The 57,671-nt window shown below is 34.9% G+C and carries 44 protein-coding genes and 1 tRNA gene (2 of these 45 running past the window's edge); 24 read left to right on the top strand and 21 right to left on the bottom strand.

The features are described from left to right. On the top strand, positions 1–365 hold the final stretch of the coding sequence (gene araA / locus ACNQF8_RS05050; protein ID WP_417952987.1) for an L-arabinose isomerase. 1,144 nt of this gene lie to the left of the window's left edge; only the last 365 of its 1,509 coding nucleotides appear in the window; its start codon lies beyond the left edge, outside the window; the stop codon is at positions 363–365. A gap of 117 nt (positions 366–482) precedes the next feature. Continuing rightward, positions 483–1,664 carry an aldose epimerase family protein gene (locus ACNQF8_RS05045; protein ID WP_417952986.1) on the top strand — a complete coding sequence of 394 codons (1,182 nt, stop codon included), beginning with the start codon at positions 483–485 and terminating at the stop codon, positions 1,662–1,664. Positions 1,665–1,992: 328 nt separating this feature from the next. Here the strand turns inward: ACNQF8_RS05045 and ACNQF8_RS05040 are convergent, their stop codons facing one another. From ACNQF8_RS05040 to ACNQF8_RS05025, 4 genes are all read right to left on the bottom strand, one after another. Beyond that, on the bottom strand, positions 1,993–2,781 hold the full coding sequence (locus tag ACNQF8_RS05040) for a hypothetical protein (protein ID WP_417951051.1): 789 nt from the start codon (positions 2,779–2,781) through the stop codon (positions 1,993–1,995). Positions 2,782–2,937: 156 nt separating this feature from the next. After that, complete coding sequence (locus ACNQF8_RS05035) at positions 2,938–3,444, bottom strand: hypothetical protein (protein ID WP_417951050.1); 507 nt, start codon at positions 3,442–3,444, stop codon at positions 2,938–2,940. A 354-nt stretch (positions 3,445–3,798) separates the two neighbouring features. Further along, on the bottom strand, positions 3,799–5,718 hold the full coding sequence (locus tag ACNQF8_RS05030; protein ID WP_417952985.1) for a glycoside hydrolase family 97 protein: 1,920 nt from the start codon (positions 5,716–5,718) through the stop codon (positions 3,799–3,801). A 230-nt stretch (positions 5,719–5,948) separates the two neighbouring features. Further along, positions 5,949–6,028 (bottom strand) — tRNA-Leu (locus ACNQF8_RS05025). A 219-nt stretch (positions 6,029–6,247) separates the two neighbouring features. Here ACNQF8_RS05025 and ACNQF8_RS05020 point away from each other — a divergent pair. The 7 genes from ACNQF8_RS05020 (at position 6,248) to bioB (ending at position 14,029) form a co-directional block, all read left to right on the top strand. Further along, a complete protein-coding gene (locus ACNQF8_RS05020) occupies positions 6,248–7,189 on the top strand; it encodes a ribose-phosphate pyrophosphokinase (protein WP_099713818.1) in 942 nt (313 codons plus the stop codon). A gap of 128 nt (positions 7,190–7,317) precedes the next feature. Continuing rightward, a complete protein-coding gene (locus ACNQF8_RS05015) occupies positions 7,318–7,929 on the top strand; it encodes a 50S ribosomal protein L25/general stress protein Ctc (RefSeq protein ID WP_315205279.1) in 612 nt (203 codons plus the stop codon). Between the two features lie 285 nt (positions 7,930–8,214). After that, entirely contained in the window at positions 8,215–8,889 is a 675-nt protein-coding gene (gene pth, locus ACNQF8_RS05010; RefSeq protein WP_417951048.1) for an aminoacyl-tRNA hydrolase, read from the top strand. A 153-nt stretch (positions 8,890–9,042) separates the two neighbouring features. Beyond that, a complete protein-coding gene (locus tag ACNQF8_RS05005; protein ID WP_417951047.1) occupies positions 9,043–11,085 on the top strand; it encodes a M43 family zinc metalloprotease in 2,043 nt (680 codons plus the stop codon). A gap of 97 nt (positions 11,086–11,182) precedes the next feature. Beyond that, the gene (locus ACNQF8_RS05000; RefSeq protein ID WP_417951046.1) at positions 11,183–12,112 is read left to right on the top strand and encodes a bifunctional riboflavin kinase/FAD synthetase; all 930 of its coding nucleotides are present in this window, start codon (positions 11,183–11,185) and stop codon (positions 12,110–12,112) included. A gap of 116 nt (positions 12,113–12,228) precedes the next feature. Next, positions 12,229–12,684, top strand: coding sequence for a hypothetical protein (locus ACNQF8_RS04995; RefSeq protein WP_315205291.1), 456 nt, complete (start codon positions 12,229–12,231; stop codon positions 12,682–12,684). Positions 12,685–12,943: 259 nt separating this feature from the next. Beyond that, positions 12,944–14,029, top strand: a complete 1,086-nt coding sequence (gene bioB / locus ACNQF8_RS04990) for a biotin synthase BioB (protein WP_091172407.1) — start codon at positions 12,944–12,946, stop codon at positions 14,027–14,029. A 65-nt stretch (positions 14,030–14,094) separates the two neighbouring features. On the opposite strand, the gene ACNQF8_RS04985 is transcribed toward bioB, so the two are convergent. From ACNQF8_RS04985 to ACNQF8_RS04975, 3 genes are all read right to left on the bottom strand, one after another. Continuing rightward, a complete protein-coding gene (locus ACNQF8_RS04985) occupies positions 14,095–17,952 on the bottom strand; it encodes a T9SS sorting signal type C domain-containing protein (protein ID WP_417952984.1) in 3,858 nt (1,285 codons plus the stop codon). A 230-nt stretch (positions 17,953–18,182) separates the two neighbouring features. Continuing rightward, the gene (locus ACNQF8_RS04980; RefSeq protein ID WP_417952983.1) at positions 18,183–21,503 is read right to left on the bottom strand and encodes a T9SS sorting signal type C domain-containing protein; all 3,321 of its coding nucleotides are present in this window, start codon (positions 21,501–21,503) and stop codon (positions 18,183–18,185) included. Between the two features lie 187 nt (positions 21,504–21,690). After that, complete coding sequence (locus ACNQF8_RS04975) at positions 21,691–24,981, bottom strand: T9SS sorting signal type C domain-containing protein (protein WP_417951043.1); 3,291 nt, start codon at positions 24,979–24,981, stop codon at positions 21,691–21,693. 338 nt (positions 24,982–25,319) lie between these two features. Between ACNQF8_RS04975 and ACNQF8_RS04970 the strand changes: the two genes are divergently transcribed. Beyond that, on the top strand, positions 25,320–25,799 hold the full coding sequence (locus ACNQF8_RS04970; RefSeq protein WP_417951042.1) for a regulatory protein RecX: 480 nt from the start codon (positions 25,320–25,322) through the stop codon (positions 25,797–25,799). A 15-nt stretch (positions 25,800–25,814) separates the two neighbouring features. Here the strand turns inward: ACNQF8_RS04970 and ACNQF8_RS04965 are convergent, their stop codons facing one another. The 5 genes from ACNQF8_RS04965 to ACNQF8_RS04945 all read right to left on the bottom strand — a co-directional run bounded on the left by ACNQF8_RS04965 (position 25,815) and on the right by ACNQF8_RS04945 (position 30,651). Further along, on the bottom strand, positions 25,815–26,969 hold the full coding sequence (locus tag ACNQF8_RS04965; protein ID WP_417952982.1) for a beta-ketoacyl synthase N-terminal-like domain-containing protein: 1,155 nt from the start codon (positions 26,967–26,969) through the stop codon (positions 25,815–25,817). A 93-nt stretch (positions 26,970–27,062) separates the two neighbouring features. Beyond that, positions 27,063–28,334, bottom strand: coding sequence for an adenosylmethionine--8-amino-7-oxononanoate transaminase (gene bioA, locus ACNQF8_RS04960; RefSeq protein ID WP_417951040.1), 1,272 nt, complete (start codon positions 28,332–28,334; stop codon positions 27,063–27,065). Between the two features lie 85 nt (positions 28,335–28,419). Beyond that, positions 28,420–29,037 carry a dethiobiotin synthase gene (gene bioD, locus ACNQF8_RS04955; RefSeq protein ID WP_417952981.1) on the bottom strand — a complete coding sequence of 206 codons (618 nt, stop codon included), beginning with the start codon at positions 29,035–29,037 and terminating at the stop codon, positions 28,420–28,422. Between the two features lie 56 nt (positions 29,038–29,093). After that, positions 29,094–29,504, bottom strand: coding sequence for a putative signal transducing protein (locus ACNQF8_RS04950; RefSeq protein WP_417951038.1), 411 nt, complete (start codon positions 29,502–29,504; stop codon positions 29,094–29,096). Positions 29,505–29,511: 7 nt separating this feature from the next. Continuing rightward, positions 29,512–30,651 carry an aminotransferase class I/II-fold pyridoxal phosphate-dependent enzyme gene (locus ACNQF8_RS04945; RefSeq protein WP_417952980.1) on the bottom strand — a complete coding sequence of 380 codons (1,140 nt, stop codon included), beginning with the start codon at positions 30,649–30,651 and terminating at the stop codon, positions 29,512–29,514. Between the two features lie 295 nt (positions 30,652–30,946). Here ACNQF8_RS04945 and ACNQF8_RS04940 point away from each other — a divergent pair, with 295 nt between their 5' ends. The 6 genes from ACNQF8_RS04940 to ACNQF8_RS04915 all read left to right on the top strand — a co-directional run bounded on the left by ACNQF8_RS04940 (position 30,947) and on the right by ACNQF8_RS04915 (position 36,933). Continuing rightward, complete coding sequence (locus ACNQF8_RS04940; protein ID WP_417951036.1) at positions 30,947–31,486, top strand: hypothetical protein; 540 nt, start codon at positions 30,947–30,949, stop codon at positions 31,484–31,486. A gap of 484 nt (positions 31,487–31,970) precedes the next feature. Further along, a complete protein-coding gene (locus tag ACNQF8_RS04935; RefSeq protein WP_417951035.1) occupies positions 31,971–33,098 on the top strand; it encodes a hypothetical protein in 1,128 nt (375 codons plus the stop codon). A gap of 82 nt (positions 33,099–33,180) precedes the next feature. Then, positions 33,181–34,104: a hypothetical protein gene (locus ACNQF8_RS04930; RefSeq protein ID WP_417952979.1), complete on the top strand. Its 924-nt coding sequence runs from the start codon at positions 33,181–33,183 to the stop codon at positions 34,102–34,104. Further along, positions 34,094–35,650, top strand: coding sequence for a vanadium-dependent haloperoxidase (locus ACNQF8_RS04925; RefSeq protein WP_417952978.1), 1,557 nt, complete (start codon positions 34,094–34,096; stop codon positions 35,648–35,650). The genes ACNQF8_RS04930 and ACNQF8_RS04925 overlap by 11 nt, the downstream gene beginning before the upstream one ends. A 179-nt stretch (positions 35,651–35,829) precedes the next feature. Next, entirely contained in the window at positions 35,830–36,297 is a 468-nt protein-coding gene (locus ACNQF8_RS04920) for a DoxX family membrane protein (protein WP_417951032.1), read from the top strand. Positions 36,298–36,390: 93 nt separating this feature from the next. After that, positions 36,391–36,933, top strand: a complete 543-nt coding sequence (locus ACNQF8_RS04915) for a GNAT family N-acetyltransferase (RefSeq protein WP_417951031.1) — start codon at positions 36,391–36,393, stop codon at positions 36,931–36,933. 50 nt (positions 36,934–36,983) lie between these two features. Here ACNQF8_RS04915 and ACNQF8_RS04910 read toward each other — a convergent pair whose 3' ends face one another. From ACNQF8_RS04910 to ACNQF8_RS04880, 7 genes are all read right to left on the bottom strand, one after another. Next, positions 36,984–37,265, bottom strand: a complete 282-nt coding sequence (locus ACNQF8_RS04910) for a FoF1 ATP synthase subunit delta/epsilon (protein ID WP_099713839.1) — start codon at positions 37,263–37,265, stop codon at positions 36,984–36,986. A 79-nt stretch (positions 37,266–37,344) separates the two neighbouring features. Further along, the gene (gene atpD, locus ACNQF8_RS04905; protein WP_417951030.1) at positions 37,345–38,856 is read right to left on the bottom strand and encodes a F0F1 ATP synthase subunit beta; all 1,512 of its coding nucleotides are present in this window, start codon (positions 38,854–38,856) and stop codon (positions 37,345–37,347) included. Positions 38,857–39,113: 257 nt separating this feature from the next. Further along, positions 39,114–40,592, bottom strand: a complete 1,479-nt coding sequence (locus ACNQF8_RS04900) for an SGNH/GDSL hydrolase family protein (RefSeq protein WP_417951029.1) — start codon at positions 40,590–40,592, stop codon at positions 39,114–39,116. A gap of 28 nt (positions 40,593–40,620) precedes the next feature. Continuing rightward, positions 40,621–43,428 (bottom strand): TonB-dependent receptor domain-containing protein, encoded by a 2,808-nt coding sequence (locus ACNQF8_RS04895; protein ID WP_417951028.1) that lies wholly within the window; start codon positions 43,426–43,428, stop codon positions 40,621–40,623. Between the two features lie 387 nt (positions 43,429–43,815). Next, entirely contained in the window at positions 43,816–45,663 is a 1,848-nt protein-coding gene (gene glmS / locus ACNQF8_RS04890) for a glutamine--fructose-6-phosphate transaminase (isomerizing) (RefSeq protein ID WP_417952977.1), read from the bottom strand. A 6-nt stretch (positions 45,664–45,669) separates the two neighbouring features. Then, positions 45,670–47,271, bottom strand: coding sequence for a DUF4270 domain-containing protein (locus tag ACNQF8_RS04885; RefSeq protein ID WP_417951026.1), 1,602 nt, complete (start codon positions 47,269–47,271; stop codon positions 45,670–45,672). A gap of 20 nt (positions 47,272–47,291) precedes the next feature. Next, the gene (locus ACNQF8_RS04880) at positions 47,292–48,098 is read right to left on the bottom strand and encodes a glycogen/starch synthase (protein ID WP_131991047.1); all 807 of its coding nucleotides are present in this window, start codon (positions 48,096–48,098) and stop codon (positions 47,292–47,294) included. Between the two features lie 108 nt (positions 48,099–48,206). On the opposite strand from ACNQF8_RS04880, the gene panC reads away from it, so the two are divergent. The 8 genes from panC to ACNQF8_RS04840 all read left to right on the top strand — a co-directional run bounded on the left by panC (position 48,207) and on the right by ACNQF8_RS04840 (position 56,228). Further along, positions 48,207–49,055 (top strand): pantoate--beta-alanine ligase, encoded by an 849-nt coding sequence (gene panC, locus ACNQF8_RS04875; protein ID WP_417952976.1) that lies wholly within the window; start codon positions 48,207–48,209, stop codon positions 49,053–49,055. A gap of 14 nt (positions 49,056–49,069) precedes the next feature. Next, a complete protein-coding gene (gene panD / locus ACNQF8_RS04870) occupies positions 49,070–49,420 on the top strand; it encodes an aspartate 1-decarboxylase (protein WP_417951024.1) in 351 nt (116 codons plus the stop codon). Positions 49,421–49,719: 299 nt separating this feature from the next. Continuing rightward, the gene (locus ACNQF8_RS04865; protein WP_417951023.1) at positions 49,720–50,868 is read left to right on the top strand and encodes an alpha/beta hydrolase; all 1,149 of its coding nucleotides are present in this window, start codon (positions 49,720–49,722) and stop codon (positions 50,866–50,868) included. Beyond that, positions 50,868–52,229 carry a DNA repair protein RadA gene (gene radA / locus ACNQF8_RS04860; protein ID WP_417951022.1) on the top strand — a complete coding sequence of 454 codons (1,362 nt, stop codon included), beginning with the start codon at positions 50,868–50,870 and terminating at the stop codon, positions 52,227–52,229. The genes ACNQF8_RS04865 and radA overlap by 1 nt, the downstream gene beginning before the upstream one ends. Positions 52,230–52,528: 299 nt before the next feature. Next, on the top strand, positions 52,529–53,053 hold the full coding sequence (locus ACNQF8_RS04855; protein ID WP_417951021.1) for a hypothetical protein: 525 nt from the start codon (positions 52,529–52,531) through the stop codon (positions 53,051–53,053). Between the two features lie 127 nt (positions 53,054–53,180). After that, positions 53,181–53,585: a hypothetical protein gene (locus tag ACNQF8_RS04850; RefSeq protein WP_417951020.1), complete on the top strand. Its 405-nt coding sequence runs from the start codon at positions 53,181–53,183 to the stop codon at positions 53,583–53,585. Between the two features lie 41 nt (positions 53,586–53,626). Continuing rightward, positions 53,627–54,061, top strand: coding sequence for a hypothetical protein (locus tag ACNQF8_RS04845; protein ID WP_417951019.1), 435 nt, complete (start codon positions 53,627–53,629; stop codon positions 54,059–54,061). Positions 54,062–54,260: 199 nt separating this feature from the next. Continuing rightward, the gene (locus tag ACNQF8_RS04840) at positions 54,261–56,228 is read left to right on the top strand and encodes a transglycosylase domain-containing protein (protein WP_417951018.1); all 1,968 of its coding nucleotides are present in this window, start codon (positions 54,261–54,263) and stop codon (positions 56,226–56,228) included. Between the two features lie 53 nt (positions 56,229–56,281). Here the strand turns inward: ACNQF8_RS04840 and ACNQF8_RS04835 are convergent, their stop codons facing one another. Beyond that, positions 56,282–57,319 carry an aldo/keto reductase gene (locus tag ACNQF8_RS04835; protein ID WP_417951017.1) on the bottom strand — a complete coding sequence of 346 codons (1,038 nt, stop codon included), beginning with the start codon at positions 57,317–57,319 and terminating at the stop codon, positions 56,282–56,284. Between the two features lie 246 nt (positions 57,320–57,565). Continuing rightward, positions 57,566–57,671 carry the 3' portion of an OmpA family protein gene (locus ACNQF8_RS04830; RefSeq protein ID WP_417951016.1) on the bottom strand. 836 nt of this gene lie beyond the right edge of the window, so 106 of the gene's 942 nt are visible here — the last part of the coding sequence; the start codon falls outside the window, past its right edge — the gene reads right to left on this strand; it ends in the stop codon at positions 57,566–57,568.

Genomic DNA, 57,671 nt, shown 5'->3' with positions numbered 1-57,671 from the left:
TCTTTAATGTTGCTGCTGGAAACGCTATCAATGCTTCCTTAATCGATATGGGGAACCGTTTCCGATTGATTGTAAACGAAGTGGAAGCTGTAGCGCCAATGGCTGATTTGCCTAAACTTCCTGTTGCTCGTGTATTGTGGGATTGTAAGCCAGACCTTGATATTGCTGCAACAACATGGATATTAGCAGGTGGAGCACATCATACGGTTTACAGCCAAGTCTTGACAACTGAATATATGGAAGATTTTGCAGATATTGCAGGTATAGAATTGCTTGTTATCGATGAAAAAACAACTGTTAGAGATTTTAAAGATAAAATTAATGCTAACGAAGCATATTATCATTTGTTTCAGCACGGTTTATAATAATCCGGAGTCGAAAAACATAGTTCTATTTTATAAAATTTTACTATAATTTCAGACTTTAGGACTTTAAAAACCTTTGACTTTTGACTTAGATAATAACTAAAAAAACCAGTAATTATGAATGTATTAAAACGTTGCATTTATGGAATTTCCATAGTAAGTTTAGCCAGTATGAATATTCAATGCAAAAGCGATAAAAAAGTGGAAGAAACTACAACAGAAGCAAATGCTACAGCTGTGGTAACTATCGAAAAATCAGCTTACGGAACGACTCCAAAAGGTGAAAAAATTGACAGTTACAAACTGAAAAACCAAAAAGGAATGGAAGTGGATATTATCACTTACGGTGGAATTATCTCTTCTTTGAAAGTGCCAAACAAAGCAGGGAAATCAGAAGAAGTAGTGCTTGGTTTTAATTCATTAGAGCAATACATGAAACCAAATCCGTATTTTGGAGCCCTTATCGGAAGATATGGAAACCGAATTGCAAAGGGAAAATTTGCTTTGGACGGAAAAGAATATTCTTTGGCTGTCAACAACAATCCTAATGCATTACACGGTGGACCGGAAGGTTTTCACAGAGTGGTTTGGACTGCCGAAGAAGCAAAATCTGGAGACAATGCTTCGCTAAAATTGAAGTATGTGAGTAAAGACATGGAAGAAGGATACCCTGGAAACTTAACCGTTTTTGTAACCTACACGTTGAACAATGACAACTCATTAGACGTAGTTTATGAAGCAACTACGGATAAGAAAACAGTGGTAAACTTAACGCAACATTCGTATTTCAACTTGTCTTCTGATTTTTCTAAACCAATTTTAGATCATGAAATCACAATCGATGCCGATAAATTAGTTCCGGTTGCAACGACATTGATTCCAACAGGTAAATTGACCGATGTGACTAATACACCTTTCGATTTCAGAAAAGCGAAAAAAGTGGGTGCACAAATCGAAGGAAAAGACGAACAATTAAAAAACGGATTGGGTTACGACCATTGCTGGGTGCTGAACAATCAAGACAAAGGAGAGCGTTTTGCTGCCTCAGCTTATGATGCAGGAAGCGGAAGATTATTGGAAGTATACACAGACCAACCGGGAATACAGTTCTATTCCGGTAACTTCTTAGACGGTACTTTACCCATGAGAAATGGCGGAACGTATGCTCGCAGAACTGGTTTTTGTTTAGAAACACAACACTATCCAGATTCTCCAAATCAAAAAGATTTTCCAACTACGGTCTTGAATCCAGGTGAGAATTATAAAACAAAAACAAGCTATAAATTCTCTGTTAAATAACAATATACTAACTAATTATAGATTAGTTTCTATCCCATAAATAAGTTGAATGGTTTGGTTTAAATAGGGAACTAGTTAGTAACCCCGAAAGTAAAACTTTCGGGGTTTTTTTATGGCATCTGGTAATTTAATACCGCTGTTTTAGTGTTGTGCTAGATGACTTTCTTCTTTGCGACCGCAGCCTAATAGAATTTATATCTATTTGCTTTTATGTTATAGAGCGGGAAGTTTGCGATAGCTAGAGGATTTGCTATATCTCCCAAATACAAAACCTACTTTCCATTAAGCCTATTACCCAAATCCGTTGTAGTAGCTGTTGTGGGAAGATTTATTCTTCAGCAAAACCGTAATTTTCTGTTGTTTTTAATATCCATTTAATCTTAGAATATTTTTTCCGAAGAATCTTTTCTAAACATTCGTTTTTATCTTTACTATAATTGGTTAAGTCAACAAAAATTGTTTTTGAATATGGGAGTTTACCAATTTCATTTTCTATATCATCACAATGAGTATCTAAAAATTTTACATACAAGGGTGCTGTAGATTTAACAATGTAAATATCATCATTGAAGTATCTTTGAGAGTTTTCAATTGCATCTTCAAGTTTAGTTTCGTCTTTAAATAATAACGCAATAACTTCATACGTTTTCACAATCAATTTTCCTTCTTCTGAATTTCTATTTGGAGAATAAAAAATGTTTTTAGATATTTTCTTTTCTGAAGTTTTACTTTCTATCCAAATGTTGATTCCATCTTCTGGAGGAAGTCCATCAGCTTTTAGTTGAGATAGTTTTTGTAGAATATTTTCAAGTTCCTTAAATTGTAAAATTTCAGGTTTAACTTCAAATTTAATCTCTTTTGGCAAAAATTTTCTAATACTTGCCAAATCAGTAGAATCCATAAATTTCCAAGTTTTTTGTGATACTGAATCTGCTAAAGAGTATTCGTACGGAATTGAAGCAATAATTATCTTCTTTTTATTGTCTAATTCTATTTTAAAGCCACTATAAAATGAAGGTGAGGAATAAAATACAATTTTTTCTGTTTCAGATTTTTCTTTATCCGAACAACTAATTATTAAAAATAAGAACAAAAGAATAAATATGAATTGTTTCATTAAAAGTTTCTAATTTTACGTTGGTTTCTAAGATTTTAGCATAACGTCACGCTGCTTTGAGATGGCTAGAAATTCGTAACCTTTCAACTTTCGGCTTTGCAGAAAGTTGATGCGAAACGGTAATTCCACTAAACTCCAGCTAACTCAAAACAGCTATTAGCGGCTGGCGTGATTAATTAATATATTAGCAATCATCTGTTCCGTTTTTTTAGAAGCTCCAAAGTCTATAAAGCCACTGTCGACAGAACCACGGCCTTCAGCATTTATTGCTATTAAGTTTTCACCCGCAAAAACAGTTACTTTATAATCCATTCGCCACCAACTTTTTTGATAAATAAAGCTATATGAGTTTTCATTCTGAGTGTAATTTCCTTTCGCAATATTTTGAATTACAGAAATAGCATTTTCAACATTTTGTTCCTCTGAAAAACTGTTTTCAAAATAAGTAAGTTTGTAGTGTTTTCTCAATTCAAAAAGTCCATATGTACCGAGAACCAGTAACCAGATTGCTAAAAATAATAAACCTTTTGATTTATGATTTACAAATACCGAGTAAATTAGGAATACAGAAGTGCTAATTGCGAATACACAGAGAATTTTGTAAAAAAGTTTTATTGAACTTTTCTGGTTTTCGAATGAATCTTGAAAACTTTCTAATGTCATTTCGTTTGTGTTAAATTCATGATTTTGCGGTACGCATGCCGCCAACTAATACATACACGAAACAAACCTTCGCATATACACCCAAAAATGGGTAGATTCACGAAGGTTTGTTTCGCTATATCTCTTTTCAAATATATTAAAATTTTCTTACAAATTATAAAAAAAACCTTTTCATGTGTTGGAGTTATTTGATACTAATACTACTTGAAATCTAGATTAGAAATAAGGTATTAGGCATGTAGAATTCCCTAGCCCTGATTACAACGGAAATCCTTTTCTTAATCCTATCTGGGTTTACCCTGTCAGGATTAAGAAAAGATTGCAGTGTAAAGAGGGAAATAGCTCCTAAAAAAACTAAATTTTCACGACAAAACCACCATGAGGTTTCATAGTTACTTTTAGTTTTGTACTTTTTGATACTGTTTTGTGCTGAAATCCGTTCTCGTCTTCGGCAATACTAAAACCTTTGGAATTAGTCACAAAAGACAAATCAATTTCTATTTCTTTGGCAGTGGTTTCCCCATTAATTCCAACGATATGCCATATATTGTCTTTCTTTCTGGCCATGATAATGTACTTTCCCGGATACCCATCAATAAATTTAGAATCATCCCAATTAGTTGGAATATCTTTTAAATAATCGACCACATAAGCAGGCATTTTAGCCATTCCGTCAGGCGTTTCGGCCATGTGTTGAATTCCGGATAAGAATAAAACAGGCAAGGCTAATTCAAATGCTGGAGTTGTTTTTCGGGTAATATTGGGAATAGAATCCAAAACCATTGGCGTAAAATCCATTGGATCAAAAACATTTCGAGCAAAAGGAAGCATAGCACAATGTGTTGGGGCTAAATCAGCAATATCTTGGAAAAAAGTAATGTATTCATATCCTTTTACCGCTTCAGTCGTCAACAAATTTGGATAGGTGCGTTGCCAACCTCTGGGTAAAGTTGCTCCGTGTAAATTAATCACTAATTTATGCGCCGCAGCATCGGTCAGCATATCATGGTAATACGCAATCATTGATTGTCCGTCGCCACCAAAAAAATCAACTTTGACTCCTGCAATTCCCATTTCGTTAAGTCTGGTAAACTCCCGAACTCTGTCAGCATGGGTTATAAGTTTGCTTTTTGGATGGTATTCAGTGCTGTTCCATGATCCTGATGAATTGTACCAAACGAGTAATTTCACGTTTTTACCTTTGGCGTAAGCCGACAATTCTTTCATTTTTTCATCGCCAATTCGGGTATCCCAATCGGCATCTATCAAGCAATACGGCCAATTCATAGCAGCGGCATAATCGATAAATTTATGGGTAGTTTCATAATTAACTGATTCATCTTTCAGCAAAACCCAGCTCCAAGACGCAATTCCGCTTTTTATAAACGAAGTATCTGCAACCGTTGACGGATCAGCTAGATCTGTTCCCATGGTACTTTCGGTAATGGTTTTGAGTGACCCAATAGTAATGATGCGCCAAGGCGTGTACCAAGGCAAAACAGATTCCGGATTCAAAGCTCCGTTAGGGAAAATCTCTTCTTTTTGAGGAAAAGTTACCTGCATTGCTTTGGCAGAATCATTATACACCAATCGGCTGCCGCAATAACTAGCTGCTAATCCTGTTTCGGAAATCAAGACCCAAGTATCATTGGCATGGAACAAAGCGGGATACACCCAACCTTCTCCTATATCGGGTTTTGTATTTACAGGAACGCTCATTGCATAATGCTCTTCATAGGAAGGATTAGTTTCTTTCCATCCCGTTTTGGCTTTGGACATGGGTTGCAACCACGCTTTTGTGGTGGTGTCAAAATTATAAGTAGTTTTCTCTTCGGTTATTTTTTTAATAGCTGTAGAAGTTTCTGGAAAATGGTATCGCAACGCAATTCCATCGTGGGATAGTTGAAAAATAATATTCATTGTTTCCCCTTTATTGTTTTGCAAGCTAACGGTATATTGATTTGCGGCATAAACGATTTTTTTTCGCTTCCCTTGCAACATCGAATAGTTGGATTGAATTGGTTTCGATTTAGAAACGGTTACAATTTTTAAATTCGTATAAAAATTAGCGTCTTCTCTGATAATCCCCAAATCAGAAGTATTGACGACCAATTTTTCTTTGAAGAAAACTTTGTAAGAAGGCGTTTTCTTTAGGTTTAAACTAAATTCAATTTTTATTGTTTTATCTGAGTTGACAAAAAAATAACGGGTCGGTTTCCCCACAAATGAAGACAAAGACAGCGCCAAAAAAGCTAGCAAAACTATTTTTTTCATAATTAAGTGTTTTATTTACACTTACAAGAATACAAAAATAAATTTGCATAAATAGCGATATCGCTACAATTTTCAAACTCTATTTAGAATATCACAAAAAAAACGTTTTTGGGTATAAAACCGCCAGAAGTAAACCGATAATCAAGTGATTAACGCTATAAAAATGAATATTTACAGAGAAGAAAAACCATCTAAAACCAAAAAAACCGCTTCTTTCGAAGCGGTTTTTGTACCCGGAGCCGGAGTCGAACCGGCACGGTTTCCCACAGGTGTTTGAGACCAGCGCGTCTACCAATTCCGCCATCCGGGCTTAGCTAGACATGAAATAACGACAGTTATTTCAACGCAATAAAAGATGTGATTGTGTTTAAATCAACCATCAATTCCTTTAACACGGTGCAAATGTAAAAAATAATATTAAATGTTCTACTAAAAATACTTAATTTTTTCCTTTCAGAGTTGAATAAATTTTATAAATTTGCACCTCGGTAAAACGAAACACACTAACTAACTACAAAACAACAAATTAATGTCACACCTAGAACCAGAAGCTAAAATTTTTGCTTGTTCACAAAGTGTCTATCTTGCAGAAAAAATAGCAGAGCAATATGGAATTCCGTTAGGAAAAGTTACCATGTCTAAATACAGCGATGGTGAATTTCAACCTTCTTACGAAGAGTCTATCAGAGGATTACGCGTCTTTATTGTTTGTTCGACTTTTCCAAATGCAGATAATTTGATGGAATTGTTATTAATGATTGACGCTGCAAAACGTGCTTCAGCAAGACATATAACTGCAGTAATTCCTTATTTTGGATGGGCGAGACAAGACAGAAAAGACAAGCCTAGAGTTCCGATAGGAGCAAAATTGACAGCTAAATTATTAGAAAGCGCTGGAGCAACTCGCGTAATGACAATGGATTTACACGCTGATCAAATTCAAGGATTCTTTGAAAAACCAGTGGATCATCTTTTTGCTTCAACTATCTTTTTACCATATGTAGAAAGTTTAGGTTTAGACAATTTGACTATTGCATCTCCTGATATGGGAGGTTCTAAAAGAGCTTACGCCTATTCTAAATTTTTAAATTCAGATGTGGTTATTTGCTACAAACAGAGAAAAGCTGCCAATGTGATTGACACCATGGAATTAATTGGTGAGGTTAAAGGTAGAAATGTGATCCTAGTAGATGACATGATTGATACCGGAGGCACTTTGGCGAAAGCCGCCGATTTAATGATCGAAAAAGGAGCTTTGAGTGTAAGAGCTATTTGTACCCACGCAATTTTATCTGGTGAGGCATACGAAAAAATAGAAAACTCAAAATTGAGCGAATTAATAGTTACCGATTCTATTCCGTTGAAGAAAGAATCAAACAAAATAAGAGTGTTGAGTTGTGCGCCTCTTTTTGCAGAAGTTATGCACATGGTGCACCACAACAATTCCATTAGTGGAAAGTTTATAATGTAATATTTGACAATATGCAAAAGGCTTTAAGTCGCAAGCATATTGATATCGCCAAAAACGACATTTGCATAAAGCCTAAAGCTTATTGCCTAAAGCATGAATAATTATTTAATAACTATATTTTTTTTACAATGAAATCGATTACAATTAAAGGATCAGAAAGAGAAAGCGTGGGTAAAGTAGCAACTAAAGCCCTACGTAATGCTGGATTGGTTCCTTGCGTATTATACGGAGGAAATCAGGCAGTTCATTTCTCAGCAGAAGTTATGGCTTTCAAAAACTTGGTTTACACTCCAAACGCTCACACAGTTGAGATCGATCTTGGAAAAGGAAAATCATTTAACGCTATTTTACAAGACATTCAGGTTCACCCGGTGTCTGACAAGATTTTACACATTGACTTCTTTCAAATTTTTGATGACAAAGAAATCACTATGGAAGTTCCTGTAAAAATCGTTGGTAACTCTAAAGGAGTTATGGCAGGTGGAGATTTACGTTTGAACACTCGTAAATTAAAAGTAAAAGCATTACCAAAAAATCTTCCAGATTTCGTTGAAGCTGACATTACACCACTTGACATGGGTAACAAATTATACGTTACTAAAGTACCTACTCCAAACTTCAAAATCATGCACCCAGACAATACAGTTATTTGTCAAGTGAAGATTTCTCGTGCAGCTATGAAAGCAGCTCAAGAAGCAGCAAAAGCAGCAAAAGCTCCTGCAAAAGGAAAGAAAAAATAATATTTTTTCAATCATTCAAGAAAGCATCAGTTGTAAAACTGATGCTTTTTTTTTGTTTTTTATTTTGTTATTTCAAGAAACGAGAAATCTCATTATCCTATTCTGAATTATTAGGAGCACAACTAGCCATTTTCACAACAACTCGGCTCCTGCTGTCCGTTGTATCCACGCAAAAAAAACGTAGGATGCCACTTCCATCAGGGCTATTCAGAACTATTTTGCCCTCAATAACGAATTTCTAAAAATCTAATAGTCCCATATTCTAATTAAGTCTATTTTTGCAGCATGATACAATGGATTTCAAATTTATTCTCATTAACAAAAAAAGAGAACAATACTGACTGCATAATACCAGAGGTTCAAGAACACAAAAAAAACAATATAGAAATCGTGAGTAATAAATTTTTAATAGTTGGACTCGGTAACATTGGCGCCGAATATGTAAACACGAGACACAACATCGGTTTTAAAGTAGTCGACTTTTTAGCGCGTAAAGAAGGGATTTCCTTCGAAACCGTAAAATTAGGCTCCCTAGCTGAATACAAATTTAAAGGGAAAACTTTTTTTCTTTTAAAACCCAACACTTATATGAATTTAAGTGGCAAAGCTGTTAAATACTGGATGGATAAAGAAAATATCCCTTTAGAAAATATTTTTGTAATCACCGATGATTTGAATCTTTCTTTTGGAACCATCCGCATCAGACCGAAAGGAAGTGATGGCGGACACAACGGTTTAAAAAACATCAATCTTGTGTTGAATACGCAAAACTACACTAGATTCCGTTTTGGGATCAGCGATGAATTCAAAAAAGGAAAACAAGTTGACTATGTTCTTGGCGAATGGGATGACGCTGAGAAACTGGCGCTTTCTGAACGATTAGAACTGGCTTCAGAGATTATAAAATCATTTGGAACTGCAGGTTTAGAAAACACCATGACTACATTTAACGGAAAATAAAATCGGTACATTCCTGACCGTTAATCAAATGGTATTTGAATTAATTTGTATTAGACAATAATAATAATTAATTTTAATGCGTCTTTATTATTTTTCAGAAAAATTGACACCTCATATCAAAAATTTTTAGATAAAAATCAACAAACTTATAACATGAAAAAAATTACTTTTATACTCCTACTCTCCCTTTTTTTTTCAGTCAATTATTCGTTTGCTCAAGTAAACAATTCAACTGAGGTCGTCCTTTTTGGTAAAAAGAAAATCATCAAAGAAGGTTCTCTAATTCGTTGTGCAACTACAGAATACGAAGAATATTTGAAGTCCAAAAACCCAAATAGACTGTCGACTTCCGAATTTGAACAATGGATTGCCCCAAAAATTACAATTGAAAAAGAAAAAAGAAAAAACACCCCTAAAGGATTAAGACAAAACGCTGTCATAACAATTCCAGTTGTAGTTCACGTTATTCACAATGGAAATCTAATAGGTTCCGAGGAAAACATATTTGACCAACAAGTAATCTCGCAAATACAGGTACTAAACGAGGATTTTAGAAAAAAATCAGGGACTCCGGGTTTTAATACCCATCCAGTAGGAGCCGATGTTGAAATTGAATTCGCTTTGGCAAAACGGGATCCATCCGGGATTTTATCAAATGGAATAAACCGTGTAGACTTAGGACAAGAAAGCTGGTCAACTGATGAAATTGATGCCATTGTAAAACCCCAGACACAATGGAATCCTGAAAAATATCTTAACATTTGGGTAGTTAAATTCACAGGGAACAATCTTTTAGGATATGCACAATTTCCAAACGCATCCGGATTACCGGGAATAAATCCAAATGAAGGTCCAGCTAATACCGATGGTGTGGTTATTGGTTATGCCTTTTTTGGCTCATCAAGCTACTTTCCAGGAGGAACATACGTAACCGATTACGACAAAGGCAGAACTGCCTCACACGAAGTAGGACATTGGCTCGGACTAAGGCACATTTGGGGAGATGGAGGTTGTGACGTAGATGATTTTTGCTTGGACACTCCAAATGCAGGAAAAGAAAATGAAGGATGCCCTGTAGGGGTTGATTCCTGTCCAGCATCTCCAGGACTTGACATGATAGAAAACTACATGGACTACACGAATGATGCCTGTATGAACATATTTACAGCAGACCAAAAAACCCGTATGATAACCGTTATGAACAATTCCACAAGAAGAGTTTCGTTAAAAACTTCTGATGCGCTTGTTCCAGGAGTCACTTTTGCCAATGATGCCTCGACTATGATTGTAACTCTAAATATTAACTGTAGTAAAAATTTCTCGCCAGTCATAAAAATTACAAATAAAGGAACCTCACCTTTAACACAAGCGTCCATACAATATGGCATTGATAATCAAAACTTACAAACTTATAACTGGACTGGTAATCTTGCTAATAATCAATCACAAGACATTACTTTAAGCAGCTTAACAACAACAATAGGAAATCATAATTTTAGTTCCGCCATAATCGGTGTCAATAGCACAACTGATCAAAACACTTCTAATAACAGTAGTACAATTAATTTTGATATTGCAAACAATGTCAACTACTCGTCTAATACCATAAATTTCTCCCTGCAACTAGACCATTACGGCACAGAAACTACGTGGAAACTAACAAATACAGCTGGAGTCATATTGTACGAAGGCGGACCCTACACTGATACTGGTAATGAAACCGGGCCACTTCCAGCACTAATAACCACTAGTTTTAACCTTCCTAGTAACGACTGTTACACTTTTTCGATATTTGATAGTCAAGACGACGGTATTTGTTGTGAATTCGGAGCAGGATCTTATGTTTTGAACACTCCGTCAGGTGAAGTTATTGCTTCAGGAGATGGGTTTGGAGCTGGTGATACAACTAAGTTCAGCATCAATTCATTATCAACAAATGAGGTTAAAAACTTAAATTCAGTTTATCTCTATCCAAATCCCACATCTAATCTATTGAACATAGTTGTTGAAAACAAATTGGATTCTCCAGAGGCTTACACTATTATCAACAGCTTAGGTCAAATTATAAAATCGAAAAAAATCGAATCACAACAAGACCTTAGTGTCAATGTTTCCCATTTAAGACAGGGTATTTATTTTTTAAAATTATCGAAAAATCAATCCGAAACAAATACAATTCGGTTTATTAAAAAATAAAACCATGAAATGAACTAAAAAAGGATTGAAGTTTTCAATCCTTTTTTAGTTATATCGATTGGATACCTTAAATTTGCACTATTATAAAACACTTGCTTTGAAGATTTTCCATTCTATAAACGATTTCAGCTCCACAAAAAAAACGATTCTAACCTTAGGCACTTTTGACGGAGTACATATTGGGCATAAAAAAATCCTAAAAAAAATAACCCAAAACACTGAAAATCAGAAATACGAAAGCTTAGTCCTTACTTTTTTTCCGCATCCCAGAATGGTATTACAGGAACATTCTGATATAAAACTACTCAATACTATAGACGAAAAAATAGATTTGCTCGAAAAGATTGGCATTGAAAACCTTGTTATACATCCTTTTGACGAAGCTTTTTCGAGACTAACCGCCGAAGAGTTTGTGAGTAACATTCTTGTTGATCGATTTCATATCCAAAAAATAATTATTGGTCACGACCATCGATTTGGAAGAAATCGAACAGCAAACATAGATGACCTTATCGCTTATGGAAAAGAATATGGTTTTGAAGTAGAGCAAATATCAGTTCAAGAAATCAATGACATTTCGGTAAGTTCTACAAAAATCAGAAATGCCATATTAGAAGGAGATATGGCTTTGGCCAATGATTATTTAGGATACGATTACTTCCTAACCGGAAGTATTGTCAAAGGAAAACAACTAGGAAGAACAATTGGTTTTCCTACTGCCAACTTAAAAATCGAAGAAAGCTACAAACTGATTCCGCAAAACGGAGTTTATATTGTAAAAAGTATAATTGATGGACAAAGCGTTTTTGGCATGATGAACATTGGATTCAATCCTACTGTTGACGGACAAAAACAGACTATTGAAATTCATTACTTTAATTTTAATGCTGATTTATACAATCAAAAAATCAGTGTTTCAATACTGCAGAGGATTCGTTCAGAACAAAAATTTGAATCTGTAGAGCTCCTAAAAGAACAACTTGAAAAAGACAAAAAAAAATCACTTAGCTACTTGAATACATTTTAATTCTGAATAAAAATCTTTTATTTTTTCATAAAACATTGGTGTTTTTTCTGTAAATTTGAATATACTACACTGTTTCTCATATTAAGGAGTAATTTTTAAATTTTAAAACTGGCCATATGAAACTACCGAAAGAATTATTAAACGGATTTATTATAGTACTAGGAATTGGAATCTATTTCTTAATCATGGAGCTTTTAGGTCTAGCTGACATTTACGTCCTTCGTGTTTTTAACGTGCTTTTTATTTTTTATGGCACGAATAGAACCCTTAAATCTAATTTTGCAGAGGGAAAAACTAACTTAGCAAGTAACTCTGTATCCGCATTAGCAACATCTTTAATAGGCGTTATCTTGAGCATTGCAGCCTTAGTTGCGTATAGTTTTGCAAAAGGAGGAGAAAAATATATTGGATCATTATCTAAAACCTTCTTGTTTGGCGGTGAACCCTCTGTAATGACGTATTCAATCTCTTTGTTATTTGAAGGAATTAGCTCAGCAATAATAGTAACTTTCATGTTACTTTTATATTGGGATACCCGATATTCCTCTGACAAACATGGAAACAAATCTTAAAAAAAATTATTGTTAGCACATAATCTTTATAGCACCTCGGTCACAATTAATAAATTCTCACACGCCGTTCAGATGGTAAATACTAAACTGTGAATAACAGAAGAGGAACATTATACATCAAAAATTATGTATACACTAATCCTGTGATTTTTATAATGCGATACCTCAACTAAAATAGTACTTAAATTCCTTTTCAATCGTATTGCGTTGCTTCTTTAGAACAATTTAACTACTTTTGGTGCATCAAAAAATCGCATCGATGAGTATTACAAAACACAATTGGACGAAAGACGAAATTATCGCAATATATAATAAACCTATGATGGATTTGCTTTACGAAGCTGCCTCTATTCATAGAGAACATCATGATCCTAACGTAGTTCAGGTTTCTACTTTACTTTCTATAAAAACAGGTGGATGTCCTGAGGATTGCGGCTATTGCCCACAAGCAGCCCGTTACCATACTGAAATTGAAGGAAATGATTTAATGTCAGTTAGCCAAGTAAAAGCACAAGCTTTACGTGCAAAATCAAGCGGATCATCCCGTGTATGTATGGGAGCAGCTTGGAGAAACGTAAAAGACGGCCCTGAATTTGACCAAGTACTTGAAATGGTTCGTACCATAAACAAACTGGACATGGAAGTGTGCTGTACTCTTGGAATGATTACTGAAAACCAAGCACACCGATTGGCAGAAGCAGGTTTATATGCCTACAACCACAATTTAGATACTTCAGAAGAATACTATAAAGAAGTGATTTCAACACGCGGATTTGAAGACCGTTTGCAAACGATAGAGAATGTTCGTAAAACGAATGTTACTGTTTGTAGCGGAGGAATTATAGGAATGGGAGAAAGTATCGAAGACAGAGCAGGAATGCTTGTAGCACTTTCTACATTGAATCCACAACCTGAATCTGTGCCAATAAATGCATTGGTAGCTGTTGAAGGAACTCCGATGGAAGAAGAAAAACCGGTAGAAATCTGGGAAATGATTCGAATGGTAGCCACTACGAGAATCATCATGCCAGAAACTCAAGTGCGTTTATCAGCCGGAAGAATGAATATGAGCCGTGAAGGTCAAGCTATGTGTTTCTTTGCTGGTGCCAATTCTATTTTTGCCGGAGATAAATTGCTTACCACGCCAAATCCTGATGTAAATGAAGACATGAAAATGTTTGAAATGTTAGGGTTAAATCCACAGAAACCATTTACAAAAGTTTCTCAGCCACAAACTGTTGAAGCCGAAGATTCACAATTTGCACCATTGGGCGAAAAACCAAAATGGTCAAGACCAGGTCATACTATTGAAAGAAATCTTGAAGCATCTGGTAAAGAAAAATAAATATCGATTACAAATTAACATACAAACCATCTGTTTTGAGCAGGTGGTTTTTTTATGCCTTTATTTTAATAAACTACCTTTCTCACAACCGAATGGCCATTTTGCAAAATTATATTAATCAAAAATACTTGATGATTTGAAACCAAATCTAGCAATGAAAAATCAATGTCATTGATATTATTTCTCTCATATATTTTCCTTCCCGCCAAATCATATATTGAAATTTCATCAATAAATTCTTTAGTAGAATTCACCTGTAATTGTTTGCTTTCATTGAACACTAAAACTGATTCCTTATCCTTTTCAAGTTCATTCAAAGCTAAATTTTTATCGGTAAAACGCAATACAAAACGATCATTAAAAGACCCCGAAACTGTATTAAAAGTATAATTTTCATTCTTTAAATTAACAATCCTATTATTAGATTTATCTTCAACAAAAACATTTTGAAGTGCTAATAATTCATCAACCTGATCGATTTTAATTGTAAAAGCACCCGCTATCGTAGTAGTAAAACCTAATCTAACTTCGTCAGTTTCTTTAAATGGCAAAGCCCTGCCTTGAATTGCCAAATTCTTATCTTGAATAATACTGTAAAAATCTAAATATTCATTGCCATTAAAACTTTCTCCATCAAAAGAATTATCAAAATCATCAGTCGCCCCAGTTGCATAACCCAATAAAATTTGTTTAAAAGCGCCTTCATTATTATATAAATCTAGCCAAATACGATGCTTTTCAATCTCTTTTGTTTTTGCTTTTTTGATTGTATTTAATTTAAAAAAACTGGAGTTCTGTCCAATCAATCGCATACTATTATTGAATTTTGCAATTCCACCACCATTGATAGCAGTGACAAAAAAAGCTTGAGCAGAAGCAATTTTACCGTCTGGCATAGTATTATTAACTCCAGAACTTAAGGATGCACTCGTGCCAACGCCTCCCAATGAATTATAAACCGCATAATCATCCGAAGTATACAAATTATTACTAATTGCTGTATTATGTGTCCAGAAGTAAATCGTTCCGTCTAAAATTCCATTATTTTCATTTATAAATAAATTGGCGTCAATTGCTGAAGGATATGGATTACCGATAAGATTTGAAGTATCAGTCATCCCAATTGGAATTGACACCAATCCGTTGTTTGGAACACCATCAAAAACTGCTTCATGATATGCTGTAACTGTATTTGAAAAAGATTCCGGACCACGGATAATATACCCTTTACCTACCGTCATTGCAGTTGTTGAAAGCTCATTAAACCATGAATCTAATGAGGCATCAAAAGAATAAAACTTATCCAGAGATGTATTGGGAGATACATCAATCAATTTTTGATTTAAAACCGGAGAGGACCAATACGTATAATCTGTTTTAAGGATTGGTGTCGTTTTTCTTTTTAGCTGAATAATTCCTGTATTGTTGACCTGATCCTCGGATTGATAAAGCGCCGCATTGTTTTCTAAAATCAACGTGCCTAATCCCGAATAATCAAAAACTAATCCCAAAGTATTTCCATCTGGAACAGTAACTGTATTTCCCGCACTGATTGAACAAGAACAGGAATTTACAGAAGCAAGTGAGGCATAGTTACCATTAAAAATTAATGTTTTTTCAACAGAAGGCAACCCATTACTCCATGTAATCCCGTTCCAAACAGAACTATTTGTGCACAATTTAAGTCGGGCCACACGATGCTTTGTTATCCCAGAAACAGAGTTAAAACTTCCTCCAATAATTATTTTATTATTTGGCGTAAAACAAGTGCTAAACAACGTACCATTTAAATTTACTGAAAAAGTAGTATCATAAACTCCCGAAGAAAGTAATCTCAACATTCGTTTTACAGCAATTCCATTATAAGTGCCAGAGAAAGTTCCGCCAAGTAAAACCCGATCATCCGGTTGAACCAAAATAGTTCTAATCTCTCCATTACTAAAACCTGCTCCTGATGCAAAAGTAGTATCCAGACTCCCGTTACTATTCAGCCTAAGGATTCTTTTTGCGGAAGCGCCTGCATAGTTTAAAAATGTTCCTCCAACAATTAATTTATTATCAGACTGTAAGGCCATTGAATATACATTTTTGTCAAAACCGATACCAACAGAAAAACCGGAATCAATGCTTCCATCAGTATTCAAACGAATCATTCGATTATAAGAAACACCATTAAAAGTAGCAAAACGTCCCCCTAAAACTATTTTTCCATCCGGCTGCAACAAAACCGCTTCTACTATAGCATCCGCTCCTACGCCTGTATTGAAAGTGAGATCAAGAATTCCATCGGGTAATAACCGGGCAATTCTATTTACTAGAATCCCATTATAACTTGTGAAATTTCCAGCAATAATTATTTTTCCATCTGACTGTAATGCGAGTGCATAAATTTGATTATTTGAACCTAATCCGGTGATAAATGTTGGATCTAAAAGCCCGTCAGGAAGAATTCTGGTTATTCTGTTTACAATTACACCATTGTACGTTGTAAAAGCTCCTGCTAAAACCATTTTATTATCCGTTTGTATAATTGCACTTCTAATAGTATTATTTGCGCCAGCACCAGACATATTAAATGAAGAATCAATAGAACCATCCTCAGACAAACGTGAAATTCTGTTACAAATAGTTCCGTTGAACTTAGTGAAATTACCAAATGCCATTGTTTTGTTATATGATAAGGAAAGTACCTTCAAAACTGAATTATCAAAACCTACTCCAGCAGTAAGATACCCAATATCTAAAGCTCCAACAGGGTCAATTTTAGCCAATCGTCCTTGATTTTGTGAATCAAATATGGAGAAAGAACCTCCAACATACCATGATCCGTCAGCTGCATTAGCAACATCCAGAACTGATGCAGAAAATGGGCCTGCACCAATATCAAATATTGGGTCTAAAACTCCATTAGAGCTCAAACACGTTAACCGATTTACATCTATTCCGTTATAAGTTCCGGTGAAAGATCCTCCAACCATAATAGCTCCAACCGAATTCAGTTTAATAACCGCAACAACACCAGTATTAAATCCTAAACCTGAAACAAAACTGGCATCAACAGAACCATCTATATTTAGGCGAACTATTTTATTTGCTGTAATTCCGTTATAGGTTACAAAATCCCCGCCTGCAATAATTTTCCCATCAGGTTGTAAAGCAAGAGCTGACACACTAGCACTAAAACCCGAGCCAATCACAAATGAAGCATCGGCACTCCCATCCGCATTTAATCTAATTATTTTACTGTTACTAATTCCATTGAAAGAATCAAATGAACCTGCTAAAATTATCTTGCCATCAGGCTGAAGTTGGACTTCTTCTACTACTCCATTAGCGGCTAATCCTGTGGTAAAGCCAGCATCTAAATTCCCGTTAGGTAAAATACGGGCTACTCGATTAGCTGTAATTCCGTTGTATTTCGTGAAACTCCCTACAATAACCACACTACCATTAGTTTGTAAAGCTAATCCATATACTATTCCACTACTAGCAGCTATTGATGTATTGAATGTAGTATCAATGGATCCATCACTATTCAATCGAATTAATCGGTTTGAACTTATTCCATTAAAGGTTGTAAAAGAGCCTCCTAAAATTATCTTGCCGTCAGATTGTATTAAAGAACAATACACTTTACCATTAAAACTTGTACCTAGATTAAAGGAAGTATCTTTAGACCCATCTTGAAATAACCTACATAAATACGGTGTCACTGCACCATTAAAATTCAAATAGTCACCTCCTACAATCAATTTACCATCAGTTTGCAAAGAGACCGTTCTGACTGTATTATCAAAACCATCCCCTTGTAAACCATCATCATAAACATTAAATGTTGCATCTGACTTTCCTTGTTGAGAATAAGCTTTATTTTGAAACAAAAGACCAAATACTATAGCAAAGTAAACTAATATTGTTTTCAAATTTAGATTGGATTTAGGCTGCTATTATGAATCGTAATACTACTCATAATTTCAACTTTGATTAATAACATCTATAAATGTAAAGACAATGATTAATTTACACAATACCCATATTTAGTGATATTTAGCCTAAAACACGTTTGTTTTTAACTTAAACAACATAAAAAAACCCATCCTTAACAAAATAAGGATGGGTCTTAAAATACTGTTATGAAATCATTATAATGTTTCTAATAAATGACTTTTTTAGAGATTACATTTCCATTGGTCAATATTACTTTGACTATTACTATTTGTTTATTCAAAGTACTATTTGAAATGCTAAGTTCATTACTGTTTATCGCTTCTTTATCAAATACTTTTCTTCCAAGTAAATCAAAAACTGTGATGCGTTTTATACTTTCGAGTTCTGATTTTATTTTTAAGTCATTTTTATCTTTTGAAATTAAAACCGAATTATCAAATCCACCAACTTTGTTCGTTCCTAACGTTTTTTGTGTAAAACGCAATACAAAACGATTATTAAATGTTCCTTTTTGTGTTTCAAAATTATAAGCTCCTTCTTTAAGATTTTTAACACTATTAGTCATTTTATCTTCAATAAAAACATCTTCAGAAGCTAATATCCCATCCACTTTATCAATACTTATTGAAAAAGCACCTTCAATAGTAGAACTATAGCCCAATGCTACCTCATCGTTTTTATCAAATGGCAATGCTCTTCCTTGTATTGTCAAGTTTTTGTCATCATTGATGCTATAAAAATCTACAAACTCATTCCCATCAAAACTCTGCCCATCATAAGCCTTATCGAATCCATTAGTAGCATTTGTAACATAGCCAACTAGCATTTGCTTAAAAGCGCCTTGTGTGTTAGTTAAATTAAGCCAAATACGGTGTTTATCGACTGAGTTAGTCACTTTTGACTTTGTATTATTTGTCTTAAAAAACTGAGAATTATTCAGTCCTAAAGCACCACCAGACACGCGCATACCATTGTTGAATACCGCTGTACCAGCAGCTATACCTGTTGCAAAAAAAGCTTGTCCTGCTGCAATTTTCCCCGATGGAATTACCCCTCCCAAGTAAGCGGGTAATGTTGCCGTACCCCCAACACCGTTATAAGAAGCATAGTCATTAGAAGTGTAATTATAGATTGCATCACCAGGAATAGCATTACTTGGCGGTGAATTATGTGTCCAAAAATAAAGTGTCCCATCTAAAATTAAATTATTCGCCGCTAAAAACAAGTCAGCATCTATAGCCGAAGGATATGGATTCCCTATAAGATTCGATGTTTCAGAACTTATAAACGGAATTGGAATTCCAATAACACCGTTATTTGGACGTCCTGTAAAAGTAGCTTCGTGTATCCCAGATGGCGGATTAGGAGCAGGGAAAAACTGAGGGCCTCGAATAATATATCCTCTTCCTACCTCCATTAAATTTGCCGTATTCTCTTGTTGCCAAGTATCTGTACTTGCATTAAAGGAAAAAAACTTATCAAACAATGTATTAGGAGATACATTTAATAGTCTTTGATTAAAAACAGGAGAAGACCAGTACGTATAGTCAAATTTGCTGATAATATTTGTTCGACGTTTGTATTGTATATTCCCAACGTTCAATGCACTATTATTATCCTGAACCAAACTTGCATTGTTCTCAAATATTAAGGCAGCACTACCTGAAACTGAAACTCCATTAGTGATAAATAAGGTTCTATTCTCTCTAATTGTAACGGCTGCAGTCCCTGTCACTAAACAAGAGCAACCTACTAAATCAACATTCTGATTAAAATTTCCTTCAAAAATAATTTGTTCTGAAATTATTGGTGGTAAACCAGTTGACCACGCTGTTCCATTCCATCTATTTATCTTAGAAGTAATTGTTACTGCATTTGATAAAACTGGTAAAGTTGATGCACAAGCTGCATTAGAAATCATTCTTACTGTAATCACATCGTTATTTAAAAGCGTTGTCGAAGTATATGTAGGATTGGTAGCTCCCAGTATATCAACTCCACCATTTTGCCATTGGTAGGTAGGTATTCCTCCGTTTGTTGGTGTTGCGGTAAATGTCACACTCGTCCCTGGACAAATTATACCAGATGGAGATGCAATGATACTTACGCCAGGAGCAAGATTTGCATTAACTGTTATTGTTCCTATCGCATTCACTGTACCACAGCCTCCTAATAAAGGAATACTATAATTAAATAAACCTGATTCAGTGGGAGTTCCACTAATTGTAATTATATTTCCTGACCAAACCGCGTTTACTCCGGCAGGAAGACCATTAGCTCCTGAAAGACCATTATTAGCAATTCCTGTAGCGCCTACTGTTGTATGATTAATATTTGACATTAGCGACCCAATACATACAATAGGATTCGAAGATGCCACACTAACGGTTTTGTTTGAAGTTACAACTATAGTACCTGTAGCATTTAAAGCTGTTCCACATCCACCAGTTAATGGAATACTATAATTGAACGTTCCTGACACAGTAGGAGTTCCGCTAATTGTAATTGAATTTGCTGCCCAAGCTGCGCTTACTCCTGCTGGAAGTCCATTAGCCCCCGAAATGCCATTATTAGCAATTCCTGTAGCTCCAGTAGTTGTATGTGTAATCTGAGGTAAAGGTGTACTAACGCATACTGTAGGCGAAACCGAAGGAGTTCCAACAGAATTAGAGCCCACTACAGCTCTAGCAACCGTTGAATAGGAAATACAAGAGCCCGAAATTGTATTCAATATAACAACTCTATAATAAGTAGTGCTTGTTATTGCTGGTGGGTCATAAGTAGCACTAACACTATTGATTCCAGTCCACGTAGTACCGTTAATACTTGCCTCCCAGCGAAGTATTCTTCCTGAAAAACCGCTAGCAGTTATAGGAGCGGGATTAAAACCTGAACATGAAACTTGATCACTATTAACTACTCCTCCATAATTAGTGGTACATATTTGCGTATTATTATTCGAAGTACAAACTGTACCTGACTCTATGCACGTACTCGTATTTATAACAGGACACCCGCCAGAAGCACAATTGAAATCCCCTTGGAAGTCTAAATTACCAGCGGATAACGTTCCACCTGTACCCCCAACAGTGTTACCATTTTTTCCATAAATGGTTCCGGTAACTATTAAAACTGCACCAGGTTGTAAAAAATATTGAATATTATTATTAGCAGCATCCCCTAAATTTCCTATAATGGTAAGCGTGGTGTTAGCTGCAATATTGAAAACATTTCCATTTGACGTACTAGTGATAACTAAATTTCCGTTGATAGTAAGGTTATTAACATTGAAATTTAAGATGTTATTCGCTCCAGAGTAATTAATTGATACATTTCCAACAAAGGTACTATTAGTCGTTACCAACGAGGAATTACAAGTGCCAATCCCTGCTATACTACTCCAATTTTGGCTTGAACTTATATTATAAGATCCGGTTGCAGGACATTGTGCATAAAGAGAGGTAAAGCAAAAGAAAGTTGTAGTTACGAAAATTAAATAAAAGTATTTATGTAAAAGTATTTTCATAATAGTAATTCATCAATTTGGGTTCAAAATATATTATTATTGTAGGTTATTCAAACCTATTAAAATAAATTAAAGAGACACAATAAAATCGTCAACAGACCTTTTTATTCGTTAAAAAGCTGTTTTACAAAACCTTAAAATACCACCATTCATAACAAATTATTAAAATTATACCGTTTAAGCTATTTTAAAATATAATTTTCTTAGAAACTGTTTGACCATTTTGCAATACAACTTTTATAATTAAAGCTTGTTCAATGGAGGATAAATTAGATATTATCTGTTCATTATTTCCAACACTTATCTTTCTGTATATTTGTTTTCCAAGAAGGTCAAAAATTAAAACTTTATCAATTGTTTCATTTGGAGAGTCAATTTTTATCTGTTTATTTTTGACAGAAATTATAATTTTATTATCTGCTGATTCAAAATCTCCTGTACCCAAAGTTTTATCTACATAACGCAAAACAAAACGATCGTTAAAAGACCCTGCTTTTGTTGAAAAATTATATGCTCCTTCTTTAAGGTTTTTAATTGTATTGGTTGTTTTATCTTCAATAAAAACATCTTCAGAAGCTAATATTCCATCCACTTGATCAATACTTATCGAAAATACACCTTCAATTGTAGAACTATAGCCCAATGCTACCTCATCGTTTTTATCAAATGGCAATGTTCTTCCTTGTATTGTCAAATTTTTATCGTCATTGATGCTATAAAAATCTATAAACTCATTCCCATCAAAACTCTGCCCATCAAAAGCCTTATCTAATCCATTAGTAGCATTTGTAACATAACCAAGCAAAGTTTGTTTGAAAGCTCCTTGTGTGTTAGTCAAATTAAGCCAAATACGGTGTTTATCGACTGAGTTAGTCACTTTTGACTTTGTATTATTTGTCTTAAAAAACTGAGAATTATTCAGTCCTAAAGCACCACCAGACACGCGCATACCATTGTTGAATACCGCTGTACCAGCAGCTATACCTGTTGCAAAAAAAGCTTGTCCTGCTGCAATTTTCCCCGATGGAGTTACCCCTCCGCTCAATGCAGGTAATGTTGCCGTACCCCCAACACCGTTATAAGAAGCATAGTCATTAGAAGTATAGTTATAGGTTGCATCACCAGGAATAGCATTACTTGGCGGTGAGTTATGTGTCCAAAAATAAAGTGTCCCATCTAAAATTAAATTATTCGCCGCTAAGAACAAGTCAGCATCTATAGCCGAAGGATATGGATTCCCTAAAAGATTTGATGTTTCAGAACTTATAAACGGAATTGCAATTCCAATAACACCGTTATTTGGACGCCCCGTAAAAGTAGCTTCGTGTATCCCAGATGGCGGATTTGGCGAAGGGAAAAATTGGGGACCTCGAATAATGTACCCCTTCCCCGGTAACATTGAATTAGCCGTACTCTCTTGTTGCCATGTATCTGTACTTGCATTAAAGGAAAAAAACTTGTCAAACAATGTATTAGGAGACACGTCCAATAGTCTTTGATTAAAAACAGGAGAAGACCAGTACGTATAGTCAAACTTATTAATTATAGTAGTCTTGCGTTTGTATTGTATATTCCCAACGTTCAATGCACTATTATTATCCTGAACCAAACTTGCATTATTCTCAAGAGTCAGAACTCCTCCTCCTACTACTTGAACTTCATTAGTAATAAACAATGTCCGGTTTTCTCTAATTGTAACAGCTGCACTTCCGGTAACTATACAAGAACAGCCTACTAAATCCACATCCTGATTAAAATTTCCTGAAAAAACAATTTTTTGTGTGCTTGTTGGAAGTGATCCAGTTGACCATGCAGTTCCATTCCATGTATCAGTTACAATGGGATTTATCACCACATTATTTGAAGCCAAAGATGTACAAGTGCTATTTGAAACCGTAAAAGTATAAGTTGTCCCCGCTACCAAGCCTGCAACAGTTGTCTTACCTCCACCCGTACCTGTTAATCCTGTCAAGCCCACAGTATTTGGACTAGCAATAATGGACCAAGTACCTGTTGACGGCAAACTATTCAAAGTTACGCTTCCCGTAGCGGAAGCACAATCAGGATGAATAATATCCATTAGCAAAAATGTTGGCGCAGTTGGTAATTCAATTACAGTAAGGGTTCCTGTACTTGTAGCACTTCCATAAACATTAGTAACACGCACCAATCCACTGGTACCAGATGAAGCGACAGTAGCGGTGATACTCGTGCTTGAATTTACAGTAAAAGATGAAACCGCTATATTATTTACCGTAACATTAGTTACTGCTATAAAATTAGTTCCTATTATTGTAAAAGTCGAACCTTGGCAAACTGAAATTGGTGAAAATGAGGTTATTGTAGGCGGAGCTGTAACTCTTATTAGATAATCCTCAGCTTGTCCCCAATCATTCCCACTAAAACAAGTATTATTAGAATTTGCAACAGCGTATGTTTTCATAACCCGCATTTTAGTATTACCAATGATAGCTGTAACCGGTACAGATATATTAGCTGTAGCAAATTTAGAATCAACTCCTGTAGAGTTAGTAATTGTTCCTAAATCATATATTTCATTAGTCGCATTTCCAAAAACACCATTTTGATCCCAATCAATATATACTTTTATAAATTCCGTAAAATTACCATCAGTATTCCCTTTTACAGAAATAACATTTGACACTGACCCTTGAACAACAGAGCCAGTGACACAGAAGCTTTCCAAACTAAGTCCTCCCAATGCATTAGTAGTGTTATTATTAATGCCAGCAAACGTAACATTAGTTATTGGCTCTACACCATTATTAAAATTAGGCAAACAATACGATTGAAAAGTAGATGTATAGGTAATTTCTATTCGACCGTTACCGCCATCACCTCCAGATCTATTCCCGCCAGTGTTACCTCTTTCGCCGCCGCCGCCGCCGCCACCTGGGGCAACTCCATTTCCTCCATTTCCATTTGAAACTCCAGCACCACCAATACCACCGTTAGGCGCAGCACCCCCATTACCGCCAGTGTTGCCTCCTCCAATGGCTCCATTTGCGCCAGAAGTATTTACTGTGCCTCCAGAAGCAGTTCCGCCTATACCCGAAATAGTTCCGCCATTACGATTTCCGCCAGTACCACCATTAGCAGCTAAACCTAAACCAATAATAGTTGTATTTCCTCCATTTGTTCCATCATTAGTGCTTCCTACACCACCAGTACCAACAACATAGGCTATATTTTGACCCGCTGACACTGTAAAAGTTCCCATGGAATATCCTCCAGCTCCTCCTCCATCACCACTATCACCAGCGTTTCGAGAACCTCCTCCTGCTCCTCCTGCTCCCCAAGCTCTTACTGTTATAGAAGTTACATCACAAGGAACCACAAAAGTACCTGCACCAGTAGTATTCACTGTCACTGTTTGCGCGTTAGAAAATTGAGTGATTAAAAAAAATAAAACGGTAAAAATTATTTTTGACATTGGGGTATGTAAAGCTTTATTCATGTGGTATTATTTGTAAATTCAATTGTTTAAATACGGCATTAAAGAACCATATTACAGTGTGTATGTATCGAAAAACCGATTTGTACAATATGAGTTACTTTTTTAAATGAAATGAAATTTTATCGATTATCAGTCAAAATAATCGACGTAATACATACTTGCGTTTATAAAGAAAGAAAACTATCAAAAAAGAAATATTTATACTTTCAATAGTCACAGAGACAAACCCTTGTGGGCTTAACTGCAATACTATTGCTTTAAAAATTATATTTTTAATGCGTAATTAACAACCATTATAATTAATTTCGCTTAAGTAATAAAAACCAGAAACCCCACTAATGAACTCAGTTTACTCTATAAAAGAAGCCATTAATAAACTAGAGCATTATTGCGCTTATCAGGAGCGCTGTCATGAAGAAGTCGTGCAGAAGTTACGAAGCATGAAAATGGATTCTGATGAAATTGACACTGTTTTAGTACATCTTATCAAAGATAATTTTCTGAATGAAAGCCGTTTTGCCTGCAGTTTCGCAAGAGGAAAACACCGCATCAAATTTTGGGGAAAAATCAGAATTGTAAACGAATTGAAATTTCGAAAAATTACACCATACAATATAAATCTGGCACTAAAAGAAATCTCAACAGAGGAATATTTATCGACTTTTCATTCGCTGGCAGAAAAAAACTGGGAATCCGTGCGAGAAGTTAATTTGATAAAAAAACGGAAAAAATGCTGTGATTATCTACTGCGCAAAGGATTCGAAAGCAATTTGGTTTATGAAAAAATTAAAGAGTTGGAGAATTTACAAGAGGAATAAAATAATTACAAAAAATTACAAACTCAAAAGCAAGCTCACTGCATTTCCACCAAAACCTACGGCATTGATCAACACTTTTTTAATCGGTTTTGTTTGTTTTTGTGCTTCCACAAAAGGAACTCCGATAAATCTATTGTGTCGCATCATCAATATAGCGAGTTCCATACTCAATATTCCCGAAGCGCCAAAAGTGTGCCCAATTTTCCATTTATTGGTAGTCAATAAAGGAAGGCTTTCGCCAAAGATTTTTTCTATCGCTTTATATTCTGTCAAATCACCTTTTATGGTTCCCGGAGCATGCATGACAATGACATCCACATCAGACAAATCAGTATTATGCAATGCCATTTTCATTGATTTTTGGAAGCAGGTAGCTTCTGCCGAAATAGAAATATTATGTTCCAATATCTCTGTTGCATAACCAATTCCTTCAATGTAAGCTAATGCGTTTTCTTTTTTTCCTATTTCGAGACAACAAACGCCGGCACCTTCACCAAGAATCATGGTATTTTGCTTTTTTTCCAAATCAAGTGCGCGATTCGGATATTTTTCTGTACTGTTCGAATAAATTTTTAAAGCGCGCATTTGGGCAATCGTAAAATCAGTTAAAGGCGCTTCACTACCACCAACAAGAAATTTATCGGCCATTCCGCCTCGAAGCCACGCCACGCCGTTCAACACGGCATGTAAAGCAGTAGAACAAGTTATAGAATGTGAGATTTCAGGTCCACAACTTTGTAAATCATGGGCAACCCAAGAAGAAATATTTCCCAAAGTAGTCGTTGGAGAGGCCAAAGTTTGTGCTTTTCCAGTTTTTAAATACTCCTGATAGTGTTTTTCAAATAAATCTGTTGCACCACGAGACGAACCAATATTAATCCCAAAAATATCGTTTTGTGTCCAACCCGCATTGTTTATCGCTTTTCGCGAAGCTGCCATCGCATACAAAACCGATTTATCTAAAGACTTATATTTATTATCTGAATTTTGTAGAGCATCAATAACTTCTTTCGAATCATTGTTCAACTTAGCAACGAAAGTTTTCTTACTGTCTAAAACATGTTCGGTAAAACAATGGTCGTCCTGGAGATAGTTTTCCCAAATTATTTTTGAGTCAGTACCCAATGGAGAAATGGAAGCTATGGCAGTTATGGAGATTATTGTTGACAAGATATTTAATTTTATTGCACCAAGATTAACAAAGAAAAACCTTGTGTGCATTCGTTTTTTTCTCTGAATTTCTGTGAAAAAATTTATGCGAATTTAAACTATTTCTAAAGCATTTTCGACTACTTGATATACTTTTTGCAACTGCTCATCCGTAATAATGTAAGGAGGCAAAATGTAGACAATATTACCAACCGGACGCAGAATTACTCCGTTTTCGATAAAAAAATCATACAGTTTATTGCGCAAAGTTCCATAGTAACTCGCTGAACTTTCGGTTTTTATTTCCAAAGCAAAAATGACTCCGAGCACTCTTGTTGTAGTTACTTTTGGATGATTTTTCACGCGTTCTTCAAACTCCAAATGTCTGTGATTGACACGAACTATATTCGCTTGCATTTCATCGGTTTGCAACAAGTCTAAACTAGCCAAAGCAGCAGCACAACCTGTTGGATTTGCTGTAAATGTATGCCCATGAAACAACGCTTTATTAATGTCGTCATCATAAAAAGCATCAAATAAATCCTGCGTAAAAGTCGTAATCGCCATAGGAATAGTCCCTCCAGTTAATGCTTTAGACAAGCACATCATATCTGGTTTTTCCAACAAATAATCCGTTGCAAAAGTTTTTCCAGTTTTTCCAAAGCCTGTCATCACTTCATCCGCAATGGTAAGTACATTATTCTCCTGACAAATTCGCATCAATTTATCTAACGATTCTGGTTCGTACATCACCATTCCTGCCGCTCCTTGAACCAATGGCTCAAAAATAAAACCAGCACAATTGTGATTTTTTATAACCGATTGTAAAGCATCGTAACTTTCCTGCTCCTGTCCTTTCACCGGAACTGGAATCCGAACCACATCAATAAACATTCCTTGAAAAGCTTCTATAAAAAACGAGATTCCACTTGCTGCCATAGCGCCAAAAGTGTCGCCGTGAAATGCATTTTCGAAAGCAATTATTGTCGTTCTCTTTTCACCTCTATTGAAAAAGTACTGTAACGCCACTTTAATAGCGACTTCAACTGCTGTAGAACCATTATCAGAAAAGAATATCTTTTGTTGGTTTTTTGGTAAAATTTCAATCAACTTCTCCGCTACTAATATAGCGGGTTCATGTGTAAATCCACCAAACAACACGTGTTCTAATGTCGTGAGTTGTTTGTAAATCGCATCGGCTATAAATGTATTTGAATGTCCGTACGGATTCACCCACCAAGAGGCGATTGCATCAATATATTCTTTATTGTTTTCATCCCAAAGCAAAGCACCTTTTCCTTTTTTAATTGCAATTGGTAACGCTGCAGTTTTGTGTTGGGTATACGGATGCCAAAGATATTGACCGTCTCTTTCTGTTAAATTCATTTTGCAAAGATAAAAGAAGCAAGCTACAAGAAGCGAGAAAAACGTAAAAAACAAATCTGAATTCTTTACTCTTAATTCTTATTTTTTATAAAGTCAGTAACTGTTCCCGAAACAAATCAGCATATTCTTTGATTACATTTTGGTCAAAATAGGGTTCTTGTACTATCCTTCCAATACATTTGATGCTAGTTTTACTCAAGATTATTTTCTCTGTCGCTTTATTTTCATCTCCGGAGAAAACTATTCCAGCAATTGCTATTTTTCTACTTTGTAAGGCTTCAATGGTCAATAAAGTATGATTGATACTTCCTAAATAATGTCGGGAAACCACAATTACTTTATAATCGGGCTGAATCAAATCAATTACACAATCACTTGAATTTAAAGGAACAAAAACGCCTCCCGCTCCTTCAATAACCAAATGATTATCTGTTTTAGGTTCGATGAACTTCTTTAAATCAATAGTAATCCTGTCTAGTTCAGCGGCAAGATGTGGACTCGCCGGTGTATTCAAAGCATAGCTATTGGGATGAATCACCGTTTTTTCATTAGACAAAAATGATTTGACTTTATGACTATCAGAATTTTCTAAATCGCCTGCTTGAACAGGTTTCCAATAATCAGCTTCTAAAGCTTCTGTAATAATGGCTGATGCAATGGTCTTACCTACATCGGTTCCAATTCCTGTTATAAATAGTTTCATAAGTTTGGCACACGGATGACACAGATTTAACTGATTGTCACGGATTTTTTTAAAATTTATTTAAATTCAAATTTACAATTATCGCATTTGAATTTATGCGTAGAATAAAATGGTAATGCAACTAAAAAAAGAGACAAAAGAAATACTAAAAATGATTTTAAATCCTTGATAGAAGTAACCAAATCTATTTGTTCTGCTCCACATTTTGGACATTTTTTCAATTTTTCGTTATCATCTAATGAATACTGACTAATATTTGAAAAAATGTCGGTTGCTTTTTCAAAATCATCATTTTTAACAAAAAGCTTGACACCTCCTACAGCATTACTGTATAATGGATTTGAATCTACTGTATTATTGTCGCGCATAAATACTTCAATACCCTCGGATTCTAATTTTCCTTTGAAGATAATTGCTTCAGAGGAATATTGAAAAGTCGCTATTTTTTGAAAAGTGTTTTCTTCCATAATTTCTTTAAAAAACAAAAGTACTCAACAATTGCAAGACTTCCGAGATTTCCTCATGCGAATTATAACTGTGTAAACACAAACGCAGTCTTTCCTGTCCTTCTGGAACGGATGGCGAAAGAATGGCTTTTACATCAAATCCTTTTTCCTGCAATTGGTTAGCAATTATTTTAACTTTTTCATTTCCTGGAATAATGGCAGATTGTATCGCCGATTTGCTTCGAACAAAAAGTGGCTTTAAACTCAACAGATTTTTCTGCTGATTAAAAAAAACAATGTTTTCTCTTAATTTTAAAATTGGAGCCGAATCCTGTTTTAAATGCTGATAAGCAACCAAAATCGTGGCAACGGAATGTGGCGAAAGCCCTGTGGTATAAATAAAACTTCGGGAGAAATTTATTAAATAGTCCCTCAATTCAACCGAACCTAAAATCGCGGCTCCATGACATCCCAATCCTTTCCCGAAAGTCATAATTCGGGCAAAAACGTGATTTTGCAACCCCAGCATCTGAACGAATCCTTCTCCTGACGAACCAAAAACACCCAAAGCATGCGCTTCATCAACAACAAGATAACGATTGTGCTTAGTTGAAACCGAAACCAATTCTTCCAGATTCGGACAATCTCCATCCATTGAAAAAACAGATTCGGTGACGATATAAATAATGGTATTTGGATTCCTTAAAATTAATTTTTCTAAGTCTTCAAAATCATTATGATTGAACTTGTAAGCTTTCGCATTCGACAGTTGAATTCCGTCCCGAATAGAAGCATGACACAATTCATCGTATAAAATTAAATCTCCTTTTTGTGGAACAGCACTAAAGAAACCAATATTGGCATCATAACCTGAGTTAAAAATTAACGCTGTTTGTGATTGGTGGAAACTGGCAATAAAGTCTTCTGTTTCTTGATACAGTTTATGGTTACCCGATAATAATCGGGAACCGGTTGCTCCGTTTTGAATGATTCCGTTGGCAATTAAATGCTGATGCGTTTCCTTAAAAATAATTTCTGATTGTGAGAAACCCAAGTAATCATTGGAAGAAAAATCAATCTTTTTACTTGACAAAGGTAATTTTCGCAAGGCATTATGCTGCTTTCGAATTTCAAGTTTTGCGGATAAATTTTCTGGGAATTGTTTCATAGTCCACAAAAATAAGCATCTTTTTTGGTTTATGGATTTTGAGAACTATTTGTTAGTTTTTTTATCAAATTTTAAAAATAATTAAAACTCATTTCTTCAAAACGACATTCAACTTGTTCACCAAAAAAACAATTCTATTACAAATTAACATTTGAATTAAAGCAATTAAAAAAATACTTATAATTTTTTCCGAAAACGGTTTCGATTTATTTATTTCATAAAATTATGTTAAAAAAAACTTAAAATTAATATCGAAGATGTTAACCAATGAAATAGTTTTCTACTTTCGGCAAATATGAAACGAATTGCATCACTTTTTCTAATAGTAACGTTGTTCTACAACGTGATGGGATACTATCTGATGTTTGCTTATCAAGAAGAGCAAGCGTGGGTATCTTCTATGGAAAAAAAACACGACTCAGAGTTTCAAGTAATCCAATTAAATGCAACTTTATACTCCTTTATCGAAGATACTGACTTTGAGTACGTGAATGAAGATGTGGTTATCAACAACAAAAGTTATCACATTTTCAAGAAAAGAATTCAAAACAACATACTTAGCTTATATTACCTGCGTAATTCACATCAAGATGCAATAAGTCAGGATTTAAAAGATATTGTTGACAATCAATTATTCAACGGATCCTCATCAAAAGAGTCTCCAGTCAAAAAACTACTAAAATCTTTCTTAAAAGATTATGTAGCAAATAGTGCTGTTTGTGTAGATTTTTCTCCAAAAACAACTGTACTTTCAAGTGAATCTATCATTATGCCAAACCAGGCGTTAGATTCCGGATACATTTCCTTATCGTATTCTCCACCCGATTTCGTTTAAATCTTCTTTCATTTTAGTGGAATCATTCGCTTTTATCTGGCATTTGTAAAGTCAAGATAATCATGATTGCTTTTTAGCTAAACCTGTACATTTATTACATTCTTTTAGTAGAAATTATGCCCGTTAAAAATGCAAAATAGTCTTTTGTATTTTCTGAATTCACTTTTTGTGAATGATTTCGTAGGCTTATTTTGCATTTCTATTCTGGTATATTTTGTACAACTAGCTTTCAGAATCATGACTTAAATGGATTTACAAATTCAAATTTGGATTTATAAAAAAGTTCTTTATTTCAAAGTCAACCTTTAATCTATCCATTTCGCCTTGTAAATCCAACGAAATTTTTTGGCAAAAGCCAACAGTAAATCTTGTTTTAAAGCGACACTACCAATCCAACAACCATTATTATTTTACACCAACCTTCTTTTCGGAAGAAGTTGCTACGGGCCTATTTTATATCATTAACCATTCAAAAAACCAAAAATTGAAAAATTTATCCACTTTACAATCCGTTTGTATTTTTATTCTATTCCTTACAATTGCTTTTAACACCCAAAATTTATCCGCACAAGGATGTGTAGCGATCAAAGGTAATGCGACAAGTTGCATGTCGATTCATGCCGACAGCACTAATGTTTCAGGATGGCAATTCGCCAGCAGCGGTCGCTATTTTAGATCATTCAGACACTTTTCTGGAACAGAGGAAAACAAAGACAGATTAGTGCAAAAAACAGAAGTTATCAATTACACTTCCGTTTTCAATCTTTCATTGACGAGAATATTAAACAACCGTTGGTCTGTTATGGTCGATCTTCCCATTTCAAACAATGTTCGTTCTTCGTTGTACGAACATGGATTAGTAAATGGCACTTACGTAAAAAGAGAACGTAATTCTACAAGCTCGTTTGGTATTGGCGATATTAGATTTGCAGCTTATAGATGGATGTTAGACCCCGCAAAAAGTACAAAAGGAAACATGCAACTAGGATTAGGGATAAAATTACCAACCGGTGATTACAACTACAAAGATTATTTTTACAATGTAGGTCCAAACGGAACAAAAGAATTGCGTCCCGTAGATCAATCCATCCAGTTAGGAGACGGCGGTACCGGATTTACTTTTGAAGTAAATGCATTCTACAACTTCATAGAAAATTTTGGCGTTTACGGTAATTTCTATTACTTAATAAATCCACGTGAACAAAATGGAACTCGTACATATCGAGAAACATTAGCATCGCGACTTGCTAACGAAGCGATTATGAGTGTGCCAGATCAATACATGTTTAGAGCTGGTTTTAATTATTCAGTAAATCAAGTAAAAGGATTGTCTATAGCCGCAGGTGCACGATTAGAAGGAATTCCTGTGAATGATCTTGTGGGCGGAAGTGGAGATTTCCGTCGTCCGGGTTATATCTGGTCAGTAGAACCTTCTGTGAACTATGAGTATAAAAAAGTTGTCGTGTTTGCATCAGTACCGTTTGCAGTGGTTCGCAACCGTACGCAAAGTGTGACCGACAAAGAAAATTCTGTAAAAACAGGAACTCATGTTCAGGGCGACGCCGCATTTGCTGATTATACCATTAACATTGGTATATCAACCAGATTTTAAAATTAGTTACAGTAACAATAATAGAAACAACACACTTTTAAACAATAAAATACCAAACCACTAACAAAAAAACCATTTTTTAATGAAAAAATTTTATCTTAGTTGCCTGCTGTTGGCACCTTTATTTATAAATGCTCAAACAGAGATTGATGGAATTATGATGAGCAAAAACAATTTTTGTTTTGGAGCTGTATACCAACATAGCAGCTGGGACGAATATTGGGAAGGAACCTTTAAAAGAGAAAATCTTAATCTGGGTACTGTTTCTACAAAATCAATTACCTTAAATGGAAACTATGGTGTTTCTGATAAATTGAATATCATTTTCAGTCTTCCTTATTTAGAAACAAAAGCTTCTGCAGGAACAATGGAAGGTCAAAAAGGACTGCAAGATCTATCGTTAACGATAAAATACATGCCTTTTGAAAAAACAATTGGAAAAGCCACCTACTCTTTATATGCTTTAGGAGGCCTTTCGGCTCCGGTTTCTAATTATTCAGCTGATTATTTACCCTTAAGTCTTGGTCTAAAAAGCAAGACAGCGTCTTTACGATTGATGGGTGATTATCAAAGAGGTCGTTTTTTTACCACGCTATCTGGAGCGTATGTAAAAAGATCCAATATAACCATTGACCGAAATTCCTATTATACAGACGAAATACATTACACGAATGAAGTGAATATGCCAGACGCTATTTCGGTAAACTACAGAATAGGATATCGTTCCAATAGATTAATCGCCGAAGCAGTACTTGATAACTGGGTTACGCAATCTGGAGGATTTGACATTACTAAAAATAACATGCCTTTTCCAAGCAATACTATGAATGCATTAAAAGTAGGGGTAAATACTAAATACACGCTCAGAAAAATACCCGCATTATCTATTATTGGAGGCTATAATTTTGTTACCGAAGGTAGAAATGTTGGACAATCAAATACCTTTTATGGTGGTTTATTTTATATCCTTAATTTAAAAAAAGCAACACAAGAAAATGAAAAATAAAATACAAAAAATAGCCTATAACAGTCTTTTGGTTTTGTTTCTTACGTTGAACTATTCTTGTAGTGACGAGTTAACAGAACGCAACGAACAATTTCCTCAACTGAATCCAGCCAATACAGACGAATTAGCAGGGACTTGGAAAACATTCTTATTGACTACACCAAATGAATTTTCTTTGGATCCGCCAATAGCAACTACCGCAGCTGCATTTACAAGAGAAATTAACGAAATAAAAAGTTATCAGGCAAGTATAACGCCAGAGCAGAAAAAAATAATAAAATACTGGAGTGCCGGTGGTGTTTTACGTTGGAATGAAATCATGCGAACATTAGTAGCAAGACACAATCGTCCGCCGTATCAAAATGAAGACGGAACTTATCCTGCACCATCTGCGGCAAGTCCATTTGCGAATCCCGAATTTCCTTTTTCAAATCCTCCATACGCAGCTAGAGCTTATGCTTATGTAAGTGCGGCGCAATACGATGCGATGATTGCAACTTGGCATTATAAAAAACTATATAATAGAGCTGCACCTTTTACGGTTGATGCTACTTTACCGGTTTTAATTCCAAAAAGTACCTTACCTTCTTATCCCTCTGAAGATGCTGTTTTAGCAGGAGTTACGGTTGAATTATTAAAATTATTATTCCCAACAGAAATTGCTTACATACAAGAAAAGGCAGAGGAACAAAAATTATATCGCATTATCAGTGGTGCCAATGTTCGAAGTGATGTTGATGCAGGAATTATTTTAGGCAGAAAAATTGCAGGCAAATTTATCGCAAGAGCGGCTTCTGATGGAACTGGAGCAGCTATAGGCAATCAAGCGCTTTGGACTCAACTGGAAACTCAAACTGCTGCCAATGGAGAAACGCCTTGGAAATCACTAGATGTACCTGCAAGACCTCCAATGTTACCATTATTTGGAAAAGTAAAATCATTCTTAATGACTCCTGAAATGGTTGTTGCCAGTCGCCCAGTTCCACCGCCATCTATAAAATCAGAACAATTTGCAAAGGAATTAGCCGAAGTAAAAAGCTATGGAAAAAATGCCACCAGAAAGAACATGCAAATCGTAACCTTCTGGGCTGATGGTGTAGGAACTTATACGCCACCCGGACACTGGAATGCAATTGCATCTGAGTCATTTGTAGCACTAAATTATAGTGAAGTACGATGGGCGAGAAATCTTGCTTTATTAAATATTGCTATGATGGATGCGGCTATTAGCTGTTGGGATGCAAAATACACGTACTTTAACCCAAGACCGTCACAAGTAGATCCGTCTATAAAAACATTAACAGGAACCCCTAATTTCCCTTCCTATGTATCAGGACACTCCACCTTCAGCGGTGCGGCTAGTGTCGTTTTATCACATCTAGTTCCTGTAAAAGCACAAAGTTTTGTAGCTATGGCAAAAGAAGCTTCGGATTCTAGAATGTTTGGATGCATTCACTATAGAAGCGATTGTGAAAAAGGACTAGAATTAGGCGAAAAAGTAGGTGGTTTTGCTGTATCAAGAGCCCTTACTGATGGTGCCGAATAACATAAAATAATTAAGTTGATACTTTGTTTTAATGGTTTGTTTAAAAATTCTTTATCAGCTCAAGCCTAACAGACGTTGGAAACCTGTTAGGCTTTTTTATTTATCACAACCTAAATTTAAATAGAATAATAATTCTAAAACAAAACCAAAACTTAAAAATCCATTAAATCCCTTTAATAATGAAACAGACATTCAATACTTTCTATTTTATTTTCAGTAAAAAAATGGAAAAATACAGTGTCAATATGATGCGAATTTCTCTGGCAATAGTTTACGTTTGGTTTGGTGCGTTGAAAATTTTCGGTATGAGTCCTGCCGGCGAATTAGTAGAACAAACCGTATATTGGTTTGAACCTGAAATATTCATTCCAATTCTTGGTGTTTGCGAAGTACTTATAGGTCTTGGCTTGCTCATAAAACGCTTTATCCCTTATACAATTGTATTATTATTAATGCATATGGCAGCCACCTTTTTTCCTATTTTTATTCTAAAAACAATCTGTTTTGATGCATTTCCTTATTGCCCTACTTTGGCTGGGCAATACATAATTAAAAATCTTATTCTAATTTCTGGAGCACTTGTAATTGCATCAAAATACAATGAAAAGTATTATGCCGAAATGAATTTAAAATTAAGCGAAAAATAAAATCTAAATCCATTTCGTATAATCAAAGATTTCCTAATTTTATAATTACAGATAGTAAAATACCATTCATTAATCCGTGATCAGTAAAATCAAATGAAACGTATACTTTATAAAAAAGCGTCAACTCTAGACGAACTGGAACAAATCAGAACACTACAATTACAAAACAGCTCTCAGAATATAAGTTCTGAAGAAAAACTTCAAGAAGGATTTGTTACGGTACAACACTCCATTGCCTTATTAGAACAAATGAATTACGCTTGCGCACATATTATCGCCAAAGACAATGATATCGTAGTAGGTTTTGCATTGGTAATGCTTTCTAGCTTTAGGAACGAAATTGAGGTTCTTATACCCATGTTTGAAAGAATCGATGAATTAGTACCAAAAGACAAAACCTATGTTGTAATGGGGCAAATTTGTGTAGATAAAAACTATAGAAAACAAGGAGTATTCAGAGGGCTTTATCATTTTTACAAAGAGGAACTGTACAATGAATTTGATTTTTTAATCACCGAAGTTGCCGCTATAAACCTTCGCTCCATGCAAGCACACGAAGCCGTTGGGTTCAAAACAATTGACACTTATCAAGAAGATGAGATTGTTTGGAATATCATTCTTTGGGACTGGACATAAAAAAAGCCTCACAAATTGTGAGGCTTTCATTTTTTATGATCAAGATTACTTTAGTCAGCTAAAATAATAACTTTATTGTCTTTCATTTCAATTGTACCTGAATTGATAGCCAGCGTATAATTTTGAGCATCTAACTTCGTGAATTTACCTGCTACTTCTTTTGCAAAAGCAAAATCAGAAGCTGTAATTTTCACGACACCTTTTCCTAAGATAGAAACTATTGGCGCGTGGTTATTCAAAATCTGAAAGCTTCCATCAACTCCTGGCAATGTAACCGAAGTTACTTCTGCTGAAAATAATTTTGCTTCTGGTGATACTATTTCTAATAACATATTTTTGTAGTTTGAAAATTTAAAAGTTTAAAGTTTAAAGTTACGAATGAACTTTAAACTTTAAACTTTTAAACTAATTTTAAGCTTCCGCTAACATTTTTTCTCCAGCTTCGATAGCTTCTTCAATAGTACCTTTAAGGTTAAAAGCTGATTCTGGCAAGTGATCTAATTCACCGTCAATAATCATATTAAATCCTTTGATAGTATCTTTGATATCAACTAAAACTCCTTTTAATCCTGTAAATTGCTCAGCAACGTGGAAAGGTTGAGATAAGAAACGTTGTACACGACGTGCTCTTGAAACGGCTAATTTATCATCTTCTGATAATTCTTCCATACCAAGGATCGCGATGATATCTTGTAATTGTTTGTATTTTTGTAAAATTTCTTTTACTCTTTGTGCACAGTCATAGTGCTCATCACCTAAAATTTGAGGAGTAAGAATTCTTGAAGTTGAATCCAATGGATCAACTGCAGGATAAATACCTAACTCAGCAATTTTACGAGACAATACAGTAGTAGCATCAAGGTGAGCAAAAGTTGTAGCCGGAGCCGGGTCAGTTAAATCATCCGCCGGAACGTAAACCGCTTGTACAGATGTAATAGAACCTTTGTTTGTAGATGTAATACGCTCTTGCATCGCACCCATTTCAGTAGCCAATGTTGGTTGGTACCCTACCGCAGATGGCATACGACCTAAAAGTGCCGAAACCTCAGAACCAGCTTGAGTAAAACGGAAGATATTATCCACGAAGAACAATACATCTTTACCTTGATCAGTTCCTGCTCCATCACGGAAATATTCTGCAATAGATAATCCAGAAAGTGCTACACGAGCACGAGCTCCTGGAGGCTCATTCATTTGTCCGAAAACGAAAGTAGCTTTAGACTCTCTCATTCCTGGCATATCAACTTTAGATAAATCCCATCCTCCATTTTCCATAGAGTGCATGAATTCATCCCCGTATTTTATAATTCCTGACTCTAACATCTCACGAAGTAAGTCATTCCCTTCACGTGTTCTTTCTCCTACTCCTGCGAATACTGAAAGTCCACCGTGACCTTTTGCAATATTGTTGATTAATTCCTGAATCAATACTGTTTTACCAACACCAGCACCACCGAACAATCCAATTTTACCCCCTTTTGAGTAAGGCTCAATTAAATCGATTACTTTAATACCTGTGAATAAAACTTCAGAAGAAGTAGATAAATCTTCGAATTTTGGCGCTTGTCTGTGAATAGACATACCGTTTTCTCCTGTTTTTGGTAAATCACCTAAACCATCAATTGCATCTCCAATTACGTTGAATAAACGACCGTAAACATCGGCACCGATTGGCATTTGGATAGGATTTCCTGTTCCAACTACTTCATAACCTCTACTCAAACCATCTGTTGAGTCCATCGAAATGGTACGTACTGTGTTTTCACCAATGTGAGATTGTACTTCAAGTACTAATAAAGTACCATCTTTTTTTGTGATTTCTAACGAATCATAAATTTTTGGAAGTTCAACATCCTTACCGTTGAAAACTACATCAACTACTGGTCCAATGATCTGGGCAACTTTTCCTATTACTTTTGACATTACTTATGTATTTATTAAATAGCTATTTAGGTTTATGAAATAGTACCAACCGAAACGTATCGATTAAATGCTTTTTTCAGAGCGCAAAGATAATTTTTTAAAATATAAAATCAATTATTTTTTTATAAAAAAAGGATATTTTTAGTAGATACTCCACAAATGACTTTGAAAAAGAGAAAAGACAGCATTATTCTTAAAAAAAGTAAGACCACTTACAAGGTGTAAGTGGTCTTTAAAATATCATTTTATATAAAATTTTATAATGAGGCAGGGTATAATATACGGTATGTACCTACATTGACATTTTTAAAATTTGAACCAAATTTTGCATTAATAGCGTCAGTAAATAAGTTTGCAATAATTGCATACCCTCTTGGACTTGGATGAACACCATCTAAAGAGAACATCCCTCCAGTTACAAAAGTAGAAGTTGTTGTATAACCGTTATATACTATACCACCTTTGGCCAATTGATCAGTTACACCTTTCAACTCTACAAAAGCTAATCCTTTTGCATCAGCAACAGACTTTATAGTCGCGTTATATGCATCTGTTGCAACTTTTACTTCTGCGATCTCTTCTTTTGACAAAACCCAGTTATCAGCAAGAGGAACCGATACTCCATTTACAGCAGCGGCATTACCACCTACTAATGTACCGATAAAACTACTTGCTGGTAAGACAACTAAATCCTCAGCAGTTGCATGTCTGTAAGAAGGGATACCAAAAGAGGTTCTATTAGTTAAATAACTATCTACAATTACTACTGCATTTGCACCCGCTTTAAAATTTATTGTTCTTCTTGTTGCTTCAGCCGCAGTCAATAAATTAGCATTAACCATTGCTTGCAAACCTCCATTGTAAGCTGCATAACCTGCGTTTAACTGTGATGCAGCTGCAGCTGATAAAGCTACCGGATTGTACGGAACTGTTGTGAAATATGGCAAAGCCGTCACATAAGGCAAATTAGCCACTACACCTTTTGCTCCTTTTGCAGTCATTGCATTCACAACATTTGAATAAACATTTGCAAAAACGGATGGATCTGTAATATCATTACTACCATAGGTTGCTGGGTTCATATTGCCAGTTTGGTTCATACCAATACCCCCAGAGGTAGCATATGACAATACATCATTACCACCGATCCATAACGAAAAGAAAGTAGGATCTTGTGCTACAGCATCAGCTAGTACAGTTGTTGAAGCTGATGTAGCAAATCGAGCAAAGTAAGGATTTGCAGCACCTGTTGCAACACCAGCCACATTTCCATAACCCGGCGCCACTAAATGAAAACTTTTTGCCCCTGGTACCCCCATGTTATTAAAAGAACCTGTTAACTTAGTAGTAACCTCTGTTGATGGTCTTCCCGCTGCAGGAACAGGCGCCGAACCATTAAAAAATAGTCTCGTACCTGAAATCACATTTCCACCAAGCAACAAACCACCCACATTATCAGCCATCAAAGGCGTTTTAAATTCACCTCCACCTGCCAAAGCAAACTGTTGCGAAATAACATTTGCATAAGAACCTTTCTGAGCTTCAATAAACAAGGCATTATCACTAAAACCAGCTGCATAAGAATCACCAAGCGCTACGTACTTGGACACTGTTGCCGTACCTGAAGTTAAGGGGGTTCCATCAGATGAATTAGCGTCTACTGCTACCTCTTCCTCACTATCACACGCTATAAATGCTAAAGAAGCAAATAATAACCATTTGAAATTTTTTATCATCGTTTTATAATTTAGTATTTATGAATGATTACGGGTTGATTGTCCAAGATGCAAAATATTGTTGACCAATAAGACCAGCTCCTAATACTTGACCGTATTCTTTACCTCCAATGTTTGACGCTCCAACTTTTAATGTTGATTTCAAAGAAGGAATATTGTAATTTAACTGTGCATCTATAACTGTTGCTGATACTATTGTACCATCTGCAAAAGAAGACTGCCATAAGTATTCGCTATTCCATCTTCCACTTACATTAAATCCAAAATTTGGAAATAACTTTTCGTTACCTATAGAGGCTTTCACACGGTGTTTCGGTGTATTGAAACCCGCTTCAAAACTAGGATCTTTAGATTGATCAAATTTAAATTCAGCGTAATTATAGTTTGCACCTATTTCAAAATCCTTGTATACTTTTCTTGACAATCCAAGACCGAAACCTAATGACTTAATTTCTAATGGAGTATTAGTGTACAATTGAAATGTTCTAGTATTTCCATTTTGCAAAGCGTGTAAAGCTTTTGGCCCTTCTGGATTAGTTAAACCGCCACCATCTAAAGCAGCTCCGTACAAAGGTGTAATAACATTTAAGTTTCCTATGAAATTATTGTAAATATTATAATAACCGTTAATATCAATTGAAGTCTTATTGATGAAAGAACGGTAACCCAACTCAATTGCTTTTACTTCTTCTGGTTTAACTAGGCCTGCATTTGTTTTTCTCAATAATGCAGGATTTGATGCTGCTGCAAAAGCAAGCACAGATGATGCAGTGTATGAATTTTCATAAGCTCGTGTTCCGTTAATCGTAACTGAAGAACCTCCTGCAAAACCCTGACCAACAGCAGTTGCGATTGGTAACGTTTCTACAAATCGTGTCAAGTTATCTGGAGCTGAGCCCAATAAAATTGCACTTCCTACATTAAATCCAATATACTGATCTTGTGTAGATGGGTTTCTAAAACCGGTTTGAAACGAACCTCTAAAATTATGGTTTTTATTTTGTCCTGCAGAATAAACCACAGAAATTCTTGGCGAATAATTACCCTCGAAATTTTGTGCTTTGTCGTAACGAATAGATCCGGTTAATTTCAAGCGATCATCCATTAATTTTTTCATTATTTGAGTATATGCACCGTATTCATCATAACGAATTGGACCTGCCGCATCTGTATAAATACGTCCAAATGAATTCAATTCATATTGTCTGTATGATCCACCCACTTGAATTTCGGCAAATTTTATCAAATCTTTAAAATTGTAATTTGCATCAGAATGGTAAATTCTTGAGTTATCTACTAATTTAGAACCTGTTAAAACACTTGGGTCATTAACAACTTGATTAAAAGCATTTTTAAACGCATCTGTTCCAGGTATCAATCTTCCAGTATCTGCAGTAGCTCTCGCACGTGCATGAGATTGCTCAGGAGTTAATCCTCCCAGCGTTGATTGTACGTAAGCCCCAGCATATTGACCAAACCAAGTTCTATCATCTTTCCATTTTCTATTTATATTAATACCTGTAAACAACATATCATACGATTGACCACCGTCTTCAGTTGTAGTGTATCCTCTTAAAAAGAAATTTTTCCCCTTAAATTCAATTTTGTGCTGTTGCATAAAAAAGTTATTCAAATAATAACGATTTGCACCTTGATACACCGTGTTCCCGTAACCAAATTTGCTTTGAACAATTACTTCAAGTCTTTCATCTCCGAACGGTCGAACATGTAACGATAAATCAATTTTTGTGTTAGAAACTTTGTTGTCTGTCAAATCAACCTCATTATATCCTGTTCTGCTAACATTTGTATTTGGAAGTAAATTTACTGCCGACGCAGGAATTAAATTCTGAGCTGCTAAAGCTTGACCAACTCCTTTGATATTTGTAGCAACTTCATCCCCATAAACATTTATACCGTCATAATTAATAGTATTTCTATCAATCCCTTGACGAGTTTTATCATCATAATTTACTGCATGCCACTCTGTACCTCTCATGTATGTGAAATTAGCTTTACCTGCAATATATTTATTGAATGCTTTAGCCATACGAACTCCATAGTCTACATAATCATTTGTTCCAGCTGCTTTTTGGCTGGTTTGGCCAAACTTAGCGTACGCTCTAATACCTTCACTAGTAAATGGACTTTTACTTGTCATAAACAAAATACCATTAAAAGCGTTAGCACCATACAAAGCAGAAGAAGCTCCTGGTAATAACTCAACTGACTGCACATCAATTTCAGAAACTCCTATTAAGTTTCCTAATACAAAGTTTAATAATGGTGAAGAATTATCCATACCGTCTACTAATTGCATAAAACGAGTATTTGCTACAGTGGCAAAACCACGCGTATTGATCGATTTAAAGGACATACTAGAAGTGTTCATTTGAACCTCTTTCATGTTTTCTAATCCATCATAAAAAGAAGGTGAGGCTGTTTTTTTAATTTCAGCAATACCCATTCTTTCAATAGTAACTGGCGACTCTAATACTCGCTCTGGTGTTCTTGAAGCAGAAACCACGATTTCATCTAGCTTATTCTCTTCATCCAATAACTTAACTGCAATTTTTTGACTAGCTGAAGAAACTGAAATTTTTTGAGATGTAAACCCGACACTTGAAACCTCAATAACAAAAGGAGGTTTTTTTGATGATTGCAAAGTAAAAGAGCCATCTAAATTGGTTATCGTAGCCGAAGAGTCTCCAACGATTTTAATGTTGGCTCCAGGGATAGGTTGGTTGTTACTATCTGTAACAATACCTGAAATTGAGTTTTGAGCGAAAGTTAGGCTACAAAAAAACAATGACAAAAAAAGTAAATACACTCTCATTGGGTTATAATTTGTTGGTTTATGAAGCCAAAGTACAAATATTTTTGATATTAATAAAAAAGCGACTAAAAAATTTCATATTTATCAGTTATTTTACCTCATTCGCACTTATTCTACATTTATTTTTTAATATTATATGTTAAAAATTATGTAATAATAATAGAATATCACTATGCACGCATATAAAAAATACATTTATCACAAAAAAATTATTAATTTTTAGATATTTGATAAAAGTGATAAAGCAGAGGAAATTTAACGTTTTTTTACGCTTTTCAAGCATTTAAAAAAGTGCCTGCCCAAAAAAAATGTATTCAAAAAAAACCTCGAAAGAAAATCTTTCGAGGCTTAGTTTAAAATATTATTATGCAAATCTGTTTTGAAAATTTATTCTACAGTTACCGATTTTGCTAAATTACGAGGTTGATCAACATTACAACCACGCATAACAGCAATATGATAAGACAAAAGCTGTAATGGGATTGTAGTAATCAATGGTGATAGAGCATCTGAGGTTTCAGGGATTTCAATAACATAATCAGCTAATTCACGCACTTGTGTATCACCTTTAGTTACAACAGCGATAATTTTTCCACTTCTCGATTTAATTTCCTGAATGTTACTTACGATTTTGTCATAGTGTCCTTGCTTTGGCGCAATAACAACCACTGGCATATGTTCATCAATTAATGCAATTGGTCCGTGTTTCATTTCAGCTGCAGGATATCCTTCGGCATGAATATAAGATATCTCTTTAAGCTTCAAAGCACCTTCAAGAGCTACAGGAAAATTATACCCTCTTCCTAAATAAAGACAATTAGGCGCATCCTTAAAAGCTAAAGCAATTTCTTTTGCCTTTTCATTTGTTTCTAATGCCTCTTTCACTTTTTCAGGAATAATTTCCAATTCTTGCAAATAAGTATGAAAATCGGTATTAGACAAAGTACCTTTTGCTTTTGCTAAACGCAAAGCAATCATTGTCAACACTGTAATTTGTGTAGTAAAAGCTTTGGTCGATGCAACACCAATTTCAGGACCCGCATGTGTATAAGCTCCCGCATGTGTTTCTCTAGAAATAGAAGAACCCACTACATTACAAACACCAAATACAAATGCTCCTTGCTCTTTGGCAAGTTTTATTGCAGCCATAGTATCTGCTGTTTCTCCTGATTGCGAGATAGCAATAACTACGTCTTTACTATTTATGATTGGATTTCTATATCTAAACTCTGAAGCATATTCTACTTCTACTGGAATACGTGCAAACTCTTCAAAAACATATTCTGCAACTAAACCTGCATGCCATGAAGTTCCGCATGCCACAATAATAATCCTATCAGCATTAAGGAATTTTTCTAAATTATCCTCAACTCCTGCCATTTGAATAATACCTTCATTAGCATGAAGTCTTCCGCGATAGGTGTCTTTTATAACACTTGGTTGTTCATAAATCTCTTTAAGCATAAAATGATCATAACCACCTTTTTCAATTTGCTCCAAATTCATTTTAAGCTCCTGAATATAAGGGTCAACTAAAGAATCATCTTTAATTTTTCTGATTTTCATTGCTTTATGCAATCTAATATTCGCCATTTCTCCATCTTCTAAATAAATTGCATTAGAAGTATATTCAATAAAAGGTGACGCATCCGAAGAAATAAAATATTCTCCTTCTCCTACGCCAATCGCTAATGGACTTCCTAATCTAGCAGCAACAATTTCATTTGGATTCTTTTTATCAAACACAGCGATTGCATAAGCTCCCACTACTTGATTCAAGGCAATCTGAACTGCTTTACCTAATTTTAAATTTTCTTTTTTTTGTACCTCTTCAATAAGATTTACCAACACCTCAGTATCAGTATCCGAATGAAAAACATACCCACGTTTTATTAACTCTTCTTTTAAAGGCGCATAATTTTCAATAATTCCATTGTGAATTATTGCTAAATCTCCTGAATTAGAAAGATGAGGATGAGAATTCACATCGTTTGGAACACCATGTGTTGCCCAACGGGTATGCCCAATTCCTATAGAACCGTTTTTTGTAATTGCTTCAGCAGCCTTCGCCTCAAGATCAGAAACCTTACCTTTTGTCTTACAAAGTTTTAGCTCTTCACCGTCATACAACATTACACCGGCACTATCATAACCTCTATATTCAAGTCTTTTTAATCCTTTTATTACAATAGGATAAGCTTCTCTATAACCGATATATCCAACGATTCCACACATAGTATTTTAATTAGGTTTTGTATAATAAATTTCAAGTTTCAATCTCTTATCATTAGGAACCGTGGATTTACCTCCAAATAAAATAGTCCCTAAAGGATTCATTACAGATGCTTTTGGCGCTCCAGTAATAAAAGCATTTGGAGTTCTCAACTTATGAGAAGCTATCGTACCAATATCTTCTGTAACTACCAATCCTAAATTAACATTAGTTGAATCTTTATATTTAACAAGATTCCTTATTTGATTTGTAACCCTAATTTTATATGTAACTCCTCTTTTGCTTGTAGAGTTTGTATTTATATTACCATCAAAAATAGTTTTTGATTTTTTTTCATTAACACTATTTGTAGTTGCATCTGAATAATAATCAACGATAGGTCGGTTATTATTAAAATCATACAAATAAATTCTTTGTGGCTCATAATTATTAGCCATTGTAGCAGCATCAATATGAAAAACCAAATTGGCCTCATTAATCAACCATCCGCTATTTCTAATAGCGTCTAACTCACCCGGAGTATTAAAAAGACTAATCACAGCAACAGATCCTTCACCACCTTTTAGATATAATTTCTCATCACCTTCAATTGTATTTCCTGTATTTGGCAAAGCATTATAAGCAAGCCCACTACCCGCAAAATCAGTATTCAACAAACTCACGGAATTTCCAGTCATATCTAGAACTATTGTTTTTTTAACTCGTGTAATTGTAGTAACACCGCTAGTTGTTGTAGACAAATCCTCATTGTATTTTATAGTGATTTTTCCTGCCTTAAAATTCAACATTGCTAAATTTCCAGCACTACTTCCTGATTTCTCCATTTTAAAATAAAGTCCTCTGAAGTACTCTTTAAAAACATCATTTGTAGCCAATTTTCCAGTTGCAACAGCATCAATTATTTTTGTTTTAAAGAAGCCCTTATTCAAATTCAATTGCATTCCCGGTGGAGTTCTTGTAGTTGTAACCACTTTAGTAATTGAATCTGTTGTAGTCACAACGTGTTCTGCTGGATCAAAGAAAAACTTATCGTTTTGAGCTAAATTAGAATCATCATTTAAACGATTAGGTTTTTTAACATTATCAAATTCTGCGTTTTGATTTGTAAAATATTTTTGAGGTTGTTGAAATCCACCAATAGGATCTGCATCTCTCATGTAATAACCAGACTCGTAAACACTTAGTTTCATCTCAGCTTTATCAGGCCCATATATAGAATCTAGCACATATTCATTACTACCATCTGTTTTTGTAACCGTTTTTGACGCATCATAATAATAGGGAATAGTCAAAACAACACTCTCAATATGAGGTCTTGTACTAATCGTTGTTATGGTTGCAGGCAAAGTTAATTGAGTACCAAAATTGGCAGTTGTCTCACCAAAATTTGGATTATTATAAATTCCTAAAGGACTCACTACAAGATTATTCGATTGTATAGGCCCTGTTTTTTGATTGTAAGCTAAAACATTGTACGTTTCTTTTTTGAGGTCAAAATTGTTTTCACCAATTAAATCACCTCCAATTTCATTATAATCTTTATCACAAGAATATAAAAAAACAACACTCGCAACTACCAGAATTTTCTTAAAAAAAGAATTATTGTACATATTTAATAAAAAAGTTTAATTTAAAGAACCTCGTTTCTATAGAAATTAGTATACGCTTCCGCGAATGCATCTTTCGGTGCGAAAGGTAAAAAAGGTTTTCCTGAAGATTCTATATATTTTGTTAAACTTGGAGATAGGTTTTCTGAAGCAATAATCACCGCGTCAGAATGCTTAATGGTAGCCTTAATGATGTTTTCATAGTCTGGAACTTCCAGATCCGAAATTGCTTCATCAGGAATACCGTCAAATTTCACCTTATTAATCATCTCTACATCTAAAGTCCCATCAAAAGACTGACTGTAAACCGAAGTAACAATCTTTGTCTCTGAAAACAATGCTTCATTTTTATAAAAATGTTTCATATAAATGGGCAACATAGCTGCCATCCATCCATGAACGTGAATAATATCTGGAACCCAATTGAGTTTTTTCACGGTTTCAACAACTCCTTTTGCAAAGAAAATGGCACGTTCGTCATTATCAGGATACATCACACCTTCCTCATCAGCAAATGTGGCTTTCCTTTTGAAATACTCATCATTATCAATAAAATAAACTTGTATTCTTTCTTTTGGTATGGAAGCCACTTTTATAATCAACGGCATATCCAAGTCGTTCACTACCAAATTCATCCCCGAAAGTCTAATTACTTCGTGCAATTGATGTCTTCTCTCGTTAATATTTCCATACCTTGGCATAAAAATTCTTATCTGTCCGCCTTGATCATTAATCATTTTCGGCACGTCGTAAGACATTAAAGAGACCTCATTTTCAGCGAGATAAGGCACCACTTCAGATGATACATATAATATCCTCTTATCTTTCATATTGTAATTTACTTAATTTATTGGCAATAAAAACCATGCAAAATTACAAAATTTTATGCAGTTATTAACTAAAATAGTAAGTTTGCATTTAATTTTAATAATACTGCCATGCATATTTTCTACGGAAAAGCATCTTTAATCGACTATTTGAAATCTATAAAAACCGTCCATTCCACTATTGGATTTGTTCCTACGATGGGCGCTTTACATCAAGGTCATTTGGCATTAATGCAAAAATCACAACTAGAAAATGAAAATACTGTTGTAAGTATTTTTGTAAATCCAACACAATTTAACAACCCGGAAGATTTAGCGAAATACCCAAGAACATTAGAAGAAGACGTAAAAAAACTTACTGCTTTAAATCCAAATATAATTCTATACGCCCCATCTGTTGAAGACATTTATGACGGAAAACCCCTTTCTCAATCTTTCGATTTTGATGGGCTTGAAAATCAAATGGAAGGCAAATTCAGACCCGGACATTTTAATGGCGTAGGCACGATTGTAAAACGTCTTTTTGAAATAGTAGAACCAATAAACGCGTATTTTGGTGAAAAAGATTTTCAACAATTACAAATTGTCAAAAAAATGGTAGCCAAAAACCACTTACAAGTAAATGTAATTGGTTGTCCTATTTACAGAGAATCCAATAATCTTGCCATGAGCTCCAGAAACGAACGCTTGTCAACAGAGGAAAGAAACGAAGCGGAAATTATTTACAAAACACTAACCGGAGTAAAAGAAAAATTTGCAACCAATAGTACTACAACTATTTCAGAATGGGTTCAAAAATCATTCAACAAGAACGCGCGCTTCACATTAGAATATTTCGTAATTGCTGATGAAGCAACACTTTTACCTTGTACCCGAAAAAATAAAAATAAAAAATACCGCGCCTTTATTGCGGTACTTGTCAATAATATTCGATTGATTGACACCATTTCATTAAATTAATTTACTTTTGTAGCATGCAAATTCAAGTCGTAAAATCAAAAATACACCGAGTAAAAGTAACCGGCGCCGATTTAAATTATATCGGTAGCATTACAATAGACGAAGCTTTACTGGAAGCCTCCAATATTATTGAAGGAGAAAGAGTATTCATTGTAAATATCAACAATGGAGAACGTTTTGACACCTACGCCATCAAAGGCGAAAAAAACTCAGGTATCATAACCTTAAATGGTCCAGCAGCCAGAAAAGTACAAAGAGATGATATTATTATCATTATTTCTTATGCAACCCTAGAATTTGAAGAAGCCAAAACCTTCAAACCCTGGATTATTTTTCCTAACGAAAATAACAATTCTTTGACTTAATTCTTCAAAGAATAAATATATACTGACTTACTTTTTAAAAAAAATAAATCCCTTATTTAAAACTCAAAGTAAAAGTATTTAAATTCACAAAACGCTGAATATCTGATTTTATAACTCAAAATCAGATATTCAGTTATTTTTGTTTAGAGCATTTTTCAACTCACTAAATCCTATTTATTTTTCTAAAAAGAGAGTGCAATTCTGGCGCCTTAACTTTTCTTGTTTTTTAAATAAAAGTAAATAAAGTATTATATTGCTGTCTTATTTAGATGTACTTTAATTTCTAAACGCTCCAAACCATGAAACAACTGCTACTATTCTTATTCTTCTCTATCACAGTATTTTCACAAAAAACCACCATACCATTCGATTCAAATGCACTGGGCGAAACCCGAGAAATCACGATTGGCTTACCGCCTTCTTTCGAAAAAAACCCAAATAAAAAGTATCCGATACTTATTTTACTCGATGGAGATTACTTATTTGACCCATTTTACGGCGCTTTGAACTATGGTGCCTATTGGGATGATTTACCAGAAATGATTGTCGTTGGTATAAGCCAAAACAAAAATAACGAACGCATTGACGACAGCACTTATGATGAAGCAGATGGAGTTCCTTCGGGAAAAGGCGCAAAATTCTTCGAGTTTATTGGCGCCGAGTTGCTTCCTTATATCGAGAAAAAATATCCCGTTGCACCATTCCGAATTATTGCAGGACACGATACTACTGCGGGATTTCTAAACTTTTTTCTGTACAAAGACAATCCTATATTCAATGGATATATTTCATTGAGTCCGGAACTGGCTCCTGAAATGGAAAATCGCATTCCAGAAAAACTTTCAAATTTAAAACTACCTGTTTTTTACTATCAATCCAATGGAGATGGCGACATAAAAAAAATTCAAGAGTCTATAAAAAAACTAGACGAAAACATAAAACAGGTTACTAATCCGGCATTGAATTACAAGTTCGATAATTTTAAGGGTGCGTCACATTATTCACTCGTGCTATATTCGATTCCAAATGCCTTATATCATTTTTTTGATGCCTATAAACCCATTTCATCTACTGAATACAGCGAGAAAATTGCTGTGCTTCAATCCGGTTATGTGGATTATTTGACCAATAAATATGCTGTTTTATCCAAAAGTTTAGGTTTAAAAATACCTATTCGTGTCAACGATTTCAAAGCCATTGAAGCGGCAATTCTAAAAAATAAAGCCTATCCTGAATTGGATAAATTAGCTGAGATTGCCAATAAAAATTATCCAAAATCAATGCTTGCCGATTATGAATTAGGTTTGATGTATGAAAAAATGGGCGATCTAAAAAAAGCGGCAAAACGCTATCAAAGTGCTTCTCAATTAGAGGAAATTGGCAATCTTACAAAAAATATGATGATGGAAAAATACGATGATATGATAAGTCAAACACCAAAAAAATAATGTCTAAAGTAAAAACAACTTTTTTTTGCCAAAACTGTGGCGCACAATATGCAAAATGGCAAGGACAATGCAATTCTTGTAAAGAATGGAATACCATTGCGGAAGAAATCATTCAAAAACAAGAAAAAACAGCTTGGAAAAGCGAAACTACTTCCAGCAGTAAAGCACCAAAACCTTTACGAATAGACGAAATTGATTCGGCACAAGAAATCCGAATGGACACAACTGACGCGGAGCTTAATCGCGTATTAGGTGGTGGAATCGTTCCTGGTTCCCTGATTCTTTTAGGCGGTGAACCCGGCATTGGAAAAAGCACGCTTTTACTTCAAATATCCCTAAAGTTACCATATAAAACTTTATATGTTTCAGGAGAAGAAAGTCAGAAACAAATAAAAATGCGTGCCGAAAGGATCACGCCAAGCGGCGACAATTGCTACATTCTTACCGAAACCAAAACCCAAAATATCTTCAAGCAAATTGAAGCCATCGAACCGGAAATCGTGATTATCGATTCCATTCAAACCTTGCATACGGATTATATTGAATCTACTCCTGGAAGCATTTCTCAAATTCGTGAAACCACCGCGGAACTGATCAAATTTGCTAAAGAAACTAATATTCCCGTGATTCTGATTGGTCATATCACTAAAGACGGAAATATTGCAGGACCAAAAATCCTGGAACACATGGTCGATACGGTTTTACAATTTGAAGGCGACAGAAATCACGTATACCGCATTTTACGTTCCTTAAAAAATCGTTTCGGTTCCACTGCCGAAATTGGTATTTATGAAATGTTAGGCAATGGTTTGCGAGAAGTTTCGAATCCTTCAGAAATATTGATTTCACACAAAGACGAGAAATTATCCGGAACCGCAATTGCTTCCACATTAGAAGGCATGCGTCCTTTGATGATTGAAATCCAAGCCCTGGTAAGCACCGCAGTTTACGGAACACCGCAACGCAGCACCACGGGTTATAATGCAAAAAGACTCAATATGATTCTAGCCGTTTTAGAGAAAAGAGCCGGTTTCAGGCTTGGCGCCAAAGACGTTTTCCTAAACATTACGGGAGGAATATCAGTAGATGATCCTGCGATAGACTTGGCTGTTGTAGCCGCCATTTTATCTTCGAATGAAGATATTGCAGTCAATAAAGATTTTTGCTTTGCTGGCGAAGTTGGACTTTCAGGCGAAATACGTCCGGTAAACCGCGTGGACCAGCGCATTCAGGAAGCAGAGAAATTAGGTTTTTCGACCATTTTTGTATCCAAATACAACAAAATTGCGTTGAAAAATACCGGAATCAAAATCAGATTGGTAGCCAAAATTGAAGATGTGGCGAGTGAATTGTTTGGATAAAAACCTATTTAAAAGAAATTTCAATCATGAGATATCAACTTGAAAACGACATAGGAGGTTTCCTGTGGTGGTTACTAATTAAATTTTGCAAAACAAATTTAAAAGAAGAACAATCAAAAGAAAAATGGAGTAGAAATATTTTTTTCTTAATTGTAATAGGAATTATTATAGGCTTTATAGCTATTAAATTCTTTTAGAGTTTTAACCGACTTTGCGAATATATCACCGCAACGATTGTGGATATATGTAATTTATTCCCATAATAGTCAGCAGAAAATATAAAATAGTTATAATCTAAAATGAAATCGTTTCCAGAACACTTACAAATCGTAAATACCTTTCATGAACTTGGTGAAACCATTACTGCTGCCCAGTTTTTAATTGAAGAATACGGTTTAGAAAACCCCAATTTCAAAGGTTTCGAATTAAGAGAAAAAGCAAAGCCAGAGTTTATCCTAATGACTACCGAAGGCGCTCTTGGTGAACCCCAAATCATCCGAATTCCCGAAAACACATTTGAATATCCGCTGGCATTAATGCTCAATCTTCTGGCGCATGAAATGATTCACGTGAGTCAAAAAACGAAAGAAAACCTGATTGAAGATAAGAACGAAAGGGAATGGCAAGCCTATTACGAAATGCTTTTTCATAAAAAATTTCCTCAAATTCCGGAGCTTTCTGATTTTCACAAACGCTTCTTTGCAAAAAAAGCATTGGAATACTACAGCAGAATGGGCGAAGGTTCTGAACTTCAATTAAAATACGCCAATCAAAAACTGGAAACTGACAATCTGCTGTCGTTTCTGGATACAAAAATCAAATAATTCTCTTTCTGTTTCTTCGATTTACTTTCCAGAAATTGATGTTAAATATTTCCTATTTTAAATAACAAATCAGGAAGAAAACTTATTATTTTTCGTAACTTTATGTTTAACAATATTTTACGAAAAAATGAAACCCTCACACCAAACTATGACTCATTTGTACGAACACTTAGGCAAGGTGTTCTATTCTATTGCGGCCATAGACAAAACCATACATAAAGAAGAAACCGATAAACTGAAACAAGTCATAAAAACGGAATGGCTTCCGCTTGAAAAGAGCTTCAATGAATTTGGGGATGACACTGCTTATGAAATCGAAATTGTTTTTGACTGGCTTGTTGCCAATGAATGGGAATTGGAACAAGTGATTCCCGACTTTAAAATTTTCAGAGCAGAACATCAACACTTGTTCACTACAGAAATTAATGCCCTAATTCTAAAAACTGCTAACGCCATAGCTTCTTCATTTTCAGGAAAAAATAAATCAGAACACGTTTTAATAAGTCAACTAAGCGCGATTCTATTGCAATAAAACAGTAAAAAACAATCTACTTTAACTTAATAAGCAAAGACATGAAAAGACAAACTGGCATTTGGATAGATTCTTCAAAAGCAATAATTGTTGCTATTGATGGTGATACAGAAAAAATTACCGAAATAGATTCTGAGGTTGAAAACAGTGTACATCATAATGACGAAGGTAATAAAGGAACTTTCTCAGGAGTTCATCATGGCAATAGCGACAAAAAATTTGACGATCGAAAAGAACAACAACTTGATTATTTTATAAAATCAGTTCTTTCCTATGTGAAAAAATCAGATGAACTTATTGTTTTTGGTCCGGCGCAAACCAAAACTAAACTGGAACAAAAATTAATGACGGATCATTTAATTGAACCCGGAAAACTAAAAGCAGTAGAAACAGCAGATAAAATGAGTTTAAATCAAATTGTAGAGAAAGTACGTAGGTTCTACAATCCGTTTGAGTATAAAGAACCAAAGCCATAAAGCTAATTTAACGGTGACCCAATAATTTAGAAACTACAACCCTTTATGGTTGTAGTTTTTTTATTTAAAAAATCATTATCCACAATCAAAATGCTAAAGAAAACCATAAAAATCTTTCCTTTAGTATTATTTTCCTTTTCTTTATGGTCGAGATTCCAAGCGCGTTTTATTTTATATTTTACTACTTATTAAACTGTTTATGAAAACCGGAAAACAAAAACTAATTCTAGCAGCAAAAATACTTTTTGTATTATTTGTCTCTTTAATTATTGCTTTTTATATCTTTCGAGATGCCGTTTTACAACAAACCATAGCAAAAGTTTCCAATGAAATGGAAGTGGATTACAACAGCTCTTTTACGATAAAAAAAGCTTCTTTTGACGGATTATCAGGTTTGAATCTTACCGAAATAATTCTGGTTCCAAAAAACAGAGACACGCTTTTTAAAATCCAAAAACTAAAAACTAGCGTCAATTTATGGCATCTCCTAACAGGCGATGTCCAACTTGGAACTCTAGAAGTCCAAAACGGTTTTGTACAGTTAGTAAAAAAAGGAAAAGTGAGCAATTTTGATGCTTTTCTAAAAAAAGACAATCAAACAGAAATACGCGATGAGAAAAGAGATTACGCCCAGTTTGCCTACAGAATAATCTCAAAAGCACTAAATTTAGTCCCGACGGATATGATTTTAGACAATCTTTCTTTTCGACTCAATGATAACGGGAAAAAGGCAACCGTCAATTTCCAAAAACTGCGATTATTCAACAAACAACTCGAAACTTCGATAAAAGTTCAAACCAATACTATTTCACAGCGTTGGAAAATTAAAGGATTTGCCGATCCAAGAAATAAAAAAGCCGATATACGTTTCGTAAATATTGATACCGGCGCCATACAAATGCCGTATTTATACGAACGTTTCAACCTGAAATCAAGCTTTGACTCCATTCGATTGAGCATTCAAAACATCGATAAAGACGGTGACGAGTTGCATATTGATGGCTTTATGGCTATTGCCAATTTAAAACTCAACCACCCGAAAATTGCCAGCAAAGATGTTATTCTTAAAAATGCCAAATTTGATTACCGATTCTTATTAGGCTCTGATTTTATTTCTGTCGACAGCAGCTCAACAGTTCAATTGAACAAAATAAAATTTCATCCTTACGTGTCGTATGAAACAGAGAAAGATACGATTTACAAACTCAAAGTAACTATCCCAAAAATGAAAGCGCAGGATTTCATTACTTCGCTTCCAGACGGTTTATTTACTCATTTTCAGGGAATGGAAGCTACAGGTAATTTTGATTACAAATTGGATTTTGCTTTCAACCAAAACAAACCCAATCAGCTTGTTTTTGATAGTAAATTGAAGAAAGAAAATCTAAAAATCACCAAATATGGCGAAGCCAATCTCAACAAACTCAATGGCGAATTTGTGTATCGTGCCCTTATCAAAAATGTGTTGCAACGTCCAGTTTTAGTTGGTGCAGCCAATCCAAACTATACGCCTTTAGACCAAATTTCACCTTATTTAAGAAAGTCGGTTTTAACAACAGAAGATCCTTCTTTCTTTTCGCATCGTGGGTTCATCAGCGAAGCATTCAAACAATCCATCGTAAAAAACATCAGAACCAAAAAATTCTCCCGCGGTGCCAGTACCATCAGCATGCAACTAGTAAAAAATACTTTTCTAAGTCGGGAGAAAACCGTGTCCCGTAAACTGGAAGAAATTTTACTAGTTTACATACTGGAAAATAACCGAATTGTGAGTAAGGAACGCATGCTCGAAGTGTATTTTAACATTATCGAATGGGGTCCAAATGTATATGGAATTGGCGAGGCAAGTCAGTTTTATTTCCAAAAAAACCCTTCGGAATTATCGCTGAACGAATGCTTGTATCTCGCCAGAATTATTCCAAGTCCTAAAAAATTCATGTATCAGTTCAACGATCAAGGCATGTTGAAAGATTTTGCGATTAAACAAGAATCGTTCTTAACCAATATTATGTTTCGAAGAGGACTTTTAACCCCAGAAGACACGATTTACAAGTCTTTACCCATACTGATTTCAGGACCTGCAAAATCTTTTATCAAATTCAAAGTACAAGATTCAACGCAAATAAAAGTGGATTCTTTAGCCGTTGACGAGGAATTTGATCTTTAATTCTTAAAAAAACAACCCAGTCAGAGTTTAGAAATCTGACTGGGTTTCTTACTTTACGGTGCCGGATCAGGAATAGCAGCTTGAACTTCATCAATTGCTTTTAGAATTTCATCCGAAAGTGACACTTGAATCGTATCAATATTTTCTTTTAATTGTTCCAATGTTGTTGCGCCAATAATCGTGCTGGTTACAAATGGCTGTTGCTCAATAAATGCCAAAGACAACTCCGTTAAAGTCATTCCGTTTTTCTTGGCGATTTCCTGATACAATCGAGTCGCTTCAGTACTTTGTGCGCTGTTGTATCTGGAATACTGCGGAAACAATTTGATTCTTGCATTTGGATGCGCTTCTCCAGTCAAGAATTTACCAGACAAAACCCCAAAAGCCATTGGTGAATACGCCAATAAACCTACATTTTCTCTTAGGCAAACTTCAGCAGAACCGTTTTCAAATAGTCTATTCAATAACGAATATGGATTTTGAATCGTTTTTACTCTTGGCAGATTGCTGTATTTACTTTCCTCCAGAAAACGCATGATTCCCCAAGGGTTTTCATTTGAAAGTCCGATATGTTTGATTTTTCCTTCTTTGACAAAACCGTCTAATGTTTCAAGAACATTATGAATGTTATCTTCCCAAGCATCGTCCTGCACTATGAAACCGCGTTGTCCAAAATAATTGGTTTTACGTTCCGGCCAATGCAATTGGTACACATCAATATAATCCGTTTGTAAGCGCTGTAAACTATTATCCAATGCAAACTTGATACTAGCTGGTGAGAAATCTAATTTCTCTCTCATGTAGCCAAAATTCGGATTAGGTCCGGCAATTTTCGATGCCAAAACTATTTCTTCTCTTTTTCCAGTTTTTTTAAACCAGGTTCCAATAATTTTCTCTGTGCTGCCATACGTTTCTTCACGCGCCGGAACCGAATACATTTCGGCAGTGTCAAAAAAATTGACCCCGTTTTCTAAAGCATAATCCATTTGAGCATGACCATCAGCTTCCGTATTTTGTTCACCAAAAGTCATCGTTCCAAGGCAAATCTTGCTGACTTTTACATCAGTATTGGGTAAAGTAGTGTATTTCATAATTAAGAAAATTGTATTTTATTTTCGAAAACAAAGATAAAATTAGTTTGTTGTTTAGATTTACAGTTAACAGAAAATTGAGAAACGTTTATTAAAGACTAAACGGGGTATTTTAAAAAACAAAACCGCCAATACTCCAATTAAAAACCTTCCATCAAAAGGTGAAATTAGCAAATTCGTCGTAAAAGAAAAAGGCTCAAAGTAAAAAACTCTGAACCTTTGCCTATTTAAAACTTTGCTTCTTTTTTAATTTATCTCATTCAACATTTCGGCAATTTCGTCTAATCTTGGTGTTAGAATGATTTCGATTCTACGGTTTTTAGCTTTTCCTTCGGCAGTTGCATTGCTTCCT

This window comes from Flavobacterium labens (assembly GCF_048286755.1).
In the GTDB taxonomy this organism is placed as follows: Bacteria; Bacteroidota; Bacteroidia; order Flavobacteriales; family Flavobacteriaceae; genus Flavobacterium.
Note: the sequence above shows the minus strand (reverse complement) of the source record. Positions and strands in the feature narration are given on the sequence as shown.

Coding starts and splice junctions, on each gene's coding strand:
- ACNQF8_RS05045 (WP_417952986.1), top strand. CDS start 483: ATGAATGTATTAAAACGTTGCATTTATGGAATTTCCATAGTAAGTTTA.
- ACNQF8_RS05040 (WP_417951051.1), bottom strand. CDS start 2,781: ATGAAACAATTCATATTTATTCTTTTGTTCTTATTTTTAATAATTAGT.
- ACNQF8_RS05035 (WP_417951050.1), bottom strand. CDS start 3,444: ATGACATTAGAAAGTTTTCAAGATTCATTCGAAAACCAGAAAAGTTCA.
- ACNQF8_RS05030 (WP_417952985.1), bottom strand. CDS start 5,718: ATGAAAAAAATAGTTTTGCTAGCTTTTTTGGCGCTGTCTTTGTCTTCA.
- ACNQF8_RS05020 (WP_099713818.1), top strand. CDS start 6,248: ATGTCACACCTAGAACCAGAAGCTAAAATTTTTGCTTGTTCACAAAGT.
- ACNQF8_RS05015 (WP_315205279.1), top strand. CDS start 7,318: ATGAAATCGATTACAATTAAAGGATCAGAAAGAGAAAGCGTGGGTAAA.
- pth (WP_417951048.1), top strand. CDS start 8,215: ATGATACAATGGATTTCAAATTTATTCTCATTAACAAAAAAAGAGAAC.
- ACNQF8_RS05005 (WP_417951047.1), top strand. CDS start 9,043: ATGAAAAAAATTACTTTTATACTCCTACTCTCCCTTTTTTTTTCAGTC.
- ACNQF8_RS04995 (WP_315205291.1), top strand. CDS start 12,229: ATGAAACTACCGAAAGAATTATTAAACGGATTTATTATAGTACTAGGA.
- bioB (WP_091172407.1), top strand. CDS start 12,944: ATGAGTATTACAAAACACAATTGGACGAAAGACGAAATTATCGCAATA.
- ACNQF8_RS04980 (WP_417952983.1), bottom strand. CDS start 21,503: ATGAAAATACTTTTACATAAATACTTTTATTTAATTTTCGTAACTACA.
- ACNQF8_RS04975 (WP_417951043.1), bottom strand. CDS start 24,981: ATGAATAAAGCTTTACATACCCCAATGTCAAAAATAATTTTTACCGTT.
- ACNQF8_RS04970 (WP_417951042.1), top strand. CDS start 25,320: ATGAACTCAGTTTACTCTATAAAAGAAGCCATTAATAAACTAGAGCAT.
- bioA (WP_417951040.1), bottom strand. CDS start 28,334: ATGAATTTAACAGAAAGAGACGGTCAATATCTTTGGCATCCGTATACC.
- bioD (WP_417952981.1), bottom strand. CDS start 29,037: ATGAAACTATTTATAACAGGAATTGGAACCGATGTAGGTAAGACCATT.
- ACNQF8_RS04950 (WP_417951038.1), bottom strand. CDS start 29,504: ATGGAAGAAAACACTTTTCAAAAAATAGCGACTTTTCAATATTCCTCT.
- ACNQF8_RS04945 (WP_417952980.1), bottom strand. CDS start 30,651: ATGAAACAATTCCCAGAAAATTTATCCGCAAAACTTGAAATTCGAAAG.
- ACNQF8_RS04940 (WP_417951036.1), top strand. CDS start 30,947: ATGAAACGAATTGCATCACTTTTTCTAATAGTAACGTTGTTCTACAAC.
- ACNQF8_RS04930 (WP_417952979.1), top strand. CDS start 33,181: ATGAAAAAATTTTATCTTAGTTGCCTGCTGTTGGCACCTTTATTTATA.
- ACNQF8_RS04925 (WP_417952978.1), top strand. CDS start 34,094: ATGAAAAATAAAATACAAAAAATAGCCTATAACAGTCTTTTGGTTTTG.
- ACNQF8_RS04920 (WP_417951032.1), top strand. CDS start 35,830: ATGAAACAGACATTCAATACTTTCTATTTTATTTTCAGTAAAAAAATG.
- ACNQF8_RS04915 (WP_417951031.1), top strand. CDS start 36,391: ATGAAACGTATACTTTATAAAAAAGCGTCAACTCTAGACGAACTGGAA.
- ACNQF8_RS04910 (WP_099713839.1), bottom strand. CDS start 37,265: ATGTTATTAGAAATAGTATCACCAGAAGCAAAATTATTTTCAGCAGAA.
- atpD (WP_417951030.1), bottom strand. CDS start 38,856: ATGTCAAAAGTAATAGGAAAAGTTGCCCAGATCATTGGACCAGTAGTT.
- ACNQF8_RS04900 (WP_417951029.1), bottom strand. CDS start 40,592: ATGATAAAAAATTTCAAATGGTTATTATTTGCTTCTTTAGCATTTATA.
- ACNQF8_RS04895 (WP_417951028.1), bottom strand. CDS start 43,428: ATGAGAGTGTATTTACTTTTTTTGTCATTGTTTTTTTGTAGCCTAACT.
- glmS (WP_417952977.1), bottom strand. CDS start 45,663: ATGTGTGGAATCGTTGGATATATCGGTTATAGAGAAGCTTATCCTATT.
- ACNQF8_RS04885 (WP_417951026.1), bottom strand. CDS start 47,271: ATGTACAATAATTCTTTTTTTAAGAAAATTCTGGTAGTTGCGAGTGTT.
- ACNQF8_RS04880 (WP_131991047.1), bottom strand. CDS start 48,098: ATGAAAGATAAGAGGATATTATATGTATCATCTGAAGTGGTGCCTTAT.
- panC (WP_417952976.1), top strand. CDS start 48,207: ATGCATATTTTCTACGGAAAAGCATCTTTAATCGACTATTTGAAATCT.
- panD (WP_417951024.1), top strand. CDS start 49,070: ATGCAAATTCAAGTCGTAAAATCAAAAATACACCGAGTAAAAGTAACC.
- ACNQF8_RS04865 (WP_417951023.1), top strand. CDS start 49,720: ATGAAACAACTGCTACTATTCTTATTCTTCTCTATCACAGTATTTTCA.
- radA (WP_417951022.1), top strand. CDS start 50,868: ATGTCTAAAGTAAAAACAACTTTTTTTTGCCAAAACTGTGGCGCACAA.
- ACNQF8_RS04855 (WP_417951021.1), top strand. CDS start 52,529: ATGAAATCGTTTCCAGAACACTTACAAATCGTAAATACCTTTCATGAA.
- ACNQF8_RS04850 (WP_417951020.1), top strand. CDS start 53,181: ATGAAACCCTCACACCAAACTATGACTCATTTGTACGAACACTTAGGC.
- ACNQF8_RS04845 (WP_417951019.1), top strand. CDS start 53,627: ATGAAAAGACAAACTGGCATTTGGATAGATTCTTCAAAAGCAATAATT.
- ACNQF8_RS04840 (WP_417951018.1), top strand. CDS start 54,261: ATGAAAACCGGAAAACAAAAACTAATTCTAGCAGCAAAAATACTTTTT.
- ACNQF8_RS04835 (WP_417951017.1), bottom strand. CDS start 57,319: ATGAAATACACTACTTTACCCAATACTGATGTAAAAGTCAGCAAGATT.